Raw genomic sequence first — 45,993 nt, 5'->3', positions numbered from 1 at the left:
AGCTTATTAAAAGGCTTACTATTGAAATTGATAAAATTAATTAAACTTACGAAAACTAGGTTATTAAACATAAATAAGTATACTGTAAAACTTATCGTAACATGTAAGGGCTATTTTATTTAGTATCTTCGTTGCCGCTTTACCCAACACATTTTATATTATGCAACTCGTTTTCGCCACCAACAATCTCAATAAACTTAAAGAAGTACAAAGCTTAATTCCTGCAGACATCAAGCTACTGAGTCTGGAAGACATTGGTTGTTTTGAAGACATTCCTGAAACGCAAGCAACAATTGAAGGCAATGCCATACAGAAAGCAGCATATGTCAAAAAAAAATATGGGTATGAGTGTTTTGCTGATGATACGGGCTTGGAAATTGAATCGCTGAATGGCGCTCCTGGCATCTATTCAGCGCGATATGCTGGTGAGCAACGAAATTCAGAAGACAACATCCAGAAAGTTCTTTCCAACCTGAAAGGACAGTCCAATAGGAAAGCGCAATTTAAAACAGTCATCGCATTAGAACTGAATGGACGGCAGCATACGTTTACCGGAATTTGTAAAGGAGAAATTACCACGAATAAAAGTGGCAATAGTGGTTTTGGCTATGATCCGATCTTCAAAGCTGAAGGATATGAAAACACCTTTGCTGAAATCTCTTCAGAAGAAAAAAACCGCATAGGACACCGGGGAAAAGCTGTCCAGCAGCTCATAAATTTTCTAAATAATTCTTAAATTATTATAAATCAATCGTTTAAGAATTAGGATTTTTCATATATATAATCGTATCTTTGCCCCTTGAAAAATTTCCTCAAGGTGAGGATGTGTTACTGGAAGTTTAGGTTAAGTATGTCGATTCGCTTCTATTGTAACACCAAAGAACATAATCGAATACTTATTAAATCGAATGAACACATTCCAAGATTTAGGTCTTAATGATGACCTTTTACGCGCTATTACTGACATGGGTTTTGAAACCCCAAGTGATGTCCAAGCAAAAGCAATTCCAATTTTATTAGAAAAAGACACAGATTTAGTGGCTTTGGCACAAACAGGAACAGGCAAAACTGCTGCGTTTGGCTTTCCAATGTTGCAAAAAATCAACATAGAGAGTAGAACCACACAAGGATTGATCCTCTCTCCTACCCGTGAACTTTGTTTACAAATTACCAACGAACTAAAAAATTACGGCAAATATTGCAAAGGTCTAAATGTTACCGCTATTTATGGTGGTGCGAGTATTAGCGACCAAGCAAGAGATGTCAAAAGAGGGGCACAAATTATTGTGGCTACCCCAGGGAGGATGAAAGATATGATCAACCGTAATATGGTTGACATTTCTAAAATTGAGTTTGCCGTACTTGATGAGGCTGATGAAATGTTGAATATGGGCTTTTATGAAGATATCACTGATATACTTTCCCATTCCCCTAAAGACAAAAACACCTGGTTATTTTCTGCAACCATGCCGAAAGAAGTGTCCAACATTGCGAAAAAATTCATGAATTCGCCTGTTGAGATTACCGTAGGTAACAAAAATGAAAGTACCAATCAGGTATCTCACGAATATTACTTAGTGAATTCCCGTGACCGCTATCAAGCCTTAAAACGTTTGGCTGATGCTAATCCTGATATTTTCTCGGTGATTTTTTGTCGTACCAAACGCGATACCCAAAAAGTGGCTGAGCAATTGATTGAAGATGGCTACAATGCTGGTGCTCTTCATGGTGATTTGAGCCAGAATCAACGTGATATGGTCATGAATTCTTTCCGTAAAAAGCAAATCCAAATGTTGGTAGCCACTGATGTTGCTGCGCGTGGAATTGATGTGGATGATATTACACACGTGATCAATTATCAATTACCAGACGAGATAGAAACTTACACACACCGTTCAGGAAGAACAGGACGTGCTGGTAAAACAGGGGTCTCGATAGTTATCGTTTCTAAAAGCGAATTGCGCAAAATAAAAAGTATTGAGCGCATCATTAACAAAAGCTTTGACAAAAAAGAAATTCCTGATGGGATGGAAATTTGCGAAGTACAGTTGATGTCTTTGGCAAATAAAATACATACCACTGAAATCAATCACGAGATTGATAAATACCTGACTAGTATTAACGAATTATTTGAAGAAACTTCCAAAGATGAATTGATTAAAAAATTCTTCTCAGTAGAATTCACACGATTCTTTAACTACTACAACAAATCAAAAAACCTATCGGTATCTGAGTCTCGCGGAAGCGACAGAGATGGCGACTCTGGTCGTGATTTTGGCGGAGATTACGGTGGCAATGATGATTCTTCCCGTTATTTTATCAATGTTGGCAAGAAAGACGGTTATGATTGGATGAGTCTGAAAGATTTTCTAAAAGATATTATGGATCTTGGAAGGGATGATGTCTTTAAAGTGGATGTCAAGGATAGCTTCTCCTTCTTTAATACCGAAAAAGGATTACAAGAAAAAGTATTGGCTTTCTTCACCGATTATAAACACAACGGTCGTTTTGTAAATGTTGAAGTCAGTGAAGACAAAGGCGGTGGCACTAGCAGAAACAAAAGACGTCCTAGCGGCGGCGGCGGACGCTCTAGTGGTGATTTTAAACCACGCGGTGAAAGACGTTCTGGAGGTGATAGAAGAACTTCGGAGTCTAAGCCTAGACGTTCTGGAGAAAGTTCAGGCCCTAATAGAAGAGACAGACGTTCTGGCGCAAGTGAAAAATCGGCTGCTGACTCAAGTTTTTCTAGACAGAAACGTTCAAGACGTAAAGATTAGATATAAGACTGAAGTCTATTGACCGAAGACTGAGGACTGAAGACCGAGGACCGAAGATTGAAGACTAATATAAAAACGAAGTGAAGGGTTTAATCTTTTCTCTTCGTTTTTTTTTAAATTTCAGTGTAACCCTTGAACTCACATGCCGTACCTTGGGCACGATCCTGAAAGTTAATGTTATATGAAAATTATAAAATTTCAACATCATTTTAAGTTTTGTTTCTTACTTTTATCACTTAAATAAACCAATGAGGCACCTACTAGTACTTACTGCTTTTCTATTTATTTCTTCACTAAGTTTGGCACAGGAGCCTACCGCCGTTAAGGGTGTAGTATACAGCACCAGTACAAATGAAATTTTGGAGAGTGTCAATATCGTCAACTTAAATCAGGTTATTGGGACCACTACGGGCAGCACGGGAGAATTTGAAATTGAAGCAAAAGCCAACGATACTTTGCATTTTTCATTTTTAGGCTATAAATCCATTAAGGTAAAGGTTACTAATGACTGGCTGAAATTTGGTGAAACCAAAATTGAAATGACTGAGCTCGCCCTTGCCTTGGAAGAGGTGGTCGTCAATCAATTAAGACTTACCGGCTTTTTGGAGGTTGACATGAGGCAAGTACCCGTGAGAACCAACTATAGATACAGTATTTCTGGGTTGTCTACAGCTGGCTATGAAGCTGGCTCCAGTACAGGTGGCGTTAATAAGGTTTTAGGTGCTATTTTCAACCCTGCTGACTTTCTGTACAATATGTTCGGGAAAAAACCTATTGAACTCCAGAAGTTAAAGCAAATGAAAAAAGACGATGAAATCAGAAACTTACTGGCGTCCCGTTTTGACCGTGAAATGTTGATGGTATTGCTTGAGGTGGACCGGATAGATTTGGACGAAATTGTGAGTCAGTGCAACTACTCTAGAGAATTCATTCAAACTGCTAATGATCTTCAAATTTTAGATGCTATTAATGAATGTTATGAAGAATACAAAATATTAAGCAGAAGCAACAGAAGAAATAACTAGACTCCCTTCTCTTCATAATAACGGTTTACAATCTCATCATAACTTTTCAAGGTTTTTGAAATCCAATCCAATCGTTTTTCCAACTGTTCATGTTCTGATAAATGCCAATTGACACGAGATTGTCGCAGCTTATTGGTCACATCCTGCAAAATAATTGCTGCAGACACTGAAATATTTAAACTCTCCGTAAAACCTACCATCGGAATTTTCAAAAAGCAATCAGCGACTTCTATCACTTCTTGAGACAAACCTTCAGCCTCCCTTCCAAAAAAGAAACAGGACTTTTTAGTGATGTCAAAATCTGCAAGTAACTGATCGTTTTCGTGTGGTGTTGTTGCTACAATTTGATAGCCGTTTTGCTTCAGGTTTTTGATACAGGCGTTAACCGTTTGGTGTCTTTTCAAATCCACCCATTTTTGAGACCCCATAGCTATTTCATGATCAATACGCTTAGAGTTTCGCTCCTCAACGATATGCACTTCCTGAATGCCAAAAACATCACAACTTCGTATCACCGCACTTGTGTTGTGCAATTGGTACACATCTTCCGTAGCCACGGTAAAATGCTTTGTCCTATTTGGGAGCACGGCGTCAAACCGTGCTTTTCTTTGAGGTGTGAGGTAGGTTTCTAAATGCTCTAAAAGTTGAAGGTCAATCATTGAAAAGGTTTATTTTTAGGAAAAATAATAAAGCAAAGATAATGCGCTTCCATAATCCATAGGCAATATTTCTTTTGGGAATTGGTTTAGAAGGGGATTTGAAAACTATTGAAACATAGAAAATTGTATCTTGTAGAATTAAGAAAGGGGTGCAACAGATAAATTGAAAGCCTACACAGTTGCATACTAAACAAAATTAGAATTATGAAACATATTGTTGTACTTACTGGTGCAGGCATGAGTGCCGAAAGTGGCTTAAAAACATTTAGAGATGCTGATGGCTTATGGGAAGGCCACGATGTGATGGAAGTTGCAACGCCAGAAGGATTTAGAATTAACCCTGAACTTGTTTTGGAGTTTTACAATCAGCGCCGGCGACAATTGCTGAGTGTACAACCAAATGCCGCTCATTTTGCTTTGGCGTCACTTGAACATGATTATAAAGTGTCTATTGTGACGCAAAATGTGGATGATTTGCACGAACGCGCCGGAAGTTCCGATGTCATCCATTTACATGGCGAATTGCTAAAATCCAGGTCTATTGTGAATGATTTGGAATGCTTTGAGCACAAACACGATATTAGATTGGGAGACACTTGCCCTGAAGGCCATCAATTAAGACCTCATGTGGTGTGGTTTGGAGAAGCTGTACCGATGATCGACAAAGCGATGGAAGTATGCGCCAATGCAGATGTGTTGATCATTATTGGCACCTCAATGCAAGTGTATCCTGCGGCTAGTTTAATGCATTATGTGCCCGAAGGGACACCAACATTTTTTATAGATCCAAAACCCGCAATGGAAAGCCGTGGTCATTTGACGGTTATTTCTGAAACTGCCACAAAGGGGATCAAAAAGGTGATGAGATTATTGAGCACTTAAAATTAGTTCAGTTTTGTATTAATTACTATCTTATTGTATATTAGAATGTTATTAATATTTAAAATATTCAGTTATGACAATGTTTAGCGTCAATACCCATCGTTTAGATCCTTATAAAAATTTTAAATTTAGAGTAAAATGGGATGGAAGATATATTGCTGCTGTATCAACTATCAGTGCTTTAAAGCGCACCACAGAATCGGTACAACATCGTGATGGCGGGAGCAGTACATCTCGATTGTCTCCTGGAAACACCTTTTTTGAACCCATAACTCTTCAACGCGGCCTTTCTCATGATACTGAATTTGAAGATTGGGCCAATTTAGTATTCAATAGTAGCGCAGATGCTGCAATGTCTCTTGCAACCTATAAAAAAGATATTGTCATTGAGCTTTTCAATTTGCAAGGCACCCCAGTTATCTCCTACAGAGTCTACCGTTGTTGGGTATCAGAATATCAACCCTTACCAGAACTTGATGCCAACCGATCATGTATAGCTTTTGAAAAAATTGTACTACAGCATGAAGGTTGGGAACGTGACAAAGATGTAAAAGAGCCTGTTGAGCCATAATTTCTCAACCTTTTAGTTACCACCTTCTATCGCAACAAACTGAAATGGCCTTTAAAATTGCGTGTTTGACCATCTTGGTCTGATAAATATGCCACAAACCAATAATCGGTTGCCGGTAGTGATTTTCCCTGAAAAAAACCATCCCAACCTAAATCATTCAGACGAATACGTTTTAAGAACAGGCCGTAGCGGTTATAAATATCGATATAGGATTTTTGTGAGACGTGCGCCGGAAAGCCCTTCAAATTCCAAGTGTCATTGAACCCGTCATTGTTAGGTGTAAAAAACTTAGGAAACCCCATCACAAAAACCTCTATTTCAGCAACTCCACACCCATTTTTATCGTTCACATAAAGCGTTTGTACCCCTACTGAAACATTCGTGAAAATTGGGGAATCTTGATAGGGTCCATATATACTTCCCAAAGAAAACTCATAGTCGCCAAGGCCCAAAGTGCTCGTGTCAACGGTAATAGTGTTTGTATCAGATAAATCGTCAATGGAAATACTATCTTCAGTTAAAGTGGCTATTCCAGATCCAACAACCTCAAAAGTTTTTGGTAAGGATTCACATCCAAATAGAGATGTTGCAGTAACCTTGTAAATACCTGCCGAAGTAACCGTTGCTGTAGGTTGCGTACTTATGATTTGATTTGTAGCATCAGTCCATATATAGGTGTAATTGTCATCAGGATTATAAGTTTCCAAAACAATTGGTGCGCCGTTCAAGCAAAAAGTTTCCGATTGGTCCACTGTAAAATTTGGCAAAGGCTGCACCGTGAGTTGCAAATGCGGGCCTACCCCATAACAACTACCATCGTCACTTTCAACTTTTACATAAATGCGTTGGGAAAATGGCGTTTGATTTCTATAGTTTGAAGTCGTTTCAATTTCATTCTGATCTAATTGCGCATCTGATAAGCTTTCATAAAAATGCACACTTAAATTCTGACCGGTAGGAAATTGAGTTAGAAAATCAATGGCTGTAGCGCTTAAATTAAATACATGAAAACCATCATTAACAGTATCCTTATCACAGGTTTCCAACTCCTGAAGATAATTGTTAGGAAAAGATGTGGTAGAAATTTCTAAATCAACAGTTGAAATATCAAAACAACCGTTAGTATTTTCCACGCGAGCGTAAAGTGTGGAGGCTATAGCATTGTTAAATTGTGATGGATCAATTGCCTCTAAATTTGCATTTGCATTGCCAATTGTGAGATGGTAACTAATATTTAGATCAGCCGCATGCGTTGGGTTTATGAGGGCATCAATTTCGTTCAAATTGAAATCTGTAAGTCCATCAGCAATACCATCTACATCACAGTTTTTATAGGTAACTGAAGAAGCAATTATGGCCACTTCTTTAATCCTAGCTACCACCGGAGTTCTGGAGCCATTGGTGCAGCCACCAGAAGAAGCCAAGGCGTAAAAGGTAGTGGTTGTTGATAATAAAGGTGTTGTAAAATTAGTGCCTGATGCCAATGCCGCGCCACCTGTTGGGGCGGCATACCAAAGCACAACTGCTCCTAGAGGTGCAACTGCGTTTAAAACCAAGGTTCCGGAGCCGCAACGCTCTGCTCCAGTGGTGCTGAGTAATGCGTTTATAGAAATTTTAGTACTGGCAGAAATGTCGAGAACAGGATCTCCTGGCATCCCTCCATATTCCACAATAAAACCTTTTGGTTGATAATCGCCACTCGCGCCACCTGTATTGCTCAAATCGTTCCAAGAGCCTCTTATGCCGATTCCAGGAGCCGTAATATGCGCATAGTTTTCATTTCCTAAATTGTTAGGTTCATTTGCGTTCCAGTTGGCATATTGTCCGGCGGCTGATGAGCCGTTACTGGCGCCATTCCAAAAAATCGTTCCCGTTTCAGGACCGGTAGCCCATTTCCAGACGCCTTCTATTGCTTCATCCGTGCCTCCTATCCAGCCTGCACCAGAGGCTTGTTTTCCTGCCAACTGCGATTCTGCAGCAGATCCAATGGTTGCCAAATAGCCTTGCATTCCGTAATAGCTCAATGCGGAGGCTGCGGTTTTGGCATCCTTCCACGTGATTCCTATTGAGGGAATAAACTCATAATAATGGCCTGTTGAAGGCAAATAATTTGCATTGCCGATAGAAAAAGAAAAAAAACGATCACCCGAAATTGCAGATGAAGTGCTTTCAAAAACTACCTCTAACACAGCGTTTATCAAATCAGAATGCATTATGGGAGCATTACCAACGCCCGCCAGTGTCAATTTTCCTTCAACAGTATTCCACGATGTGGTAATGGTGGGATGTGACCCAGTTAATCGCAATTGATCTTGATTGATGACATAGCCAGTAGAAATTTGAATAAACAATTCTGACAGAGTCGCGTCATCAGGATCGATAATATTAAATGCCGTAGCTACAGGAATCTGGGTCAACGGACAATACACCTGGTCTCCATTGGCCTCAATTATAGGTGGTATATTTTGTGACCAACTCAATGCACTGCCAAAAAACAAGAAAAAAAGAAAAGTAAATAAGGGAGTTTTTAGACACTATAAAGCGGTATTTAATTTATGGCGCCTTAAAAGTAACAAATAAAAAGTAGGGAATTTTGAGATCACCAACTATTTGAAATTAACTTTCAATTTAGACAAAGCTTCCTTCATAGGGTTTTGGCAGAAAAGCGAATTTTACGCCAATGGTATTTTGTTCATCTTTAGGAAATTTATTGTTTGAAAATTATAAAGGCAACCAGTGAATTTGGATTCACATAAGAAGTCTTCTTATGCAGTTGTGGTTTGTGGATCTCTTCTAAAAACTTCAATAAGGTTAAAAAGAAGCACGCAAAAGACCACCCATATAAAACCAGCAATATATCCGCCAGCAACGTCAGAAGGAAAGTGCACGCCCAGATAAATACGGCTAAAGCCAATGCTCAAAATAAGAATTCCTAACAGAACGATAATGCCTGTCTTTAAAAATACATTGATCTTGAACCTATAGAACAAATACATCAAAAATCCGTAAAAAGCCATCGCACTCATCGCATGTCCGCTAGGATAACTCAATGTTTCAACAGATACCATATGCTCAATACCGGGCCTTGCCCTATCTACAAAGCGTTTAAGAATCAAGTTTGACAAAGCTGACAAAGCCAAAACCAAAAAAATTTGAATGATATATTTCCAGCGTTTAAAAACAAATATGGACACCACTGTAAAAATGCCCACCACAATGAGATATCCGTAGACATCGCCTAAATGGGTTACAAAAATAAAGTATTTGGTAAGTGCCGGGGAACGGTGACTAAGGACATATTGAGTAATTTGCTGGTCATAATCTGCCAACAATTCCGACTTTAAAGTCTCTGTAAGTTCTATAAATAAGTTAATACCGCCCACAACAACTACCAACGCAACCACAAAAGTTATGATATAAGGCAGTGTGACATCATATTGTTTGAATTTTTCTTTCAAGAATGATCGTAACTTCCTAATTAAAAGGGTGATGTTTTTTATCATATGACACTTGTGTATATTGCTGTAATCTGAAATTCAGATGTTTTTATTATTAAAGTCGAGAATTTAATAATAAAAAATTAGATAAAACAGATGTAAACTAAAGATTATTGGAACAATTTAACAGGAGTTCCTATTTTCGTAAATCAATTTCTTTTAAGTTTTCTATTCTATTTCTCACCAAGAAATCATCAATAGTTTCAAAATGCTCTATGACCCTTTGCTCTTTAAATTCGAATACTTTTTGCGATAAACCTTGAAGAAAATCCCGGTCATGCGATACTAAAATCAAGGTGCCATCAAAATCTAGGAGTGCTTCTTTTAAAACGTCTTTTGATTTTAAATCCAGATGATTGGTAGGCTCATCCAGAATCAACAAATTGACGGGTTCCAACAATAGTTTTACCATGGCCAATCGTGTTTTTTCACCTCCTGAAAGCACGCTTACCTTTTTATCAATATCATCGCCCTTAAACATAAAACGCCCAAGGATATTCTTGATTTGGGTTCTGACATCGCCTTTAGCCACTTCATCAACGGTTTGGAAAATGGTCAAGCCTTCATCTAATAATGACGCCTGATTTTGTGCAAAATAGCCAACCTTCACATTATGACCCAAATGACACTTTCCTTCCACGTCAATTTCACCCATAATCGCTTTGATCATGGTGCTTTTGCCTTCACCATTTCGTCCTACAAAAGACACTTTCTCTCCTCTTGAAATAGACATGTTGGCCTCTTTAAAAACCACGTGATGCTCATATGATTTTGACAAATCCTTTACCGTTACGGGATAATCTCCTGAACGTTGCGCAGGTGGGAATCTCAACTTTAGAGCGGAAGTGTCAATATCATCAATTTCTATAGGTTCTAATTTTTCGAGCATGCGCTCTCTTGAATTAACTTGATTGGTTTTTGAGTAGGTGCCTTTAAAGCGCTCAATAAACGCCATGTTATCCGCTATAAATTTTTGCTGTTCTTGATGTGCCTTTATTTGATGTACACGTCTGTCTTCTCGCAATTGTAAGTAATGGGAATAATTGGCTTTATAATCATAAATGCGACCCATGGTAACCTCAATGGTTCTATTGGTAATGTTATCAATAAAAGCCTTGTCATGTGAAATAACCATAACGGCATTGGCCTTGTTGAGCAAAAAATCTTCAAGCCAAATTACTGATTCTATATCAATATGGTTGGTAGGCTCATCCAAGAGGATCAGATCTGGTTTTTGCAATAAGATTTTTGCCAACTCAATACGCATACGAAACCCACCACTAAATTCGCCAGTTTGACGGCTAAAATCATCGCGCTTAAAACCCAACCCACCCAAAGCCTTTTCAACTTCAGCATCATAATTGACATCTTCAAGAGCATAATACTTTTCACCCAAATCAGACACTTTCTGAATAAGTTGCATATAGTCGTCAGAGTCATAATCTGTTCGTGTTTCCAACGCTTTATTCAACTGTTCCATCTCATCACGCATCTCAAATACATGGGCAAAAGCTTTGGAAGCCTCTTCAAAAACCGTGCACTGGTCTTCAGTGAGCAAATGCTGCGGCAAATACGCAATAACGGCGTCTTTTGGAAAACGAACATGTCCTTTTGTGGCCCTTTGCTCACCAGCAATAATTTTCATCATTGTAGACTTTCCTGCGCCATTTTTTCCCATTAGGGCAATTTTGTCATTTTCATTAATGGTGAAGGACACCTCGCTAAATAAAGAAGTTCCACCAAACTCTACGGCTAAATTATCGACTGAAATCATAGGTTTATTTTTGAAGCTGCAAAACTATAATTAATTTCGATAATTGATATATATAAAACTCTTAAAAGGAGCGAATACAGTTCCATTTCAAAAACCGATTGTTAAGAATTCCCAAGAAAAAATTTGAGAAATTCCAATTGTCAGCCGCGTCTTTGCTGTAACTCATTTAAAGAAAATGCGTATGTTATCGGGATTTTCACATAGAAAATATAAAATCCTTACTATATTTATAGGACTATGAAGACACTTACCGAAAAATACATTGAAACACGCCAACGTACAGAAATGATTTGTAAGCATTTGCAAGTTGAGGATTACACGCCACAATCTGCTGTCTTTGCCAGTCCACCAAAGTGGCATATTGCACACATAACTTGGTTTTTTGAAGAAATGATCTTAAAAAAGTACGTACCAAAATACAAGGTGTTTGATACCAATTTCGGGTTTCTTTTCAATAGTTATTACAATAGTATAGGTGAGCGCATTGAAAGGCATAACAGAGGACTCTTGACGCGGCCCACTGTTGAAAGAGTGTATCAGTATAGAGCGTATGTTGATGATGCGATGATTAAATTATTGGGGTCAGTATCTGACAAAGAAATGACAACTTTGACCATTTTAGGAATTAACCACGAACAGCAGCATCAGGAATTGTTGATTACAGATATCAAACATACCTTAGCTTTAAACCCATTATACCCTCAACTGTATAAAAATAATCTCATAAATAGATACAATAAGAACGCTAATGGTTGGACAGAAATACCTGAAGGCACCTACCAAATTGGACATCAGTCTGATGACTTCTGTTTTGATAACGAGTTGGGTGTGCATCGTGTGTTCTTGGAGACTTTTGAAATCTCTAATAATTTAGTGACCTATGGGGAATTTATTGCCTTTATAAATGACGATGGGTATAAAAATCCAGAATATTGGTTGAGTGAAGGTTGGTCCTGGATCAATGATAATCATATATCAAACCCACTATATTGGAAAAATGTGAATGATACATGGCATCACTACACCTTTTCTGGTTTAGAAAGCATTGATGAAAACGCCATGTTAACCCATATTTCATTCTATGAAGCGGCAGCCTATGCTCAATGGAAAGGCTTGAGATTACCCACAGAATTTGAGTGGGAAGCAGCCTCATCAAAACTCCATTGGGGCACGCATTGGGAATGGACCAATAGTGCTTATTTGCCCTATCCAAAATTTAAGACGGCACAAGGTGCTGTTGGAGAATATAACGGTAAATTCATGATTAATCAAATGGTGCTGAGAGGCGCTTCCATAGCTACGGCACTAGGCCATAGCAGACCTACCTATAGAAATTTCTTCCATCCAGAATCGCAATGGCAATTTTCAGGAATCAGACTTGCTAAATAATATATGAACAACAACTTCCAAAGAGACATTGATCTTGGTCTCAGTGCACAGAATAAAACATTACCGTCTAAATATTTCTATGATGAAATTGGAGATGCACTTTTTGTAGAAATCATGAAAATGCCTGAATACTATCTTACCAAGGCAGAATTTGACATTTTCAAGAATAAAAGTCAGGAGCTGATCAAAGTTTTAAAGCTTAATCCTTCTACTTTTTTTGAATTGGTAGAATTGGGCGCAGGTGATGGCACAAAGACTAAACAACTATTAAAAGCGTTGGATGATCAGAACTATAACTTTGAATATATGCCTATTGATATTTCAAAAAATGCGCTCAAGCATTTAAAGGCATCCGTAAACGCTGAATTGCCAACGGTGAGGATCACCCCAAAACAAGGTGATTATTTTAATGTTTTGGCCGATTTAAAACAGTCAGAACACCCAATAGTAGTATTGTTTCTAGGTTCAAATATTGGAAATCTGCCAGATGAACGCGCCAAAGAATTTATTCAGAAGTTGAGTGATAATCTTAAAGTGGGTGATAGAGTGCTTTTGGGCGTCGATTTGATAAAATCAGAAAGCATCGTACTGCCGGCATACAATGATGCGCAAGGCATTACCAAGCGCTTTAACCTCAACCTGCTAACTCGAATCAACAAAGAGCTTGATGCTAACTTTGACCTTAATAGCTTTACCCACCAACCGGAATACATAGAACAAGAAGGGATAGCAAGAAGTTTTTTAGTAAGCACCAAAGATCAAACTGTTGCTATCAGAAGTTTAAATAAAACCTTCACCTTTGCCAAAAATGAAAAAATCCAAACGGAAACCAGTAGAAAATACAATGACTACATTATGAAAGGGATTTTGGGAGAATCGTCATTAAAAATCATCGACAGATTGACAGATTCCCAAAATCTATTTGCCGATTATATTTTGGAAAATGGTCATTAAAGATTTTATGTGTTGGTCTGTTCTGAAAGATTTAAGAGAATAAATGCTTTTACTTATTCTTCGCTTCAATCCATTTGCTCATGTATTTGGTAGACTGCAGCGCATGGTGTTGTAACATTTGTCCTGTAAAGTTTTTATGCCGATGTTCTTGAAGCTTCAAAACCGTATCATTTAAAGTATTAAAAAATAGATCATGAAAATTGGCCTTATCAAAACGGACGTTAAGGGTTTTGAATCCGTGTTGTTGTTTCTCTTTCCACAAAGATGCATTTTGATAAAGTAAAATCGCTTTTTTAGCAAATGATTCAGCGTCGTCCTCAACAAAGCCATTAGGTTCCAATGTCCCAAAAACACCTTCCGCAGCAATAGACGTCATCGCACAAGGTGTGCCATCCAACATAGCATCTATTAATTTTCCTTTAAGGCCAGCTCCAAAACGCAACGGTGCCAAACACACCTTGGCATTCGCCATAACCTCATGCACATCTTCAGCATAACCTTTGATTAAAAATCCGCTAGCTTCATGATGCAATTGAGTCACTTTTTGAGAGGCGTAAGCGCCATAAATGTGCAATCGGGCACTTGGGAGTTGTTGTTTGATTAAGGGCCAAATTGCTTCTTTCAAATATAGAACAGCATTATAATTGGGCTCGTGAAGAAAATTACCAATGGTGATAAAATCCTTTCGCTCATCAAAAGACGGTAAGTTTGAAATGGTTTCTTCAGAAATTTTATCTAGCTGAAAAGGCAAGTAAAACAGCAACTCTTCGGGAACGTTGAAAACGTTTTTCAACAAGGCCATCTCCACCTCAGAGATAATCAAAGACTGGTCACAACGATATATACTCGCAATCTCACGCTTTGAAAAATCATTAAAAAGATAGGACTGATCAAATTCAACCCCATCTTTAAAAGCCTGTTGTCGGCCTTTACGCAAGCAATGCAAATCTTCAGTATCAAGAACCCTCAAACTGCGCGGACAATGTTCAGCAACGCGCCATCCAAATTGTTCTTCCGTCATAAACCGATCAAAAAGTACCACATCAGGATTGACGCTTTTTACAAAATGATCAAAACTGGTATGGTTCATTTCAATAGTTGACTGCACAATTCCAATCTCAGAAAGATCAAAAGCCTTATCACTCTTGGCACAAGCACTTGCGAAAATAATTTCATAATACTCCTTTTGAAAGGCTTCAATAAGTTGCATCATCCTGCTTCCTGCAGCAGAACTTTTTGGCTCTGGCCAGACGTGGCCGATGATTAATAGTTTTTTGGTTACCACGAATTCACGAATTAACTAGTTGGATGGATGACTGATGAGTGATGACTGATGACCGATAACTGATGACTGCCGACTGCCGACTGCTGACTGCTGACTGCCGACTGCCAACTGCCGACTGCCAACTGCCGACTGCCGACTTAAAGCTATTGAGGTTTTGGCTCCAAACTATATTTTATTCTTACTTTTTTGCCCCAATCTGCTACTGCTGCTATTTGTTCATCTGTCAAGTTAGCTTCTGAGTGTGTATAGGTATAGGATTCAAGTGGCATTTCTCGTTTTTCAACCATCTCAATAAGTTCTTCAAATTTATGGTCTTTCTTTTTAGTGGAATAGCTGTCCCAAGCAGAAACATTAAACTCTTTCTTTCCTTCTTCAATATGATCTGCCAACCAATAATTTACAGGTGTTATTTTATCATACCATGGATAGCGCGTAACATCACTATGGCAATCAAAGCAAGTTTCCTTAAGAATATTAGCCACCTTTTTAGGTGGATTGGTTTCTTTCAAAAAAGGCTCAAAAGAGGCTATAGTACCTTCATTTGTTTCAGGACCAAAAAATTGTGCGACTATAAATACTAACAACATAACTAGCACTATGCTTTTAAAAATTTTCATTTTGATTAATTTTAGGTTCTAAAAATAATAAAAACAAGTGACTACAGTTCAACTTTACACCGAATTAAATGATGTAGACCACTCACGTGCCAACAGTTTAAAATAGGCAAGTTTGTTGTTATCTCAGCCTGAGTTGATTCCAGAATTATTGGATATTCACTTATGGTGGATGATAAATTATCGAGTAGAGCTGCGTGGGTTTTTGAATTCATGTGTGAGGAGAACCAACCCTCTATTTATTGGGACAAGATTTTACGTGTATTCATCCCGGATTGGTAATCATTTTAGAAAGGGAGTTTAATATGCAGAGTTCAGAGCGGCCTCCTATCCTGATGCTTTCTAAAGCTTCATAACCTGTTCCAGTTCATCATCAGAAATCACCAGCAGCTTACTTTTCACCAAGCGCGACATGAGTGTTTTCCAATTTGGATCTTTTTTAAAGATAGATGCCAAAATAGGTTTCGCTTTTTCATAGTCTTTATTGTTCAATAAATTAATGGCGTACCAATATTGCATTTCGAGATTATCAGGAAAGAGTTTTTGTGCATTCAAATACAGTTCTTCAGCTTTTTTTGAATCGCCAACTTCCATTGCCAAATCCCCTTTGTTCATATAATCATAAGCTTTATGAATCTTTACCAAACGTTCCAATTCAGCAATCGGAGTATTGCTATCTTCTACTCTTAAATCCATTATGGTATCTTCCCAATAATTTCCAGTGGCTTCACCTTTAACGATTAAAATTGCAGCGCTTTGCTTCCCTCTTATGTCTCCTTTTTCGGCTTGAGCCGCTTTTAAAGCAGCCAACATACGTTCACTAAGTGTGCCCTTTGTGGTTTCAAAAGCTGTTGCCATAACATCCCAAACAGTATTGTTGAGCATCATATTGGCTTGCACCGAAAAATTCTTGCCTTGTCTATGTCCAGCTTCCGCAATACATAGGCTTCCTGTATGTGTGGCCACTTCACCTTTTGCGTTTATAAAGGCCACCTGTCGATACATTTCTCCTGAATCATTGGCTAGCAGAGCGTCCAAGGCTTGTTGAGGAGACAGCCCTTGTTTCATTAGGTTCAAACCTTTTGGGCCATAGCTAGGATTGGTTAACGACTGTGTAGCCACAGCACCAACACCCGCTTCAGCTTTAATGACAACAAAACCAACATTAAACCAATGACTTTGTACTGCTGCTCCAATCTCTCCCGTAACGGAATCTCTCGCAACAATAGAATACGTATGTGTAAAAGGTTCTGATTTCTTATAGGATTGCGCCAATAAAGGTTGTACCAATAAGACTGCTATGATCACTACTAATTTGTACATGGTTTTAAAATTTAATCCCAAGATAGTGAATTTCAAATTCAAGCTTCTAACTTTCTTTCCTATCTTTGCAGCTTCTTTAAATTCAACAAAACAGCACAACCAATGTCATTATCATCTTTAAATGCCATCTCCCCTATTGATGGAAGATACAGAAACAAGATCAACAGTTTAGCTGATTATTTTTCAGAAGAGGCACTCATTAAATACCGCGTTCAAGTAGAAATCGAGTATTTTATTGCTTTATGCGAATTGCCATTGCCACAACTCAAAGATCTAAACGCTTCAAATTTTGAAAATTTAAGAGCCCTCTACACGGACTTTTCAACGGAAGATGCGCTTGCCATTAAAGACATTGAAAAAGTAACCAACCACGATGTAAAGGCTGTTGAATATTTCATCAAAGAGAAATTTGACAAGCTCAATCTGAACCCCTATAAAGAGTTTATCCACTTTGGATTGACCTCACAGGACATCAACAACACCGCTATTCCGCTAAGTATCAAAGAGGCGATGAATGATGTTTATGTTCCCGAATACACGAATGTTGTCAAAAAAATAAAAGCGCTATCTGAAGAATGGGCTGACATCCCTATGTTGGCGCGCACACATGGGCAACCTGCCTCTCCTACGCGCTTAGGAAAAGAAATTTTGGTTTTTGCAGTGCGTATGGAAGAGCAGTTCAATTTACTGAATGACATCCCTAGTGCGGCTAAATTTGGCGGTGCCACCGGAAATTTTAATGCCCATAAAGTGGCATATCCAAAGATTGATTGGAAAGCGTTCGGGACAGCCTTTGTCCAAGGAAGATTAGGCTTACACCACTCTTTCCCTACCACTCAAATTGAGCATTACGATCATATGGCCGCGTTATTTGATACCCTGAAACGGATCAATACCATCCTTATTGATTTGGATAGAGATATCTGGACCTACGTGTCTATGGATTACTTTAAGCAAAAAATAAAAGCTGGAGAGGTTGGCAGTAGCGCCATGCCCCATAAAGTTAATCCTATTGATTTTGAAAATAGTGAAGGTAATCTAGGAATGGCGAATGCCATTTTTGAACACTTGTCTGCAAAACTGCCTATATCTAGGTTACAGCGTGATTTAACAGACAGCACGGTATTGAGAAATGTGGGCGTACCTTTTGGACACACTCTTATTGGTTTCAAAAGCACCTTAAAAGGTTTGGATAAATTGGTATTGAATGCCCCTAAATTTAAAGAAGACCTTGAAAATAATTGGGCTGTGGTTGCAGAAGCTATCCAAACCATTTTAAGAAGGGAAGCCTATCCAAACCCATATGAAGCTTTGAAAGGCCTGACCAGGACCAACACAAAAATTGATCAAAGGTCCATTTCTGATTTTATTAATACCTTAGAAGTTCCTGATGCAATCAAAGAAGAACTTAAACAGATTACACCTAGCAACTACACAGGAATATAGTAGATGAACCAAACAGACTTTATAGGACGTGCACTTACAGGGATTATTTGTTTAGGTTTTCTGTGTGCCGCTATTTTTGATGTCCTCGATTATGTTATCGTCAAGATTTTACTTTTTGGAACGTTTGGCATTGTCCTGATCTACACAGCTGTCCAGTTATATAAAAACGAAAATCACCCAAAAACCTGAAGTTTATTGGGTGATTTTTAAGATTGAAAATGCCTGGTTTCAAATATGCATTGATTTACTCATTTAGAAAATGGATTCAACTAGTATACTAAACCAACCGCATTTGTTTAATAATCTCAAGGGCTTTTAAATTTTATTTAAAAAACTCCGTAAATTGATTGATCTGTGAATCGTCAATATTGGCTTTGTCCAGTGCGGAAGCTAAGGTCATTACTTTATTGGGGTTCATATCGTTTCCCAAAATCCTTACTATAGCAAAACCTTTAGTGTCGATAGTTCCAAATAAGATAAATTCTTCAACGTCATCTTCTTCTCCCAAAATTTTAATTATAAATTTACCTTCTTCGGGGTTGCCACCTCGCATTAGTTCTTCATACTTCGGATCGTCCAAAATGGTGTTCACCTTTGCCAATTCTTTTTCATAGTCCGTTATATTATCTGGCTTCATCTTATAAGCCAACATATTCAGTTTTTGAATGGATTTGTAAGCGTCCTCTTGGTCTGCCGTCAGTTGCGTTTTATCAAGATTCAACATACTTATCGGAATATCAATAGAAAGGAACTGCGCTCGTTCTTGGTTGTCAACATAGTACCGTTGCAATGATGGTCCTTGATCGCAACTGTGAAGTGTTACGACCAAGAGCATCACTACTGTTAGATTTTTGATTAATGATTTCATGATTATTGCTTTTTACCTTTACTTGCTTTCTCAAGATGCTGTCCACCAGGAACGTTCATTTTACTGGTGATTTTTGAAATCTCTCTCAAATCTACATCGCCAATAATAGAGACGACGATGGTTTCAATTTCTCTTTTCTCACCATTGATTTCAATGTTGGCGTCTTTGGTTAATTCTTTCAACCCATTGATGTACATCAGCAATTCTTTAACATGATTTTCATCACGTCCTTCTTTGACGTAAAACTTCACCGTTTGGTTACCGTCTTTAAAGCGCATCAATTCATCCAATTTTGAGCTGCCAATATATTTTTCTGCATCAGCGGCCAAACTTGACGATATACTCTTGTCTCCAGTACTCAATACTTTAATACTCTCAATTTTTTTCACCATATTTAAAAAGCCCTGAGCTTCCGGATCATCAAGATCAACGTCAATAGTGGCAATCATTTTAAACATCTTTTGACTGATCACTCCTGAGGTCACGCCTTTCATGGACTCATATTTATCAAAAAAGCTTTGTCCAAAAGACACCATTGGTGCAATCATAATAGCCAATAAAACGACTGTTTTCTTACTCGTGCTGCTCGCCTTGTGGAGATAGGTGCGAAGATTATTTAATTTTTTCATAATTTTTCTATTTTATCTGTTACTTGTTTTAATAATTTTGTTTGTTGTTTCGTTAAATTCTTTGAGGTGAATTAGGTTTTCAGCACCTTCATTTAATTTAGAAGACACCAAGTTTAAAGCACTTAAATTATCAGTACCCTCATTAAACTTTGAAGACACTAGGCTAAATACCGCCATGGTTTGGTTGTAGGCCATCAATTGTTCATGATTCAAATCGTCCAATGTTGTTTTTTGATTCATTTGATTCACTTGAAAATAGGCGCCCAACATAAGAACCGCTACCGCAGCAACAGAAATCCATTGATACACTTTTGTGCGTTTAGTTTGTAATGGAACGTGTTTGGTAAATTGTTCTTGTTTTGTATGCGACACATATTGAAACAATAGTTTATAAGATTCTAGATGTGCAGGAATATCGTCCTGTGCAAAATAGTCTCTAATCTGTGCTTCTTCAGCCAAGGTTGTTTCAGCATTGTCATACTTTTCTAAAAGTTGTTCTATATTATCTAAGGCCATAGCTATGTTTATTAGTCAATTTTTCTCTTATAGTTTTTCTTGCTCTTGAGAGGGCTACTCTCACTGCGGTTTCGTTCATTTCCAAAATCTTTGCAATCTCATCAAATTCATAATCTTCAATATCCCGGAGCTGCACAATTATTTTTTGTTGTTCTGGAAGCCCGTCCATAATTTTAGAAACCCAGTTGACACTGTCATTGTTTTCAACCTGTTTCTGTAAGGACACATTATGATCCTGATAATTACTATGGACAATTTTCAAGTTCTGTGCCTGTTTAGATTTCAATCGGTCCAAACACAAATTTTTGGTCATTGTCATTGAAAAAGCTTCTACATTTTTATACTCTTCAATCTTTTTTCTATTGTTCCATAACTTCAATAAAATCTCTTGTGTGGCGTCTTCAGCTTCCTCATTGGAAACTAAAAGGCGCTTTGCCAGTCTAAAGACTTTATCCTTCAAAGGCATTACCAATTTTACAAAATCAGTCTGTGTCATTATGGTTGGTTTTTAAACAAGTGAGTTAAACCTGTTTCTACACTTACGACGAAGCAAGTTCAGTTTTGTTACAAATAATTTTTATTTTACAATAATGTGAGTAAATTTAGCGTTCAATAAACCTCATTAGTATTATATACCAAAAGAAAACCTATGAAAATTTTAAAGATTGCCCTGATCGCACTTGTTGTATTTAGCCTCAATACCAGCTGTTCTAAAGATAAGGATGATGATCCAGTTGTTGTTGCTGTTATTGACAACGAGATTAATGATTTTGTTTGGAAAGCAATGAACATTTTTTATCTCTACAAGGAGCAAATTCCAAATTTAGCAGACGATCGATTCTCTTCCGATGAAGCCTACACTGCTTACCTAAACGGGTTCTCTGAGCCTGAAGAATTGTTTGAAAGTGTCATTTACCAAAGGGAGCTTGTTGACCGATTTAGTTTTATAACACCAGATTATATTGCTCTAGAACAACAGTTTCAAGGTGTTTTTAAAAGTAATGGTCTCGAATTTAATTTTTACAGACAACCTCAAAACCCAAATGCTGTTTTTGGGCTTATCCGTTTAGTTTTGAACGATAGCGAAGCAAGCGCTGCGGGTGTGAAACGCGGACAAATTTTCAATGCTATTGGTGGTGTGCCCATGACCGTAGAAAATTTTGGTGCGCTATTAAGCACTGATACTTATACGCTAAACTTTGCCACTTACAACACTAACGGCACTGCAGCTCCTGAGGATGATCGTATAGAATCTACCTCTGATAAAGCAACACTGACCAAAATCCCATATAATGAAAACCCAGTTTATATTTCTAAAGTTTTAGAAGTTAATGGAATTAAAATTGGATACTTAATGTATAATAGTTTTACAAGAACTTATGATTCACAATTGAATGATGCTTTTGGTCAATTTAAAACTGCAGGGGTACAACATTTGGTTTTAGATTTGAGATATAATGGTGGCGGTTCAGTCAACACAGCTTCTCTTTTAGGAAGTATGATTACAGGTCAGTTTAATGGTCAGGTTTTTTCTAAACTTGTTTACAATGAAAATTTACAGTCTGAAAACACCCTCTTTAATTTTAAAAACAATGCTTCTGAAGTTGGAGGAACCATCAATTCTTTAAATTTAGACAAGGTGTATGTTTTGACCACTGACAGAACAGCATCAGCAAGTGAGTTGATCATAAATAGTCTTTCTCCTTATATTGATGTCGTTCAAATTGGGGATAGAACTACTGGAAAATCACAAGCTTCAATAACCTTATATGATTCTCCCAACTTTTCTCGTCAAAATGCTAATCCAAACCACACCTATGCCCTGCAACCTTTAGTGGCTTTGTCAACAAATAAAAATGATGCGCCGGTTGATCCAACTGGTTTACAAAGTGCTGTAGAGCAATTTAGAATTAGAGAAAGTGTAAACAATCTAGGTGTTTTGGGCGAACCGTCAGAACCATTTTTGGCAAAGGCGATAGCTGACATTACTGGAAGTGGCCGTTCATTCCCTTCTGTAGACAGAAATCTTATTCCATTAAAAGATCGCGTTGATATTAAAATATTGGATAATGAAATGTATATCGATTTGGAAGATAACAGTCAGCTCTTTCAGAATTTGAAATAATACTTAACTTAAAAAACCGCTGAAAAGCGGTTTTTTTTGTCTAAACTTTGTAAATAGTTTGCCAATCTATATAATCGTAATCGGATTTTTGTGTTCATCAATCGCTACAAAAGTAAATTCTCCAGAAACGGCTTTCTCCCGAGACAAGGAGTACATTTCCTCGACATAAATATCCACACGCACCTTTAAACTGGTGGTGCCAATATAAGTTACCTTTCCTGAAAGTTCAGCAATAGTTCCTGCCGGAATTGGTTTTTTGAAATCTATTTTATCACTGCTAACAGTTACCATACGCTGCCTGCTAAAACGTGTGGCTGTAATAAAAGCCGTTTCATCCATCAATTGCATTGCTGTACCACCAAACAACGTGTCATAATGGTTGGTTGTATTAGGAAATACAGCTTTAAATATAGTGGTTTTTGAAAGTTCCTTGCGTTCTTCTAAGGTCATACCACGCGTCTTTCCAAGGCCATGAAATGTGTAGTTTCCTCATTGTACAATGGGAATATTTTCACCTCACATTTATAAGGATCACGATTCTTTTTATAATTGATGATAACTTCAGTAAAAGGCTCTATCCCTGATAACTTCTGTCTGATCCTGTCTTTTGTTTCTGATGAAGATTTTGGACCTTGTAAAAATCGAGGTGTTTTCCGTAAGGCTTCAGTTTTGGTGTATCCTGTCATTTCAGTAAAACCATCGTTTACCCAAATAATTTTCTGATCTAAATCAGTCACCAGGATCGCTTCAAATTCTTCATTTTTAAAAAGGTCGTTGATATTGGACGTCCAGTTTAGTTTTTGTCCTAAAGCCTCAACTTTCAAGATGTCTTGAGTTCTTTGAAATTCCTGTAATCTGGAGAAATAATGTGCATTATAAATATCCCAACTTAATAAGGGCATCAGTGAAAGATTAGAATTCATTTCATAATCAGCTGGATCCATATCATGTTCTTTCATCGATGAAAGATAAATATCAAGGCCCATCATTCCTGCTAGTTTCTTTGTCATGGCTTCATTATTTTTATGTTTTATTGCCTCCTCACTTCAATGAAGACTAGAAAGGAATTCTGCAAAGGTAATTTTAATTTTTGACAAATTCATATTGCATATTTTTTCCTTCAAGGATACAATTGGGCGGGTATCGCCACAGATGAAGCTATAAGCATTCCAGGACTTGTTTCTAAATTAAAAATTTTAATGCACAAACTGTAAACTATTAAAGCGATACCGATTTTGAATCTTTTTGAACTGAAGCCAATTTCAATTAAATAATCTTATTTTTGAAGTGAAAAATTAAGACTTTGAAAAAACTATCCCTTTTAGTACTGTTTTTAGTACTTCTCACCTGTAAAGAAGACAAGCGTTCAAACGCGCCACTACCGTCAACCCCTACTGAAAACGTTTCAATTTCTTACGCTGAAGGCTTTTCTATTCAGGACTATCAAGATTTTAAGGTGTTGGAGATCAAAAATCCTTGGCCCAAATCTGAACAGACTTTTCGCTATGCATTGATCAGTAAAGAAATGGCACCAAAAATCACTTTGAACAAAGACGATTTTGATGCGATTTTAATAACACCAATTGAAAAAATTGTGGTCACCTCTACCACTCACATTCCTGGTTTGGAACTATTGAATGTCCAAAATACCTTGGTAGGTTTTCCTGATACAGATTATGTGTCTTCTGAAAAAACAAGGGCTTTAATCGATAAGGGATTGGTTAGAGAATTGGGCAAAAACGAAAGCATCAATACAGAAGTGCTTTTAGAACTGCGACCAGAACTGGTGATAGGTTTTGGAATTGACGGCAATAACAAGACTTTTGAAAACATTCAAAAAGCGGGAATTCCGGTAATCTATAATGGCGATTGGGTTGAAAAATCTCCTTTAGCCAAAGCCGAATGGATTAAGTTTTTTGGCGTACTTTATAACAAGGAAAAAGAAGCCGATACTATTTTTAACACTATTGAAACCGATTATTTAGAAGCTAAAAAATTAGCTTCGGAAGTCACATCACGTCCCACGGTTTTAAGTGGTGCCATGCATAAAGATATTTGGTACTTGCCCAATGGTACAAGTCCGGAAGCGCAATTGCTAAAAGACGCCAATGTGGATTATTTATGGAGTGACACTACTGGAAGCGGAAGTTTGGCCTTGAATTTTGAGACGGTTCTTGACAAAGCAAAAGATGCTGACATTTGGATAAACCCTTCCTATTACAGCAGCCTTGAAGCCATTGAAAAAGCCAATACACATTATACTAAATTCAAAGCATTTGAGACCAAAAACGTCTATTCATTTGTGAATAAAGCAGGAGCCACAGGTGGTGTTCTCTACTATGAACTTGGTATGGCACGACCTGACCTGGTTTTAAAAGATTTAATCAAAATTTGTCATCCAGAACTCATAAAGGATTACGACACTTTCTTTTTTGAACGCTTAGAATAAAGGATTTAAATTAAGTGTATTCCTCTCCCGATAATTCCAACCTTGATAACAAAAAATGTAAAACTGATTGAGCACTAATTATAAATATTCATTTTTGTATATTGTCCATAGTGTTGGTCATCTGTTTTTTTGTGAATATCAGTTTAGGGTCTGTTTCAATCCCTACAAAAGAAATTTTCAAGAGTCTTATTGGCGGCATTGACAATGAATCTTGGGAATATATCATTCAAAATTATCGCTTACCAAAAGCGTTTACCGCCATTTTGGTGGGATCAGGATTAGGAATTTCTGGGCTACTCATGCAAACCTTATTCAGGAACCCCTTGGCTGGACCATTTGTGTTGGGGATTAGTTCTGGCGCAAGCTTAGGCGTGGCTTTGGTTATTTTGGGATCTGGAATTTTTGGGGGCGTATTTGCAAGTGTATTGGTATCGAAATGGAGCGTGGTTGTGGCTGCAAGTTTAGGAAGTTTCTTGGTGTTATTGGCGGTTATGATTGTGTCCTCAAAAGTAAGAGACACAATGGCTATTTTAATTATAGGTCTGATGTTTGGAAGTATTACCTCTGCCGTGGTGAGCGTTCTCTCTTATTTTAGTTCTGCGGAAGAGTTGCAACAGTATATATTTTGGGGCTTTGGTAGTTTGGGCAACTTATCTTGGCATGAACTTTTCATTTTCTTTTTAATTTATCTTGTAGGAATTTTGATGGCCATCGCCTCCATTAAAGGATTGAACACCTTATTACTAGGTGAGAACTATGCAAAAAGTTTAGGCCTTAAATTAAAACAAAGTAGATTAATCATCATCATCGCTACAAGCTTATTGGCAGGAACTATAACTGCTTTTGCTGGCCCGATTGCTTTTATAGGGTTGGCAATTCCGCACATGACACGCCAAATTTTTCATACCTCCAACCATAAAACCTTATTACCAGCGGTGTTTTTGTTTGGAGCTATAGTAATGCTCATTTGCGATTGTATTGCGCAATTGCCAACAAGCGATTACACCTTGCCTATTAATGCCATCACCTCATTGGTTGGAGCACCAGTGGTGATCTGGCTCTTGGTTAGAAAACGGAAGATGTTTTTTTAGAAATGTGACAAAATAGACAATAGACAATAGACAATAGACAATAGACAAAATTCGTGAAGTCGTGACAAAAGTAGAACAACATATCGTCCTTGAAACCAAAAATCTTTCCGTTGGGTATGCGTCCAAAAAAGAGGCCAATATTGTAGCGGGTTCTATAAATATCGCCTTACAAAAAGGGCAACTCGTCGGTTTGGTGGGTGCGAATGGTATTGGAAAATCGACTCTTTTGCGCACGTTGACCAATGTTCAAAAACCGCTTCAAGGGGAGATTTACATCAACTCTAAATCTATATTGGACTATACCTCTGTTGAATTAGCAAAACAATTGAGCCTTGTTTTAACAGAGCAGATTGCCTCAAAAAACCTTTCCGTTTTTGAGCTGGTGGCATTAGGCCGACAACCTTATACCAATTGGGTAGGTAACCTATCTCAAGAAGATCTTGTGGTTATTGAAAAGACGCTCCAACAAACCAATATTGATTTCCTTAGAGAGAAAAAATGTTTTGAGTTGAGTGATGGCCAACTTCAAAAAGTGATGATTGCAAGGGCTTTGGCTCAAGATACGGATTTGATTATTCTTGATGAACCAACCACGCATCTGGACATGTACCACAAAGCATACATTTTAAAATTGCTTCAAAAATTAGCCAAAGAAACGGGAAAGACCATTTTATTCTCTTCCCATGAAATTGACTTGGCCATTCAGTTATGTGATACCATGATTGTGATGAGCAAAAATGAGGTCGTTTCAGGGACACCATGCAAATTGATTTCCAAAGGCACTTTTAATACCCTATTTCCTGAAGATTTGATTGCGTTTGATGAAAAAACAGGGAGTTTTAGAGTTAGAAAGTAGTTGGCGTTCAACTGTAAACTCTTAATAAAACGCATGAAAGAAATAAGAGATGTCAACTCACTTAGGTTTGTAAAGGTTTTAACTAAGAATCCGTGAAAATCCGTGAAATCTGCGAAAAACCTCTTGTGTGATGCATTTTCTTACAATCGAAATAGCCATTACGCAAAGGTGCACAAAGAATACACAGAGAGCTCCTATCTAACTATTTCAAAAGGAATGGTTAAAAAAAAAGAGGTCAATACTATATAGTGAACTACACTTAACTTCGTATTTCATCCTTCCAACTTCAAGCTAAAAAATCTATCTTTGATTAAATCGAAATTATAAATGAACGACAGCATTATCCTCATCATTTCCATATTAATTTCTGGCGGAATTGGCGTCTATATTGGCATTACCCTTTCTAAACTTAAAAGTAAAGGCGAACAGAGCGCGCTGGAAGAACGTATTTTGAATATTCAGCAGCAGCTCCAAGATTCAAAGACACACTATGTTACAGAAGTTCAAAAAATAGAGAAAAAAAATGAAGCGCAGCTCATTAGTATGAGAGAGGCCTTCAATAAAATAGAAGAGGATCGTGAAAGCATCCGCGCTGAAAAAGAATTTCTCAACACTGAATTGACCCGTAAAAATTCGGACTTTGAAAATCTAGCTCTGAAAAATCAGGAACAAAAGGCAGAAGTTGAAAAATTACAGGAAAAATTTTCGAAGGAATTTGAAAATTTAGCCAACCGGATTCTTGATGAAAAATCGAGTAAGTTCACAACGCAGAATAAAGAAAACATTGATGCCATCTTAAAACCTTTGCAAGAAAAAATTCAACATTTTGAGAAACGCGTGGAAGAAACCAATAAGGAAGATATTACTAGAAGTGCTGATTTGCGGCGTCAGATTATTGGTTTAAAAGAGCTCAATGAACAGATGAGTAAAGAAACCTCCAATTTAACCAAAGCCCTAAAAGGCGATACCAAAATGCAGGGAAATTGGGGAGAATTGGTGTTGGAACGTGTTCTGGAACGCAGTGGTCTTCAAAAAGACAGTGAATATTTTATCCAACAAAGTTTTACCACGGAAGAAGGCAAACGGGTACTTCCAGATGTGGTTATTTCTTTACCTGGTGACAAAAAAATGATTGTAGATTCAAAAGTGTCATTGGTAGCTTACGAGCGCTACATCAATGAAGTCGATGAATCAGAACGCGCCACCCACTTAAAAAACCATCTGTTATCAGTTAGAAAACGCGTGAGTGAGTTGGGTGATAAAAATTACCATCAACTCTATGAGATGGAAAGTCCTGATTTTGTGCTGCTATTCATCCCCATCGAATCTGCTTTTGCCATTGCCTCTATGGAATATCCAGCGTTGTACAGTGATGCATTTGAGAAAAATATCATTATTGTCACCCCTACTACACTGCTTGCTGTGTTGAAAACGATTGATAGTATGTGGCAAAACGAAAAACAAAAGGCAAATGCTATAGAAATTGCCACACAGGCGGGGCGGTTGTATGACTCTTTCGTAAATTTAACTGAAGAATTGATCAAGGTTGGCAATCAATTAGGCACCGTTCAAAAATCATATGAAAGTGCGATGCTGAAATTGACAGGAAAAGGCAATTTGATCAAACGTGTAGAGAACCTAAAAACGCTTGGTGCAAAAGCCAGTAAACAACAAAACGAAAATCTTTTGAAACGTGCTATAGATGATGAATAATATGGAAGACGAAAAAAAATACAAAAAAGTAGATGACTCCAGAATCTTAATTTCAGAATTGATGCAACCGTCCAATTCTAATTTTAACGGAAAAATCCACGGGGGATATATTCTCAATTTAATGGATCAGATTGCTTTTGCATGTGCTTCAAAACATTCCCGAGCCTATTGTGTTACGGCTTCTGTAGATACGGTCGATTTTTTAAATCCGATTGAAATTGGTGAGTTGGTGACCATGAAAGCCTCTATTAATTATGTTGGCAACACCTCTATGGTGGTGGGCATTCGTGTGGAAGCTGAGAATATTAGAACTGGCGTAAAAAAGCATTGTAACTCTTCTTACTTTACGATGGTAGCCAAAGATGATGATGGAAATTCTGTTGAAGTGCCAGGATTGATCTTGAACGACAAACAGGAAATCAGACGCTTTTTGAAGTGTTTGAAACGTATTGAAATGAAGCAATTGCGACGAAAAGAATTCGAAGAAAGAGATTTTTCGCCAAATGATTACATGCATATTTTAGAAACTTATAAAGTTAAGGTGATGCTACCTTAATTTGTTTATCTCGTAAATAAGCAATATATTTGAATATCACTTAATAAAGTGATATTTATGTTTATCACTTAAATAGATGATAATATGATTTATCACGTTTGTAAGAGATCATCAAGAGTATCACTAAATTGGTTGCTATGACAAGTATATTGACAGGAGATATTATCAGATCAAGATCAATCAAAAATTCTGAGGAATGGCTTTCGATTTTAAAGGAAGCGTTGACAGCGTGCTCGCAGAACAAATCGCAATGGAACATCTATAGAGGCGACAGCTTTCAATTGGAGTCGTCAAACATTGCCGACAGTCTTAAAACTGCCATCTATATTAAAGCCTGTATAAAAACCATAAAAGGCTTGGATGTACGTATTGCCATAGGGATTGGCAAAAAAACGTTTAGCGGCAATAGTGTTGTGGAGTCTAACGGAGAGGCTTTTCAGTTTTCTGGTGAAACTTTAGAGCAGTTAAAAAAAGAAAAAGTCAACCTTAAAATAAAAACCACCGACGCGCAATTGGATCAAGACCTCAATTTGTACTTCAAATTAGCCTTGACCATTATGGATCATTGGACCTCTAATTCTGCCGAAATCGTAAAACTGTACATAGAGCAACCCCAGGCGCTCCAAGAAGAACTTGGCCAACGCTTGGGCATCAATCAAAATGCAGTGAGCAGCAGACAAAAACGCGCGCATTTGGACGTTATTATGCAATTGGAAAAACTTTACCAACAAAAAATAACACCCTTACAGGCATGATACTTATAAAACTCATACTCGCTCATCTTATTGGTGATTTCTTCCTGCAACCTACTTCTTGGGTCAAAGAAAAGGAGAAACGAAAACTGAGATCACCAAAACTTTATTTGCATGTACTCATCCATATAGCGCTACTCTTTATTATCCTTTGGGATCTCTCACAATGGCCAATCATACTCATCGTGGGCCTTTCCCATTTTGCTATTGACGCTTTAAAACTCATCCTTCAAAATAAAAAAACAAAGCGACTGTTGTTCTTTTTAGATCAATTATTCCATCTTTTAGTCATTGTAGCCGTCTATTGGATTTTTATAGCTAATGATGTCTCTTTAGGTAGCATCTTTACAGACAGCACTCTAATATTACTCACCGCTATCTTATTCTTAACGCTACCCGTATCTATTATCATGAAGTCCATCTTTTTAAAATGGAATATTTCAAAGCTTACAGAAGGTAATGAATCGCTTAAAGATGCGGGAAAGTACATTGGAATTTTAGAACGCATTTTGGTGTTTGTGTTTGTGATTTTAGATCATTGGGAAGCCGTTGGCTTTTTAATTACCGCAAAATCTGTATTTAGGTTTGGCGATTTAAAAGAATCAAAAGAGCGTAAGCTGACAGAATACATCTTAATTGGAACATTGATAAGTTTTGGGATTGCCATTTTAATTGGCCTACTCTATTTAATCGGCATCAGATAATGCCATAAAAAAACCATCAACGTAACGGTTGATGGCTTTCATAAGATTTATTTAAAAATTCAGTTTATTATAAAAACTGACGTTCCGATTCTTATTTACTCAAATACATTTTACGTCTAGAGTACAAATTGTAAAACTCATCATCCTTCAAATTATCAATAAACAAGATGCTTTCACCAGTACTTTTCATTTCTGGTCCCAGTTTTTTGTTCACATTAGGAAACTTGTTAAAAGAGAACACCGGCTGCTTAATCGCAAAACCTTCCAATTGTGGGTTGAAGTTAAAGTCGGTCACTTTATTCTCGCCCAGCATCACTTTTGTGGCATAGTTTACATAGGGCTCTTTATATGCCTTAGCAATGAAAGGTACGGTTCTGGATGCTCTTGGGTTAGCCTCAATGATGTACACAACATCATCCTTAATAGCAAATTGAACGTTGATCAGGCCTACAGTGTTTAAAGCCAGCGCAATTTTTTTAGTATGATCTTTTATCTGTTGCAGCACAAACTCACCCAAATTAAATGGTGGCAAGGTGGCATTACTATCACCAGAGTGAACACCACAAGGCTCAATATGCTCCATGATACCGATAATGTAAACATTTTCTCCATCACAAATAGCATCAGCTTCCGCCTCAATGGCACCATCCAAATAATGATCTAGCAGTAATTTATTGTTTGGCATTCTTCGCAATAAATTCACAACATGCTCCTCCAATTCGTTTTTATTGATCACGATTTTCATCCCTTGGCCGCCAAGTACATAAGAAGGGCGTACCAAAATAGGGAAACCAAGATGATCTGAAATTGCCAAGGCTTCATCTGCCGTGGTAGCAACATCAAACTCTGGATAAGGAATATTGTTTTCTTGCAATAATTTTGAGAAACTGCCTCTGTCTTCAGCTAAGTCGAGCGACTTATAAGTTGTTCCAATGATTTTAATGCCATAACGGTCTAACTTTTCTGCCAGTTTCAAAGCCGTTTGGCCACCTAACTGCACAATAACACCTTCTGGTTTTTCATGACGAATAATGTCGTAAATATGTTCCCAGAAAACAGGTTCAAAATACAACTTGTCAGAGATATCAAAATCTGTAGATACTGTTTCAGGGTTACAATTGATCATGATGGTTTCATAACCACATTCTGAAGCTGCCATAACTCCATGGACGCAGCAATAATCAAACTCAATACCCTGTCCAATTCGGTTAGGCCCTGAGCCTAAAACAATAATCTTTTTCTTGTCAGACACCACACTCTCATTGGCTGATGTGCGGGTGCCGTCTGGAGACTCCATGTCGTTTTCAAAAGTAGAGTAATAATACGGTGTTTGTGCTTTGAACTCAGCAGCACACGTATCTACCAATTTATAAACACGCTTGACATTGAGTTCATCACGTTTTTTATAGACTTGACTTTCCAAACAATTCAACATATGTGCTATTTGTCTGTCGCCATAGCCTTTCTGCTTCGCTTCAAGCAATAAATCGCGCTCTATAGTATCAATGGTAAAGGTTGAAATTTCTTTTTGAAGGTGGTATAATTCTTCATATTGCTTTAAGAACCACATATCAATCTTTGTAATTTCATGGATGCGACTCAACGGAATTCCCATTTGAATGGCGTCATAAATCACAAACACACGGTCCCAACTGGCATGTGTCAGCTTATCTATAACCTGATCATAGTCTTTATAACCTTTCCCATCAGCTCCTAGTCCGTTACGTTTAATTTCCAAAGATTGCGTTGCCTTATGGAGTGCCTCTTGAAAGGAGCGCCCAATGGCCATCACTTCACCTACCGATTTCATTTGCAGACCCAAAGTTCGATCAGCACCTTCAAATTTATCAAAATTCCAACGTGGGATTTTTACGACCACATAATCTAAAGTTGGTTCGAATAATGCCGAAGTAGATTTTGTTATTTGATTGCTCAATTCGTTCAAATTATAACCAATGGCCAATTTTGCAGCAATTTTTGCGATAGGATATCCTGTAGCCTTACTCGCCAAGGCAGAAGAACGGGATACACGCGGATTGATCTCAATGGCAATAATATCTTCATTTTTATCAGGGCTCACCGCAAACTGAACATTACAACCTCCGGCAAAATCACCAATACTGCGCATCATATGGATAGCCATGTCACGCATGCGCTGGTAGGTAGTGTCAGACAATGTCATTGCAGGTGCCACAGTAATAGAATCTCCCGTATGGATGCCCATTGGGTCCATATTTTCAATAGCACAAATAATAACAACGTTGTCATTTCTATCGCGCAAGAGCTCCAATTCATACTCCTTCCATCCGATCATAGCTTTGTCGATCATCACCTCATGGATAGGAGAAACTTCTAAACCACGGGTCAGCATTTCATCAAATTGACCTTCTGTATGCACAAATGAAGCACCTTCTCCACCAAGTGTGAAGGAAGCTCTAATCACCAAAGGAAAACCAAACTCCTGAGCAATTTCTTTACCTTCCAAATAGGATGTTGCGGTGGCTTGAGGGGCCATCGGAATACCGATTTTGAGCATCAACTCCCTAAACTCTTCCCTATCTTCAGTAATATTTATGGCATTGATATCAACACCAATAAGTTTTACACCAAAATCATCCCAGATGCCTTTTTCATCTGCCTGAATACATAAATTCAGTGCTGTTTGCCCCCCCATTGTTGGTAAAACAGCATCAATTTGTGGATGTTCTTTCAAGATTTTAATAATTGATTTTGTAGTGAGCGGCAATAAATAAACATGATCAGCCATAGTTGGATCTGTCATGATGGTTGCCGGATTTGAATTGATGAGTATGGTTTCTATGCCATCTTCACGAAGTGAGCGTAAGGCTTGGGTGCCAGCATAATCAAACTCGCAAGCTTGTCCGATAACGATTGGTCCTGAGCCAATAATAAGTACAGAATTGATGTTTTTGTTTTTAGGCATTATGATGGATTTTGTGTTGCAAAAATAAATAGGATTTGGGTACAAAAAAAGGCGCTACACCTAAGTAACACCTTTAAATATCAACAATTGTTAATCATTATTTTTTATGTCTTGTTTCTGAAGATACAGATAGTTTCTTTCTTCCTTTTGCTCTTCTACGTGCAAGAACCTTTCTACCATTAGCGGAAGCCATTCTTTCTCTAAAACCGTGTTTGTTTTTTCTCTTTCTTTTCGATGGTTGAAACGTTCTTTTACTCATTGTCTTATATCTTTAAAATAATCTTATATAGTCTAAAATATTGTCTGGATTCTCTCCCCAAAACTGCGGGCAAATATACAAAGACTTTTTACTCTGGCAAATCTAATTTTAAAAAATTTTTATGAAATTTTGATCTTACTGTTTGATGTCCAAAATAGGGATAAAGAATATAAGCAAGACTTGACTTATAAGCTAAAATATGAATGTCAACTTAAAAAAAATTAGTTTCTTTGTTAATTTTTAAAAAGACACATCAATACGATTTATGAAAGCATGTACTTTTTTGCTTGTTATTTTATGATGGTGCCAACAGGTAACCAAAAACAAGCATTGACGCCAATTCAACAACAGGGCTGCTCACAACTATAACCGTTGAAGGTGTTTATTATGGAGACACCAAAATACGTGCGGCAAACATGACCATACCCAATAAAATAACATCTACAATTACTTATAAACCATTAAATTAATCATGTACAATAAAAATATAAAACTCGTAATTACTGCTTTAATATTGGCTTTTGCCGTTTATCAATTCACTGAAAATAATATTGGTAATGGCATCATGCTTATTTTGTTGTCCACTAATTTTTGTGTTTCTTTATTTTAAAAACGAATTTATCCTTTTGGCATTTTTAAGATTAAGAAAACAAGATTTTCCTGGTGCAAAGCGCTGGTTAGACAAAATCAAAAATCCTTCTAGTGCTTTGGTTAAAAAACAAGAAGGCTATTACAATTATCTTCACGGCATCATGGTGTCTCAGACCAATATGAATGAATCCGAAAAATATTTTAAAAAGGCCTTAACATTTGGGCTGGCAATGGATCATGATATGGCTATGGCAAAACTAAATCTTGCCGGAATCGCATTTAGCAAACGTCGTCCTCAGGAGGCTAAATTATTGTTGAACGAAGCTCAAAAATTAGATAAACGCAACATGTTGGCCGATCAGATTAAGATGATGAAAGACAGCATGAAAAAAGCGCAGATGCCTAACCAACATTACGGCGGAAACAGGCAAGGAAGAAGACGCTAGATATTGATTTGTGAAACTGATTAACCTATTAATGCATAAACATCAATAGGTTTTTTTTGCACCATTTTGGACATCCAAGAAATAACAAGACGCCACTTAGAAGATTAGAGCAATGGTGCCCAAAGTCTGCAATAAGATTCTTTGAATTTTTCGATTCTAGGTCTGTTCATCCATCGTTCTTGATCAATGAGCTCACTGTCTTCTAAATCTTCAAAAAAGTGCGATTTAAGCTCCAGACTTTTATCTGTATTGTAGATAATCGCATTGATTTCAAAGTTGATATTGAAACTCCTATAATCTATATTGGTGGTCCCCACGGTACAAAACACATCATCAATAACTATTGTTTTGGCATGGATAAACCCTTTGCGATATCTATAGATTTTAATATTAGCCTCCAATAAACACTCGATATAGGAGTTGGTAGCGTGTTTTGCTGTCCAGGAATCAGATTCTTTAGGAATAAGTAGCCTAACATCTACGCCACTTTTTGAAGCCACTTGCAACGCTGTAATGATTTGATCATTAGGGATGAAATAAGGCGTTGTCAAAAACACATAGTTCTCTGAAGTGACAATGGCCGTAAAAATAACCTCCATGATATTGGCCCAATCTGTATCTGGACCACTTGCCGCAATTTGCATAGCGACACTCTCTTTGCAATCTTCCTTCGGGAAAAAGCTCTCCTCAATCTTAATATTACGGCCGGACACAAACTCCCAATTCATTAAGAAATGGATCTGTAAGGACTTTACAGATTCGCCAACAATTCGCAAATGGGTATCTCTCCAATAATGGGGGGTGCCCTCATAATTGACGTAAGTATCTGAAACATTAATGCCACCAATATATCCTATTTGCCCATCAATGACCACAATCTTACGGTGATTTCTGTAGTTCATCTTACCGGTGAATCCAGGAAATAGAACAGGCATAAACGGATGCCATTCCACACCACTCTCCTCCATCCTATTCTTATTTTTTCTTGAAACGCTGCTGCCTACATCGTCTATGCTCAGTCTTACTTTGACACCTTCCTTGGCTTTATCACATAAAATGTCAATAATTTTCGTTCCTATTTTATCATCACGGAGAATATAGTACTCCATATGAATGTGCATTGTGGCTTTTTTCAAATCCTCTAAAAGGATCTTAAACTTATGTTCTCCATTTTTAATGATTTTGACATCATTAAACGTCGTCAAAGGTGCGTTTGGACTGCTGTGGAGCAGCTTTACAAGTTTGATTTTCTCATTGAGAAGATCGTGTTCTAAATCGGTGATTTCCTGTTTATCAGGCTTAAGGCGTTTACTGACATCAGCAATCAATTTTTGATTGAGAATATGTTTTCTGTTGAAGATTTTATTTTTTCGGTATTCCTGACCAAAGAGGTAGTAGACAACAAGTCCGAAAAATGGAAAAAAAACCAAAACGATAATATAGGATATCGTTTTGGTTGGATTCAAATTTTTGGTAAGCACTGTAAATGCTGCTAAAATGACTAAAAGATAATTAACAGTTATAACAATAACCCATATATTATTGGAAATGAAGTCACCCATTAAGGTTTGGAATAATATCCCTTTTCAGGAATCTCAATCATATATTGTTTTCTTGATCGATTATTTAAATGCGCTTCTCTCAACCATGGATTATGAATTTTAAGAATTTTGTAGTTGATACCATATTCTTTGGAAAAGGCAGCAAAATTAGTCACCTCTTTATCCACCATAACAGTGAATGTTGGAATATTTTTATAAAGATCAGCATCTTGAAAGTTAAACCCATACGTTTTTGGATTCTTTAAAATTTCTTTCAAAGCTACAATCCTGAATATATAACGCCCGGTCTCCTCTCCTAATAACAAATCGTAGTAGTCACTGACATCTTGCTCTTTTAAGCGTCTTGACATTCCAGTATTTCCAGCATTATAAGCCGCCGCCGCCAAGGTCCATGAGCCTAAACTATTTTTTGATTGTAATAAATATTTGCAGGCCACTTCTGTAGCTTTTTCCAAGTGGTAACGTTCATCCACATTTTCATTGACTTCTAAGCCATTTTCCTTTCCTGTTTCTGGCATAATTTGCCAAACACCTCTTGCTCCCGCTGGAGATACGGCGTTTGTCAACCCACTTTCAATAACTGCCAAATACTTAAAGTCATCTGGGATGCCATGCTTTTTCAAAATAGGTTCAATAATTGGGAAGTATTTTTTGGCGCGCTTAAACATCAATAGACCATTAGATTGCCAATAGGTGTTCACTAAAAGCTCCTTATCCATACGTTCGTAAACATCAGGATCTGATAACGGCACCTTTTCTCCTGCAAAATTTAAATCATCAGGTAATTTAAGAGCGTATACATTATAATCATTGATCATTATTTCTTCTGGCTCCACGTCCTTATCTGCAGGTTTTTGTACCGCAAATATGAACAATCCTGAAATGCTGACCAGCCCCACGATGGCTAGTAAATTCTTAATAGTTTTCATTTTCTGAATTTTTTATAAATGTAAAAAAATAATTGAATAGTATTCAATTTGATCCTGCTATTAAAGCTGGGAGGTTTTTATTAAACCACTTGTATTTTGTAACGATCATAATATGTGTGCCTCCTTTTACCACAACACAGTTTCCTTGACAGGAATTGGTGAAAATGGCATCATTATCCCCGTGAATATAAATGGTATCAGCAATAGGTTTTTCTTGGTCCCAAAGCAACATTTCTTTCAATGCCCAATCCAGATAGCGTTTATCATTTACGGCAAGATAGGTTTTGTAAAGATCGATGCGTTTGGCAATGGTATCATTGAAAGCGTATTTTTTAAGAACGTCTAAATTGGAAAGCAATTGTGTGGGCGCAAACTTATAAGCCTTCATAAACTTAGCAACCTTCATCCGTTTAGGAAGTTCATGACGAGATTTGATACTGCTTACCACAATGAGTTTCCTGACCTTCATATGTTTACTCATTTCCTGTACCAATACCCCACCAAATGACACGCCCAAAAGCACTGGATTTTCATGTGTAATCTTTTCGATCATCCGTTTTGCATAGTGCTCGAAACTTTCATTGGTTTCTGGGATCATCCATTCCAACCAGTAGATTTTAAATTGATCTTCAGGCAACCTGATGCGTTCAAAAATTGTCGGCTTTGCGGCCATTCCTGGCATGAGATATATTGGTATAATATCTTGTTCCATTTGCTATTTTCAAATTATGACTAAAAACATTAATGCCCTTATAACACAGCAAAATCATGAGTTTCTATAGCGGCCGTAAAGGTTTATTTCCTAAGTATTTAACAGTCCATAAACCGAATGCTATAGTAATTTTTCGTAAATTTGTCGCACAAAGCTATATAAAAATGTAGTCACCGCACCCTTCCAACCGTTGAAATAAATTAAATATATTAATATGATTGATGCAGCAGAATTAGTTGACAATGACTTCTTACGTCAATTTGAGCTTAAAGTTGAAGACGACATGGCTAAAATTGAGTATTCACTCCAAGATCGTAAGATTTTCTTAACTAAATTGGTAATCCCTGAAGGCATTACCTCTGAAGAATTTGAGAATGATTTTTTAACCTTAGTGTTTGAAAATATCTCTGAACGTAACATTAGTGTTGTTCCTACCAGTCCTGAAATAGCTAAGTTTATAAGGAGAAACAGAAAGTATAAAAAGATGCTTCCTGTGGGAATCAGAATATAATTTTTGATTGACTAAAAAAATATCCAAAGCTAACTTTGGATAATTTTTTATGTTTAGTGTGGCTTATTTTTTCTCATAAACCAACGTCAAGTCCTTTTTAGCTATAATTTCTGTTAGTGCTTCATTATAAACTTTAATAGCACCTTCATACACTACGGTCAACTTTGTTCCCGTCACCACTGCAACCACTCCATTAAAGCCAATACTTTGATCATTGACTTGATTGTATTCAGTTGCAAAACCAATAGCACCCTCGGCACAGGTTTCTGTTATCATATAAACATCAGAAGTGCCATCCTTCAAGCGGACTTTAAGTTCAGGGTTGAACGTATCATTGGAAGTCACCAGCCCATTTGTATCAAACCTCAAAATCTCATTAACTTCACAAGTCGTTTCATCCAAAAGATTAGTGCTAAATGTGGCATCATTATTTAAGTTGAAAGGAATCTCAATGGACCATGCTGTTAATTTCCAGTTCCCGATAATTGGGTTTTTGACATCGTCCTTTGAACAGGCTGAACAGACAAAAAAACAAACAGAAAGAAAAAGCAGGCACAATGATTTTTTCATTAATAATCTTAGTTAGATAAGGAACAACCTCAAAATTATAGATAACGTATCGTCTTCTAAAAAAAATAGGTCAAATAGCCAAAAAGTCAGATGAAAAACAGATTATAATTCATTATATGTAATTTAGCGCAGTAATACACCTACAAATTCAAATCTCACAATACCATCATCATCAATTTTAGTAAGTTCAATGTCATGCAACGTATTCACCAAATCTGGATTCCATGGTGTTTTTACTTTGACGTAGTTCTCAGTAAATCCATGAATATAGCCAGCCTTATTTTCACTTTCAAACAAAACAGTCCGCGTACTTCCCAATTGGCTTTCATAAAATGCACGACGTTTTTTAGCAGAGAGTCCTCTCAACATTTTACTGCGTTTTGCCCTAACCTTTTTTGGCACCACACCTTCCATAACTGCAGCTTCAGTATGATCACGCTCAGAATAGGTAAAGACATGCAAATAGGAAATATCAAGCGCGTTTAAGAAGTTATAGGTTTCTAAAAAATGAACATCGGTCTCTGAAGGGAAACCAACAATAACGTCCACACCAATGCAGGCATGCGGCATGACTTCTTTTATTTTTGAAACACGATCTATATAAAGTTCTTTCATATAACGACGTTTCATTTTTTTGAGAATGTCGTTACTGCCACTCTGTAATGGAATATGGAAATGAGGCACAAATGCTCTCGATCTTGAAACTAGGTCAATTGTCTCATTTTTGAGCAAGTTGGGCTCTATGGATGAGATGCGCAAGCGTTCAATACCTTCTACTTTATCCAATTCTGTAACCAGATCCAAAAAGGTGTGTTCGTGCTTCTTATTGCCGAATTCTCCTTTGCCATAATCGCCAATATTGACCCCCGTCAACACAATTTCTTTGATGTTTTGAGCGGCAATTTCTTTTGCATTATTAATCACGCTTTCCATCGTGTCACTACGCGAAATACCACGGGCCAATGGAATCGTACAATAAGTACATTTATAATCGCAACCGTCCTGAACCTTTAAAAATGCACGAGTTCTATCACCAATGGAATAACTCCCTACATAAAAATCAGCGTCTTCAATCTCACAAGAATGCACTTCACCTGTACCTCTATTACGCACAGGATTATTGATCAACTCATTAATATAGCTAGTCAAATTGAATTTCTCTGTAGCACCAAGTACCAAGTCAACACCATTTACATCCGCCAATTCTTGAGGCTTCAATTGTGCATAACAGCCAACAGCGGCCACAAAAGCATCTGGATTGACCTTTTGTGCTTGTTTTACGATAGATTTAAAGCGCTTATCAGCATTATCTGTAACAGAGCAGGTGTTTATCACATAAATGTCTGCTACTTCATTAAACTCTACACGATCAAAACCTTCATTGGTAAAACTTCTGGCAATGGTGGAAGTCTCTGAAAAATTCAGTTTACAACCTAAGGTATAAAATGCTACTTTCTTTTTCATAATACAGTCTTCATTTCCTAAAAACAGCAGCTTATTTTAAAGAAAATCAGCAGCAATTTTATAAGTAAAATTGATTTTTACTTTGTTATTGGAATGGGAAGGGCAAAGTTACGTAAATGTTTGAAAATACTACCAATATCGGGTACTACTGAGAAGAATTTATAATTTTAAGAGCACTAAAAAGAAGTGTGAACCAAAATTTAGTAGTTTGGAATTTAAATCTTAATCTCTTCTAAACTTTTTACTGATCTCAAAAATGTGTTCCAAGATTGCTTTGTCTATCTCTGTAAACTCCAATTGACGTCTGGACATCACAACCGCTGTTGCTTCAAATGCTTTTTTAGTCAAATATGTTGTAAATCCTCCAGGTCCTCCCCAACTAAAGCTAGGTATGAAATTACGCGGAAAACCGCTTCCAAAGATATTGGCACTCACGCCCACGACCGTACCCGTGTTGAACATAGTATTGATGCCGCATTTACTATGATCGGCCATCATAAGTCCACAAAACTGCAGCCCGGTACGCGCAAAACTTTCAGTAGTATACTCCCAAATCCTTACCTCGGCATAATTATTTTTGAGATTGGAATTGTTGGTATCTGCACCCAAATTGCACCATTCTCCAATAACGGAGTTGCCCAAATACCCTTCGTGCCCCTTATTGCTATAAGCAAAAAGTACGGAATTGGTGACCTCACCTCCTATCTTACAATATGGTCCAACGGTGGTGGGTCCATAAATCTTAGCACCCATTTTGACTACCGAATGCTCACAAATAGCAAAAGGTCCTCTAATCATAGCACCTTCCATAACTTCGGCATCTTTACCAATATAAATTGGGCCATTGCTGGCATTAAGCGTCGCAAATTCTAAAATTGCGTCCTCCTCCAAGAAAATGTTATGGGCTGCTATGATATTGTTGCTGGACGGAATGGGCTGTGACGTCCTTCCTTTTGTAACTAAATCAAAATCTTCTTGAATCGCCTCTCCATTTTTCGTGAAAATATCCCAAGTGTGTTCTAATTTAAGGGCATTCCCGTGATATTCAATCGCTTCAAAAGCATTAAAATCGATATCTTTTTGGGCGTCTTTAGTAAAAAATGCAATGACATCTTCATCTTTAAAAATAGCTTGGTTCTCTCCCAAATTCATTACAAGTTCTACCAATTCAATAGTAGGCAAATAGGACGCATTGATCATGACATTCTCGTCCATTTCTACCATTGGGAACTTTTCAGAAAGATAATCTTCAGTAATGGTTGTGGTGGTGCAACCCAGATGAATTTCCCATTTTTCACGAATGGTTAAAATTCCAATTCTAATATCGGCAACCGGTCGCGTATAGGTGAAGGGGAGAAGATTATTTCTAGAGGGACCGTCGAAAAGAATGTAGTTCATACTGAAGTTAGAAGTTACAAGTTAATAGCTAGAAGGTTTCTCCTAACTATAACTCAAATTATCGATCCAAAAATAAGTTATTTCTAGAAAACAAAAAAAGCCTTCAGACAATTCTGAAGGCTTTCAATATCTTGGACACTAAATTATTTATTAAATTTAGCGTATTTATTTTTAAATTTATCAATACGACCAGCCGTATCTACCAACTTCGATTTACCAGTATAAAACGGGTGAGATGATCTTGAAATCTCCATCTTTACAAGTGGATACTCAACACCGTCAACGTCAATCGTTTCATTTGTATCTGCTGTAGATTTTGTTAAAAACACGTCTTCATTGGACATATCTTTAAATGCTACTAGTCTATAATTTTCTGGATGTATACCTTTTTTCATCTCTAAATACTTTAATAACGTTCAATTTTTAGAAGTGCAAATTTAAGTATTTTTTCCATTTGTGCAATACATTTGGTTTTATTTTTCTCATTTAATTGTAAGTCAAAAGTTTTATCGAATATGCAGTGCTCAAATTAATAATTATAAAGGACGAATTTTCGATGTCTTTAAAATGAGATTCACACTTATGTCTTAATAAATTGTAACGTTTTCCTATATTTGCTTACTAACTAACAAATAAACTAATTAAACCAACTATTATGGAAACACAAAAACTTGCCCCAGGCAAATTTGCAATTAATTATGGCGTGATTTTAGGCCTTGTTATGGTCGTCATCAGTGTCATCGCCTATGTGACAGGGTTAGCTTTGGAGGGTGCGCAATGGCCTACAGCAATCTACTATATTATTTTTCCTGTTGTCATATTTTATGCTATTTCTCAGTACAAAAAACGAAATGCCAGCCTTCTGACCTTAAGTGAAGCACTTAAAGTTGGTGTATTAATTGGTGTTATAAGTGCTATTGTTTTCGTAATTTATTCTTTAATATTTAATTACATCATTGATCCAGATTTTGTGAACCAAATGAAGGATGTCGCTAGGGACAATATGCTTGAACAAAATCCTGATATGACCCAAGAGATGGTAGATCAGGGAATGAAGTTTGTTGAAATGTTTACAAACCCTGCGATTATGGGTGCTTTTTGGATTGCACTCAGTGCTCTTTTTGGTCTCATTTATGCTCTTATTGGCGGTTTAATAATGAAAAAAGAAACAAAATTGAGCTAAATTAATTTCGCTACTTTTTTAAACATCACCTATTGAACTCACTTAGATGAATATATCAGTAGTCATACCACTACTCAACGAACAGGAATCGTTAACTGAATTATATGATTGGATTGCAAAGGTTATGCAATCCAATCATTTTTCTTATGAAATCATCTTTATTGATGATGGCAGTACCGATGATTCATGGAATGTGATTCAACAGTTATCCCAAAAGGATAGCAATGTCAAAGGAATTCGTTTTTTACGGAATTTTGGTAAATCCCAAGCGCTTCACGCAGGATTTGACAAAGCAAAAGGTGAGGTGGTCATTACCATGGATGCGGACTTACAGGACAATCCAGAAGAAATCCCGGAACTCTATCAAATGATTGCCAATGAGCATTATGACTTGGTATCAGGATGGAAGAAAAAGCGCTATGATTCTGTGATTTCAAAAAATTTACCTTCCAAATTATTCAATTGGGCAGCACGCCAAACCTCTGGGGTAAAATTGAATGATTTTAACTGCGGACTCAAAGCTTACAATCTTGATGTGGTCAAAAATATAGATGTCAATGGTGAAATGCACCGTTACATTCCTGTGTTGGCCAAAAATGCAGGGTTCTCAAATATTGGTGAAAAAGTTGTGCTCCATCAAGCTCGAAAATATGGGACTACAAAATATGGTATAAACCGGTTTATTCACGGATTTCTGGATTTATTGACCATTTGGTTTATTTCGCGTTTTGCAAGGCGGCCAATGCATCTCTTTGGTGCGCTGGGTGTGATCATGTTATTTATTGGGTTCGGATTTACGCTTTATCTCGGTATTGACAAACTCTTTTTAAACACTTCAGGGCGCCTTATAACGGCACGCCCACAATTTTATATTGCCCTATCTACCATGATTATCGGAACTCAGTTTTTTATTGCTGGTTTTTTGGGTGAAATTATTTTACGTAACAAAGAAGACAAAAAACGGTACCTCATCAATGATGAAGTGAACTTCTAATCCATCAAATTAATAGCCCATATCAAGTTAACAGTTGTCGAATTGTTTATTTTTGTACTATAACTCATAACCACAACGCCATGATTCACATTGAACCAAAAATTTTAGAACGCATCAATGCTTGGTTAACCCCAACCTTTGACGAGGAGACCCAAAATAAGATTAAGGACAGTATCGCTTTTCAACCTAAAGAAATCCAGGAAGCATTTTATAAGGATCTAGAATTTGGTACCGGTGGCATGCGCGGTATTATGGGCGTTGGCACCAACCGTATCAACAAATATACTTTGGGAAGAAATACTCAAGGCTTGAGCAATTACTTGCACGAGCAATTTCCAAATGAAACGCCTAAAGTGGTGATAGCTTATGATTGTCGCCATAATAGCAAGTCCTTGGCTAAAGTGGTCGCTGATGTCTTTTCAGCAAATGACATTGAGGTCTTTTTATTTGAAGACTTACGCACCACGCCAGAACTATCATTTTCAGTAAGATACTTGGACTGCCATTGTGGTATTGTATTAACTGCCTCCCATAATCCTCCAGAATACAATGGTTATAAGGTGTATTGGCAAGATGGTGGACAATTGGTACCGCCTCAGGATGCAGAAATTGTGGAGAAAATAAACAGTTTGGATTATTCTGAAATCAAATTTGAAGCTAAAGATAAGTTCATCACTATGATTGCTAAAGAAGTGGATGAGGCATTTATTAACGCATCAGTTAAAAACGGAAACTTTACAAGTCAGGAAGCCAAAGACAACTTGACCGTTGTGTTCACCTCACTTCATGGCACTTCTATTACAACGGTTCCTGAAACACTAAAACGTGCAGGTTATAAAAACGTCCATCTCGTTAAAGAACAGGAGGTTCCAAATGGCGATTTCCCAACCGTAAAATCGCCCAATCCTGAAGAACCGGAAGCCTTAAAGATGGCTTTGGAACTTGCGGAAAAAGTTAACGCTGATATCGTAATTGGTACCGATCCTGATTGCGACCGATTAGGTGTTGCCGTTAGAAATTTGAAAGGTGAAATGGTCATCCTCAATGGCAACCAAGCTATGGTGGTCATGACTGACTTCCTTTTGAAACAATGGAAAAAACAAGGTAAGATTGATGGCAATGAGTTTGTAGGCTCAACTATTGTTTCTACACCCATGGTGGAAGTCTTGACAAAATCATACAATGTTGCATATAAAGAGGGTTTGACCGGATTTAAATGGATTGCCAAGATGATCAAGGATTTTCCTGAGCTCGACTTTATTGGTGGTGGCGAAGAAAGCTTTGGTTTTATGGTGGGCGATTTTGTGCGTGATAAAGATGCAGTGACCTCTACCCTACTGGCCTGCGAAATTGCTGCTCAGGCAAAAACTGATGGCAGTTCCTTCTTTGAGACTTTACTACAATTATATGTGGCTCATGGTCTTTACAAGGAACATTTGGTGTCGATCACAAAGAAAGGGATGGACGGCGCTCAAGAAATCAAAAAAATGATGGTTGACGCCAGAGAGAACCCCTTAAAGGAAATCAACGGTTCTAAAGTGACTCGCATTGAGGATTACCAACTTTCAAAAGCTAAAAACTTTATTAACAATACAGAAGAGGAGATCAGTATCCCAAAATCAAACGTCATTATTTATTATACCGAAGATGGTAGTAAAATAGCACTGAGACCAAGCGGTACAGAGCCTAAAATAAAATTTTATATGAGTGTTAATGCACCGTTATCCTCTATTGACCAATTTTCAAATGTGGATGCCCAACTGCAGCATAAAATTAACGCCATCGTAAAAGACATGAACCTTATCTAAATGGAGTATTTAAAAAAGTTTTACCGGTTTCTTATTCCGTATAAAAAATGGGCCTATCTCAATATCTTTTTCAACATCCTCTATGCACTTTTTAGCACCTTATCTTTTGTTGCTCTAATTCCTGTTTTTAAAGTTCATTTTTAATTGAAAAACGTGAGGTTAGTTTC

At 37.3% G+C, this 45,993-nt stretch carries 43 protein-coding genes and 1 pseudogene; 22 read left to right on the top strand and 22 right to left on the bottom strand.

Annotation, left to right across the window (positions count from 1 at the left end; genetic code table 11):
• The first annotated feature begins 160 nt into the window (after positions 1-160).
• From A9996_RS14465 to A9996_RS14455, 3 genes are all read left to right on the top strand, one after another.
• Complete coding sequence (locus A9996_RS14465; RefSeq protein ID WP_066436547.1) at positions 161-736, top strand: non-canonical purine NTP diphosphatase; 576 nt, start codon at positions 161-163, stop codon at positions 734-736.
• Positions 737-908: 172 nt separating this feature from the next.
• Positions 909-2,777 (top strand): DEAD/DEAH box helicase, encoded by a 1,869-nt coding sequence (locus A9996_RS14460; protein ID WP_066436544.1) that lies wholly within the window; start codon positions 909-911, stop codon positions 2,775-2,777.
• A 248-nt stretch (positions 2,778-3,025) separates the two neighbouring features.
• Positions 3,026-3,802: a carboxypeptidase-like regulatory domain-containing protein gene (locus A9996_RS14455; RefSeq protein ID WP_066436541.1), complete on the top strand. Its 777-nt coding sequence runs from the start codon at positions 3,026-3,028 to the stop codon at positions 3,800-3,802.
• On the opposite strand, the gene A9996_RS14450 is transcribed toward A9996_RS14455, so the two are convergent.
• Positions 3,799-4,461, bottom strand: coding sequence for a TrmH family RNA methyltransferase (locus A9996_RS14450; RefSeq protein WP_066436539.1), 663 nt, complete (start codon positions 4,459-4,461; stop codon positions 3,799-3,801). The two genes, A9996_RS14455 and A9996_RS14450, sit on opposite strands and share 4 nt — an antisense overlap.
• Before the next feature lie 204 nt (positions 4,462-4,665).
• On the opposite strand from A9996_RS14450, the gene A9996_RS14445 reads away from it, so the two are divergent.
• The gene (locus tag A9996_RS14445) at positions 4,666-5,343 is read left to right on the top strand and encodes an SIR2 family NAD-dependent protein deacylase (RefSeq protein WP_066436536.1); all 678 of its coding nucleotides are present in this window, start codon (positions 4,666-4,668) and stop codon (positions 5,341-5,343) included.
• A gap of 73 nt (positions 5,344-5,416) precedes the next feature.
• Positions 5,417-5,914: a phage tail protein gene (locus A9996_RS14440; RefSeq protein ID WP_066436533.1), complete on the top strand. Its 498-nt coding sequence runs from the start codon at positions 5,417-5,419 to the stop codon at positions 5,912-5,914.
• A 26-nt stretch (positions 5,915-5,940) separates the two neighbouring features.
• On the opposite strand, the gene A9996_RS14435 is transcribed toward A9996_RS14440, so the two are convergent.
• The 3 genes from A9996_RS14435 to A9996_RS14425 all read right to left on the bottom strand — a co-directional run bounded on the left by A9996_RS14435 (position 5,941) and on the right by A9996_RS14425 (position 11,185).
• On the bottom strand, positions 5,941-8,394 hold the full coding sequence (locus A9996_RS14435; protein ID WP_157487224.1) for a T9SS type B sorting domain-containing protein: 2,454 nt from the start codon (positions 8,392-8,394) through the stop codon (positions 5,941-5,943).
• A gap of 285 nt (positions 8,395-8,679) precedes the next feature.
• Entirely contained in the window at positions 8,680-9,417 is a 738-nt protein-coding gene (locus tag A9996_RS14430) for a phosphatase PAP2 family protein (protein ID WP_066436527.1), read from the bottom strand.
• 130 nt (positions 9,418-9,547) lie between these two features.
• Positions 9,548-11,185, bottom strand: a complete 1,638-nt coding sequence (locus A9996_RS14425) for an ABC-F family ATP-binding cassette domain-containing protein (RefSeq protein WP_066436525.1) — start codon at positions 11,183-11,185, stop codon at positions 9,548-9,550.
• Positions 11,186-11,422: 237 nt separating this feature from the next.
• Between A9996_RS14425 and egtB the strand changes: the two genes are divergently transcribed.
• Together egtB and A9996_RS14415 are read left to right on the top strand one after the other, a co-directional pair.
• On the top strand, positions 11,423-12,574 hold the full coding sequence (gene egtB / locus A9996_RS14420; protein ID WP_066436523.1) for an ergothioneine biosynthesis protein EgtB: 1,152 nt from the start codon (positions 11,423-11,425) through the stop codon (positions 12,572-12,574).
• 3 nt (positions 12,575-12,577) lie between these two features.
• Positions 12,578-13,528 carry an L-histidine N(alpha)-methyltransferase gene (locus A9996_RS14415; RefSeq protein ID WP_066436521.1) on the top strand — a complete coding sequence of 317 codons (951 nt, stop codon included), beginning with the start codon at positions 12,578-12,580 and terminating at the stop codon, positions 13,526-13,528.
• Positions 13,529-13,577: 49 nt separating this feature from the next.
• Here A9996_RS14415 and A9996_RS14410 read toward each other — a convergent pair whose 3' ends face one another.
• The 3 genes from A9996_RS14410 to A9996_RS14400 form a co-directional block, all read right to left on the bottom strand.
• Positions 13,578-14,813, bottom strand: coding sequence for a glycosyltransferase (locus tag A9996_RS14410; protein WP_066436519.1), 1,236 nt, complete (start codon positions 14,811-14,813; stop codon positions 13,578-13,580).
• 143 nt (positions 14,814-14,956) lie between these two features.
• Positions 14,957-15,430, bottom strand: coding sequence for a heme-binding domain-containing protein (locus A9996_RS14405; RefSeq protein ID WP_066436515.1), 474 nt, complete (start codon positions 15,428-15,430; stop codon positions 14,957-14,959).
• Between the two features lie 339 nt (positions 15,431-15,769).
• The gene (locus tag A9996_RS14400; protein ID WP_066436552.1) at positions 15,770-16,750 is read right to left on the bottom strand and encodes a DUF1028 domain-containing protein; all 981 of its coding nucleotides are present in this window, start codon (positions 16,748-16,750) and stop codon (positions 15,770-15,772) included.
• A 102-nt stretch (positions 16,751-16,852) separates the two neighbouring features.
• On the opposite strand from A9996_RS14400, the gene purB reads away from it, so the two are divergent.
• Together purB and A9996_RS14390 are read left to right on the top strand one after the other, a co-directional pair.
• Complete coding sequence (purB, locus tag A9996_RS14395) at positions 16,853-18,196, top strand: adenylosuccinate lyase (protein WP_066436512.1); 1,344 nt, start codon at positions 16,853-16,855, stop codon at positions 18,194-18,196.
• A gap of 3 nt (positions 18,197-18,199) precedes the next feature.
• On the top strand, positions 18,200-18,385 hold the full coding sequence (locus tag A9996_RS14390; protein WP_066436511.1) for a hypothetical protein: 186 nt from the start codon (positions 18,200-18,202) through the stop codon (positions 18,383-18,385).
• Between the two features lie 133 nt (positions 18,386-18,518).
• Here A9996_RS14390 and A9996_RS14385 read toward each other — a convergent pair whose 3' ends face one another.
• The 4 genes from A9996_RS14385 to A9996_RS14370 are packed head-to-tail and all read right to left on the bottom strand — an operon-like array spanning position 18,519 to position 20,705.
• Entirely contained in the window at positions 18,519-19,064 is a 546-nt protein-coding gene (locus A9996_RS14385; RefSeq protein ID WP_066436507.1) for a DUF4252 domain-containing protein, read from the bottom strand.
• Positions 19,065-19,066: 2 nt separating this feature from the next.
• The gene (locus A9996_RS14380) at positions 19,067-19,693 is read right to left on the bottom strand and encodes a DUF4252 domain-containing protein (protein ID WP_066436503.1); all 627 of its coding nucleotides are present in this window, start codon (positions 19,691-19,693) and stop codon (positions 19,067-19,069) included.
• Positions 19,694-19,705: 12 nt separating this feature from the next.
• Entirely contained in the window at positions 19,706-20,209 is a 504-nt protein-coding gene (locus A9996_RS14375) for a hypothetical protein (protein WP_066436501.1), read from the bottom strand.
• Complete coding sequence (locus tag A9996_RS14370; protein ID WP_066436498.1) at positions 20,196-20,705, bottom strand: RNA polymerase sigma factor; 510 nt, start codon at positions 20,703-20,705, stop codon at positions 20,196-20,198. Before A9996_RS14370 ends, A9996_RS14375 begins: the two co-directional genes overlap by 14 nt.
• Before the next feature lie 153 nt (positions 20,706-20,858).
• Between A9996_RS14370 and A9996_RS14365 the strand changes: the two genes are divergently transcribed.
• Positions 20,859-22,334, top strand: coding sequence for a S41 family peptidase (locus A9996_RS14365; protein WP_066436497.1), 1,476 nt, complete (start codon positions 20,859-20,861; stop codon positions 22,332-22,334).
• A gap of 66 nt (positions 22,335-22,400) precedes the next feature.
• On the opposite strand, the gene A9996_RS14360 is transcribed toward A9996_RS14365, so the two are convergent.
• Both A9996_RS14360 and A9996_RS14355 read right to left on the bottom strand, forming a co-directional pair.
• A complete protein-coding gene (locus tag A9996_RS14360) occupies positions 22,401-22,784 on the bottom strand; it encodes an acyl-CoA thioesterase (protein WP_066436495.1) in 384 nt (127 codons plus the stop codon).
• On the bottom strand, positions 22,781-23,344 hold the full coding sequence (locus tag A9996_RS14355) for a PAS domain-containing protein (protein ID WP_083993969.1): 564 nt from the start codon (positions 23,342-23,344) through the stop codon (positions 22,781-22,783). Before A9996_RS14355 ends, A9996_RS14360 begins: the two co-directional genes overlap by 4 nt.
• 293 nt (positions 23,345-23,637) lie before the next feature.
• On the opposite strand from A9996_RS14355, the gene A9996_RS14350 reads away from it, so the two are divergent.
• The 7 genes from A9996_RS14350 (at position 23,638) to A9996_RS14320 (ending at position 30,455) form a co-directional block, all read left to right on the top strand.
• On the top strand, positions 23,638-24,783 hold the full coding sequence (locus A9996_RS14350; RefSeq protein ID WP_066436491.1) for an ABC transporter substrate-binding protein: 1,146 nt from the start codon (positions 23,638-23,640) through the stop codon (positions 24,781-24,783).
• A 77-nt stretch (positions 24,784-24,860) separates the two neighbouring features.
• On the top strand, positions 24,861-25,874 hold the full coding sequence (locus A9996_RS14345; protein ID WP_066436489.1) for a FecCD family ABC transporter permease: 1,014 nt from the start codon (positions 24,861-24,863) through the stop codon (positions 25,872-25,874).
• A 61-nt stretch (positions 25,875-25,935) separates the two neighbouring features.
• Positions 25,936-26,730, top strand: coding sequence for an ABC transporter ATP-binding protein (locus tag A9996_RS14340; RefSeq protein WP_066436487.1), 795 nt, complete (start codon positions 25,936-25,938; stop codon positions 26,728-26,730).
• A 327-nt stretch (positions 26,731-27,057) separates the two neighbouring features.
• Positions 27,058-28,443 carry a DNA recombination protein RmuC gene (locus A9996_RS14335; RefSeq protein WP_066436484.1) on the top strand — a complete coding sequence of 462 codons (1,386 nt, stop codon included), beginning with the start codon at positions 27,058-27,060 and terminating at the stop codon, positions 28,441-28,443.
• Positions 28,433-28,999 carry an acyl-CoA thioesterase gene (locus A9996_RS14330; RefSeq protein ID WP_394337352.1) on the top strand — a complete coding sequence of 189 codons (567 nt, stop codon included), beginning with the start codon at positions 28,433-28,435 and terminating at the stop codon, positions 28,997-28,999. The genes A9996_RS14335 and A9996_RS14330 overlap by 11 nt, the downstream gene beginning before the upstream one ends.
• Positions 29,000-29,136: 137 nt before the next feature.
• Positions 29,137-29,754 (top strand): SatD family protein, encoded by a 618-nt coding sequence (locus A9996_RS14325; protein ID WP_066436477.1) that lies wholly within the window; start codon positions 29,137-29,139, stop codon positions 29,752-29,754.
• Complete coding sequence (locus A9996_RS14320) at positions 29,751-30,455, top strand: DUF3307 domain-containing protein (protein WP_066436475.1); 705 nt, start codon at positions 29,751-29,753, stop codon at positions 30,453-30,455. The genes A9996_RS14325 and A9996_RS14320 overlap by 4 nt, the downstream gene beginning before the upstream one ends.
• A 91-nt stretch (positions 30,456-30,546) precedes the next feature.
• Here the strand turns inward: A9996_RS14320 and carB are convergent, their stop codons facing one another.
• Together carB and rpmH are read right to left on the bottom strand one after the other, a co-directional pair.
• Positions 30,547-33,399, bottom strand: coding sequence for a carbamoyl-phosphate synthase large subunit (gene carB / locus A9996_RS14315; protein ID WP_066436472.1), 2,853 nt, complete (start codon positions 33,397-33,399; stop codon positions 30,547-30,549).
• A gap of 97 nt (positions 33,400-33,496) precedes the next feature.
• Entirely contained in the window at positions 33,497-33,658 is a 162-nt protein-coding gene (gene rpmH / locus A9996_RS14310) for a 50S ribosomal protein L34 (protein WP_066436469.1), read from the bottom strand.
• A gap of 472 nt (positions 33,659-34,130) precedes the next feature.
• On the opposite strand from rpmH, the pseudogene A9996_RS14305 reads away from it, so the two are divergent.
• Positions 34,131-34,695 (top strand): annotated as a pseudogene (locus tag A9996_RS14305) (DUF2892 domain-containing protein).
• A 104-nt stretch (positions 34,696-34,799) separates the two neighbouring features.
• Here A9996_RS14305 and cls read toward each other — a convergent pair.
• The 3 genes from cls to A9996_RS14290 are packed head-to-tail and all read right to left on the bottom strand — an operon-like array spanning position 34,800 to position 37,898.
• Complete coding sequence (gene cls / locus A9996_RS14300) at positions 34,800-36,257, bottom strand: cardiolipin synthase (RefSeq protein ID WP_066436466.1); 1,458 nt, start codon at positions 36,255-36,257, stop codon at positions 34,800-34,802.
• A complete protein-coding gene (locus A9996_RS14295; protein ID WP_066436464.1) occupies positions 36,257-37,186 on the bottom strand; it encodes a lytic transglycosylase domain-containing protein in 930 nt (309 codons plus the stop codon). Before A9996_RS14295 ends, cls begins: the two co-directional genes overlap by 1 nt.
• 43 nt (positions 37,187-37,229) lie before the next feature.
• Complete coding sequence (locus A9996_RS14290; RefSeq protein ID WP_066436462.1) at positions 37,230-37,898, bottom strand: alpha/beta hydrolase family protein; 669 nt, start codon at positions 37,896-37,898, stop codon at positions 37,230-37,232.
• Positions 37,899-38,112: 214 nt separating this feature from the next.
• On the opposite strand from A9996_RS14290, the gene A9996_RS14285 reads away from it, so the two are divergent.
• Positions 38,113-38,409 carry an N-acetyltransferase gene (locus A9996_RS14285; RefSeq protein ID WP_066436459.1) on the top strand — a complete coding sequence of 99 codons (297 nt, stop codon included), beginning with the start codon at positions 38,113-38,115 and terminating at the stop codon, positions 38,407-38,409.
• Positions 38,410-38,472: 63 nt separating this feature from the next.
• On the opposite strand, the gene A9996_RS14280 is transcribed toward A9996_RS14285, so the two are convergent.
• The 4 genes from A9996_RS14280 to A9996_RS14265 all read right to left on the bottom strand — a co-directional run bounded on the left by A9996_RS14280 (position 38,473) and on the right by A9996_RS14265 (position 42,236).
• On the bottom strand, positions 38,473-38,979 hold the full coding sequence (locus tag A9996_RS14280; RefSeq protein WP_066436457.1) for a hypothetical protein: 507 nt from the start codon (positions 38,977-38,979) through the stop codon (positions 38,473-38,475).
• 123 nt (positions 38,980-39,102) lie between these two features.
• Positions 39,103-40,443, bottom strand: coding sequence for a tRNA (N(6)-L-threonylcarbamoyladenosine(37)-C(2))-methylthiotransferase MtaB (gene mtaB / locus A9996_RS14275; protein ID WP_066436454.1), 1,341 nt, complete (start codon positions 40,441-40,443; stop codon positions 39,103-39,105).
• A 222-nt stretch (positions 40,444-40,665) separates the two neighbouring features.
• The gene (locus tag A9996_RS14270; RefSeq protein WP_066436452.1) at positions 40,666-41,841 is read right to left on the bottom strand and encodes a GlmU family protein; all 1,176 of its coding nucleotides are present in this window, start codon (positions 41,839-41,841) and stop codon (positions 40,666-40,668) included.
• Between the two features lie 143 nt (positions 41,842-41,984).
• The gene (locus A9996_RS14265) at positions 41,985-42,236 is read right to left on the bottom strand and encodes a type B 50S ribosomal protein L31 (protein ID WP_066436449.1); all 252 of its coding nucleotides are present in this window, start codon (positions 42,234-42,236) and stop codon (positions 41,985-41,987) included.
• Between the two features lie 260 nt (positions 42,237-42,496).
• Between A9996_RS14265 and A9996_RS14260 the strand changes: the two genes are divergently transcribed.
• The 3 genes from A9996_RS14260 (at position 42,497) to A9996_RS14250 (ending at position 45,826) form a co-directional block, all read left to right on the top strand.
• Positions 42,497-43,024, top strand: a complete 528-nt coding sequence (locus A9996_RS14260) for a DUF4199 domain-containing protein (RefSeq protein ID WP_066436446.1) — start codon at positions 42,497-42,499, stop codon at positions 43,022-43,024.
• A 46-nt stretch (positions 43,025-43,070) separates the two neighbouring features.
• Complete coding sequence (locus tag A9996_RS14255; protein WP_066436444.1) at positions 43,071-44,018, top strand: glycosyltransferase family 2 protein; 948 nt, start codon at positions 43,071-43,073, stop codon at positions 44,016-44,018.
• 80 nt (positions 44,019-44,098) lie between these two features.
• Positions 44,099-45,826, top strand: coding sequence for a phospho-sugar mutase (locus A9996_RS14250; protein ID WP_211272658.1), 1,728 nt, complete (start codon positions 44,099-44,101; stop codon positions 45,824-45,826).
• The last annotated feature ends 167 nt before the right edge of the window (positions 45,827-45,993 follow it).

Origin of the sequence: Gelidibacter algens, from assembly GCF_001678675.1 — a bacterium.
Classification (GTDB): domain Bacteria; phylum Bacteroidota; class Bacteroidia; order Flavobacteriales; family Flavobacteriaceae; genus Gelidibacter; species Gelidibacter algens.
This window is presented reverse-complemented; position numbering and strand designations above follow the sequence as displayed.

Bases quoted from the DNA above. Each gene is read 5' to 3' on its own strand.
- A9996_RS14335 (WP_066436484.1), top strand. From the start codon at position 27,058: ATGAACGACAGCATTATCCTCATCATTTCCATATTAATTTCTGGCGGA.
- A9996_RS14385 (WP_066436507.1), bottom strand. From the start codon at position 19,064: ATGAAATCATTAATCAAAAATCTAACAGTAGTGATGCTCTTGGTCGTA.
- rpmH (WP_066436469.1), bottom strand. From the start codon at position 33,658: ATGAGTAAAAGAACGTTTCAACCATCGAAAAGAAAGAGAAAAAACAAA.
- carB (WP_066436472.1), bottom strand. From the start codon at position 33,399: ATGCCTAAAAACAAAAACATCAATTCTGTACTTATTATTGGCTCAGGA.
- A9996_RS14360 (WP_066436495.1), bottom strand. From the start codon at position 22,784: ATGACCTTAGAAGAACGCAAGGAACTTTCAAAAACCACTATATTTAAA.
- A9996_RS14430 (WP_066436527.1), bottom strand. From the start codon at position 9,417: ATGATAAAAAACATCACCCTTTTAATTAGGAAGTTACGATCATTCTTG.
- A9996_RS14450 (WP_066436539.1), bottom strand. From the start codon at position 4,461: ATGATTGACCTTCAACTTTTAGAGCATTTAGAAACCTACCTCACACCT.
- A9996_RS14405 (WP_066436515.1), bottom strand. From the start codon at position 15,430: ATGAAAATTTTTAAAAGCATAGTGCTAGTTATGTTGTTAGTATTTATA.
- A9996_RS14260 (WP_066436446.1), top strand. From the start codon at position 42,497: ATGGAAACACAAAAACTTGCCCCAGGCAAATTTGCAATTAATTATGGC.
- A9996_RS14285 (WP_066436459.1), top strand. From the start codon at position 38,113: ATGATTGATGCAGCAGAATTAGTTGACAATGACTTCTTACGTCAATTT.
- A9996_RS14415 (WP_066436521.1), top strand. From the start codon at position 12,578: ATGAACAACAACTTCCAAAGAGACATTGATCTTGGTCTCAGTGCACAG.
- A9996_RS14320 (WP_066436475.1), top strand. From the start codon at position 29,751: ATGATACTTATAAAACTCATACTCGCTCATCTTATTGGTGATTTCTTC.
- A9996_RS14400 (WP_066436552.1), bottom strand. From the start codon at position 16,750: ATGTACAAATTAGTAGTGATCATAGCAGTCTTATTGGTACAACCTTTA.
- A9996_RS14460 (WP_066436544.1), top strand. From the start codon at position 909: ATGAACACATTCCAAGATTTAGGTCTTAATGATGACCTTTTACGCGCT.
- A9996_RS14255 (WP_066436444.1), top strand. From the start codon at position 43,071: ATGAATATATCAGTAGTCATACCACTACTCAACGAACAGGAATCGTTA.
- A9996_RS14370 (WP_066436498.1), bottom strand. From the start codon at position 20,705: ATGACACAGACTGATTTTGTAAAATTGGTAATGCCTTTGAAGGATAAA.
- A9996_RS14440 (WP_066436533.1), top strand. From the start codon at position 5,417: ATGACAATGTTTAGCGTCAATACCCATCGTTTAGATCCTTATAAAAAT.
- egtB (WP_066436523.1), top strand. From the start codon at position 11,423: ATGAAGACACTTACCGAAAAATACATTGAAACACGCCAACGTACAGAA.
- A9996_RS14380 (WP_066436503.1), bottom strand. From the start codon at position 19,693: ATGAAAAAATTAAATAATCTTCGCACCTATCTCCACAAGGCGAGCAGC.
- A9996_RS14270 (WP_066436452.1), bottom strand. From the start codon at position 41,841: ATGAACTACATTCTTTTCGACGGTCCCTCTAGAAATAATCTTCTCCCC.
- A9996_RS14390 (WP_066436511.1), top strand. From the start codon at position 18,200: ATGAACCAAACAGACTTTATAGGACGTGCACTTACAGGGATTATTTGT.
- A9996_RS14445 (WP_066436536.1), top strand. From the start codon at position 4,666: ATGAAACATATTGTTGTACTTACTGGTGCAGGCATGAGTGCCGAAAGT.
- A9996_RS14455 (WP_066436541.1), top strand. From the start codon at position 3,026: ATGAGGCACCTACTAGTACTTACTGCTTTTCTATTTATTTCTTCACTA.
- A9996_RS14290 (WP_066436462.1), bottom strand. From the start codon at position 37,898: ATGGAACAAGATATTATACCAATATATCTCATGCCAGGAATGGCCGCA.
- purB (WP_066436512.1), top strand. From the start codon at position 16,853: ATGTCATTATCATCTTTAAATGCCATCTCCCCTATTGATGGAAGATAC.
- A9996_RS14355 (WP_083993969.1), bottom strand. From the start codon at position 23,344: ATGACAAAGAAACTAGCAGGAATGATGGGCCTTGATATTTATCTTTCA.
- A9996_RS14325 (WP_066436477.1), top strand. From the start codon at position 29,137: ATGACAAGTATATTGACAGGAGATATTATCAGATCAAGATCAATCAAA.
- A9996_RS14375 (WP_066436501.1), bottom strand. From the start codon at position 20,209: ATGGCCTTAGATAATATAGAACAACTTTTAGAAAAGTATGACAATGCT.
- mtaB (WP_066436454.1), bottom strand. From the start codon at position 40,443: ATGAAAAAGAAAGTAGCATTTTATACCTTAGGTTGTAAACTGAATTTT.
- A9996_RS14250 (WP_211272658.1), top strand. From the start codon at position 44,099: ATGATTCACATTGAACCAAAAATTTTAGAACGCATCAATGCTTGGTTA.
- A9996_RS14330 (WP_394337352.1), top strand. From the start codon at position 28,433: ATGATGAATAATATGGAAGACGAAAAAAAATACAAAAAAGTAGATGAC.
- cls (WP_066436466.1), bottom strand. From the start codon at position 36,257: ATGGGTGACTTCATTTCCAATAATATATGGGTTATTGTTATAACTGTT.
- A9996_RS14280 (WP_066436457.1), bottom strand. From the start codon at position 38,979: ATGAAAAAATCATTGTGCCTGCTTTTTCTTTCTGTTTGTTTTTTTGTC.
- A9996_RS14425 (WP_066436525.1), bottom strand. From the start codon at position 11,185: ATGATTTCAGTCGATAATTTAGCCGTAGAGTTTGGTGGAACTTCTTTA.
- A9996_RS14465 (WP_066436547.1), top strand. From the start codon at position 161: ATGCAACTCGTTTTCGCCACCAACAATCTCAATAAACTTAAAGAAGTA.
- A9996_RS14295 (WP_066436464.1), bottom strand. From the start codon at position 37,186: ATGAAAACTATTAAGAATTTACTAGCCATCGTGGGGCTGGTCAGCATT.
- A9996_RS14365 (WP_066436497.1), top strand. From the start codon at position 20,859: ATGAAAATTTTAAAGATTGCCCTGATCGCACTTGTTGTATTTAGCCTC.
- A9996_RS14265 (WP_066436449.1), bottom strand. From the start codon at position 42,236: ATGAAAAAAGGTATACATCCAGAAAATTATAGACTAGTAGCATTTAAA.